Here is a 57,671-nt window from a genome sequence, read left to right on the forward strand (position 1 = left end):
TGACCACCATCAACGTCCCCACCCGCGACGAAGTTTCCCCGGCCAATCAGGCCATCTTCGACAACCTCAAGAGCGGCCTTGGCATGGTGCCCAATCTCTACGCGACGCTCGCCCATTCCGAGAGTGCGCTCGGCAGCTACCTCGCCTTCCAGAACGCGAAGAGCAGCATTACCGGCAAGGCACGCGAAGTCGTCAACCTCGTCGTCAGCCAAGTCAACACCTGCGAATACTGCCTCGCGGCCCACACGGTCATCGGCAAGATGAGCGGTTTCACCGATGAGCAAATCCTTGAGATCCGCAGTGGCAACGCAAGCTTCGATGCAAAGTTCGACGCATTGGCGAAACTCGTCAGGAACATCGCGATCAGCCGCGGACACGCGGACCAGGCGCTGGTCGATGCCTTCTTCGCCGCTGGCTGGACCAAGGCCAATCTGGTCGACGCGATCATCGTCATCGGCGACAAGACGGTAACTAACTATCTGCATGCAACGACCCGGGTTCCGGTCGACTTCCCCGCTGCTCCGCAACTGCCTGCCTGATCGTAGCTGCCGGGTGAGCCGTGGACGTCAAGCGGTGAGCGCGACGCTCGCCCCACCCGGCCGACTGATACGACGCCGAAACGCGGGAGACTGGATGAATGACGTCCGTGCCGAAGGCGAATCCGCGAGGATACGTAACCGCACTGGCGGGCAGTACGGATTGCGCGGCACCGTTGAGATAGGGGGGAAACGCAGCAATCGTCCGCACGCTACGCAATCCAACGTAATAGCGCCCATCGGGCCCAAGGTTGCCACCTCCGGCATTCAGTCCTGGAACGGAACCCGTGTCACGTACCACCATTCCTTTGGTGTCGAGCGCAAGGATGCGGTCGTTTCCGCTATTGACACAAAGATGCTGCCGATCCGGACTGACGCTCATGCCGCGAGGATCGACGATGCGAGGGTCGTCGCTGAACGAACCAATGAAAGTACCGTCGAGGCGGAATGACAGGAGCGCCCCGTATCCGTCGCCGTTCGAACCAGAAGCGCTGGTAACCAGAATGCTCATATCGAGTCCTGCGAGATAGATTAGAACCTCTCACCCTGCCGTGCCGGTGTGGCCAACGCAACGACCAGCGCTACGTTAGCGCGGGTCGCTGCGTCGTTCAGGGCGTGCTTGTGTGAAGGGAGTCAAGTACCGGAATCCGCTCTTCCGGGTCCGGATGGTGGGGTGCAGAATTACGCCGCCTGCGTTTCAGCATCGAACGGGTAGTCGGTGTAACCGCATGCGTCGCCACCATAAAAAGTACTACGGTCGTACCGGTTGAGCGGCAGATTCAACCGCAGGCGCTTGGGCAGATCAGGGTTGGCGATGAAGTGGCGGCCAAACGCGACGATGTCCGCGTGGCCCGCTTCGATGATCCAGGCATTTCTTGATCGACACCCTGAACTCAACATCGACATCGTGCTCGACGATGAGAACATCGATCTGCTGGAACGCGGTATCGACGTAGCACTCAGGATGGGGGTGCTTGGCGGCTCGAACATGACTGCACGCAAGGTCACTCACGGTTGGCGTTGCGTCGTCGGCACGCCAGTCTGGTTCGCAAAAGCCGGCGAACCGCGGGTACCTGCGGATCTGCTATCGCATCAGGCGATCGTGTATGAGCAGGGCGGCGGCGGAAGCGTGTGGTCGTTCAAGCAAGGCAATTCGGAAACGGCGATTGTCGTCGCCGGGCGCGTCCGCGTGAACGCGGCGGAAGGCGTGCGCGCGGCCGTGCTCGCCGACATGGGCGTCGCGATCGCTTCGGAATGGATGTTCACGCCGGAACTCGCGAGTGGTGCAGTAAAACGCGTGCTGGCCGACTGGGAATTGCCGGGTATCGACCTGTGGGCCGTTTTTCCCAGTGGGCGCATGGCCAGTGCAAAAGCACGCGCTTTCGTCGCCTGGATTGAGGAGATGTTCGCCCCTCAAATTGAAGCCTTGCCGATCGAGGCACCGCCATCGACAAACAACGTTTGACCCGTGATGAAAGCCGCATCTTCGGACAGCAGGAAAGTGATGGCTGCAGCAATCTCGTCTGGCTTGCCGAAGCGTTTCATTGGGACGGAGGCGAGATAGCGCTGCTCCCCTTCGCTTCCTAGCGCGTTATTGGCTCGAAACAGTTCGGTTTCCGTGGGGCCGGGAGCCACGGAATTGACCGTGATGCCGGTGGTCGCCAACTCAAGCGCCCAGGAGCGTGAAAAACTCACCAAGGCGGACTTGGCGGCGGCATAAGCCGTACGTTCCACGCTGCCAAGGATAGTGAGGCTCGATATGTTGACGATTCGCCCCCAGCCACGGGCGCTCATATTGGGCAGGAGTGCTTGCGCCGCCTGGATAGCTGGATGCAGATTGAGCGATATGACGGAGTCAAGCGCGTCCAGATTGATGGCGCCCAGCCTCTGCGGTTTAACCAGCCCAACGTTATTGACCAGGCCGTCGAACTTGTATTCCGCCACAAGCTTATCGAGCGTGGCCTGCGTTTTCACGCGGTCGGACAGGTCGACAGAAACGAGCGTTCCAGGAAAGCCAGGGTCGTCCCCCTGACGTGCCAGCCCCACTACGCGGTGCCCGTCTGCGTTCAGCCGCTGTGCGACGGCCCTGCCGATGCCTTTGCTGGCACCGGTTACAAGAAAAGTACGTGATTTCATATTGCCTCGATTTTTATGTATCAGCTTGCCTGTCCAATCGTTCCCGACGGTTCATGGCCGGGAACGAAGCAGGGCTGAATCAAGACGCCGAAGCGACCTTCTTGCGTAGAACCGGCAACATGTCCTGCGGCTCAGGACGCTGCGTATAGTCCGGGTTGACTTCCGAGTACAGGATCGTTCCGTCTTGCCCGACCAAGTAGCGCGCCGGCATCGGCAACGTCCAACTGTCGTCTCCGTTGAACGCCGGCAGATCGTTTTTGAGGTTCTTGTACAGATCCACCAGATAGTCGGGCAATGCAAAGCGGATGCCGAATGCGGCTGCCACATCGTTGTGCGTGTCGCTCAGGATCGGGAAGCTCAGCTTGTTGGTACGGACCGATTTGCGGCTGTTCACGGCATTCTGCGGCGAGATCGCGACCAGACTGGCACCTTCGGCCTTGAACGATGGTAGCGCTTCTTCAAGGGCCATCAGTTCAAGATTGCAATACGGGCACCATGCGCCACGATAGAAACTGATCACGATCGGCCCCTGCTTCAGCAGTTCGACAGACGACACGGGTTTGCCATCCGGATCATTGAGGGTAAATTCCGGCGCGACGTCGCCCGCTTTCAGAGCGCGAGCAGCCTGACCGGACGCCGCGAGTTCGGCTGTCGCACGTTCCATGATCGGATGGATTTCCGGCGGTGCAAAGTACGGGGCTTTTCCGCCTTTGAAATCGGCCTTGAATGCGTCGAGCCTGGCTTGAAGTGACATGACAATCCCCTTCCTGATGAGGTTTAACGCACATTGCGTGGCAGGGATAGTCAGCCAATGCAAACCGGCGGAGAAGACAGCACGAATGCATAACTGTCATTCCTGCTGGGCATGGGGGCGACAAAGAGAACAGAGCGGCGCGGGCAAGTGGCCGCGCGGCGCTCGTCAACGCGTGTGACCTGGGCGACGTCCGGTCTGCGGGTATCAGCAGACATTGGACCTTGAGATGCCATTGGCCGCTTCGGGTCGGCCCCCCCCGACGCTTGATGAATGGGGCTGACAGCGCTCGGTTGTTCGCACCCTGACGGGCCTGACGGATGATCGAGAGCGCCCGACCGGCCTTCACAGAATCCCGACGGTTGTTGCTGGGCTTCGAGCACCGGCGCGATACCAGGGGGCGCTTCAGAAAACGGAAAATAGTGCACGTTAAGCAGGCAACGCCGGTCTGGCTCGGACTTCGCACTATCGCGCGGCGAAGGCCTGCGCGCCCGTCCGGCGTCGTTACGTCGGCGGCGATGCTCGAGACGGACGGAGCGGTTTCCTTCAGCGTCCTAGCGCGTGCGCGAGGCCGATGCCGCTCGATCCGCCGGTGATCAGGACGCGTTTGCCTTCGATCTTCATGATTGCGCCCCCTCGAGCTTGTCCTGCGTCCTGGTGTCGAAATCGCTGGCGTCATGACGCTCGCGCAGCTGCTCGGACGGCACTCCGCTCATGCGGTTGACCATGCGACCGCGCCTGACCGCTGGCCGCGCCAAGATGGCGTCGGCCCAGCGCTGCACGTTCTTGTAATCCTGCACGCTCAGGAACTCCGCCGCCCCGTACAGCCAACCTTTGACGAGCCCGCCGTACCAGGGGAAGGTCGCGATGTCGGCGATCGTGTAGTCGCTGCCGGCGAGGTATTCGCTCTCGGCGAGGCGCCGGTCGAGCACGTCGAGCTGGCGCTTGACCTCCATGGCGAACCGGTCGATCGCGTACTCGATCTTGGTCGGCGCATAGCCATAGAAGTGGCCGAGTCCCCCGCCCAGATACGGGGCACTACCCATCTGCCAGAACAGCCAGTTCAGTGTCTCGGTGCGCGCCGCGACGTCCTTGGGGAGGAGGGCATCGAATTTTTCCGCCAGATACAGCAGGATCGAGCCCGATTCGAACACGCGGATCGGCGTCGGGCCGCTGCGGTCCAGCAGCACCGGGATCTTCGAGTTGGGGTTGACCGAGACCAAGCCACTGCCGAACTGGTCGCCGTCGCCAATCTTGATCAGCCAGGCGTCGTACTCGGCGCCGGTATGGCCTAGGGCCAGTAGTTCTTCCAGCATGATCGTGACCTTGACGCCGTTGGGCGTGCCCTGCGAGTAGAGCTGGAGCGGGTGCCGGCCAACCGGCAGTTCTTTCTCATGCGTTGGCCCGGCGATGGGTCGGTTGGTGCTCGCAAAGGCACCGCCATTGGGCTTGGTCCAGGTCCAGACCTTCGGGGGTGTGTAGTGGTGGGAGTTTGCCATGTTGTCTCCGCAATCGGTTCGGGGCCAGTTCAGACGGCCGGGGGATAGTTGGACGGGAAGAGCACGCGCCGAGTATCTTCATCGTTGACATTCTTGAACGAGTGGCCAGTGCCGTTTCCCCACCTCAGCGGATCCGGCTTACGGGAGGCCGTTGCTTGCGCCTTGTCGCTCATCTTGCGTAGTCCTCGACTGGATTTCCGATTGTCGTCGTCCGTCGCTTCGGCGCGCGCAAACGCTAAGCGTGGTGTTATTCGACAGGAGGTTACTTTGGCGTTTTCTGCCCTGCGGAACAGACAAAAACGAGGTTCCGCACCCGGCTAACCCTGTTCGCAGGACAGTGCGCTGTTGGTGCTGCACGTCACCGTTCTCCGACGGTCAGAACGATTTTGCCGATATGTGCGCTGGATTCCATCAACGCATGCGCCGCCCGCACCTCAGCGAGCGGCAGCACGACGTGGATTACCGGCAAGGCGCGGCCCGCTTCGAGCAACGGCCAGACCTTCTGTTCCAGCGCGTTTGCGATCGCCGCTTTCTGGAGAGCGGTCCGGGCGCGCAGCGTCGAGCCGGTAAATGTAAGGCGCTTGAGCATCAGCGGCATCGCATCGAGCGTGATGCGGCTGCCTTCGAGAAAGGCGATCTGTACAAGACGCCCTTCCACCGCAAGTGCCTTCAGATTGCGCTCGATGTAGCTGCCACCGACCATGTCGAGAATGACGTCGACGCCGCGGCCTTCCGTAAAGCTGGCGACGACCTCCACGAAGTCCTCGTTGCGGTAAACGATTGTCCGCTCGGCGCCTGCAGCTGCGCACGCTTCGGCCTTTGCGGCGTTGCCGACGGTCGCGACCACGCGCACGCCAGCGGCGCGCGCGAGCTGGATCGCAGTCAGGCCGATGCCGCTCGAGCCGCCATGCACGAGCAAGCTTTCGCCCTCGACGAGACGGCCACGCTCGAACAAGTTGGTCCAGACGGTGAAGTACGTTTCCGGAAGCGCCGCCGCCTGCTGCAACGAAAGCCCGCGCGGCACGGGCAGGCAGTGCAATGCGTCTGTCACGCAGAATTGCGCGTAGCCGCCGCCTGGCACCAGCGCGCAGACCTCGTCGCCGACTTGCCAGCGTGACACGCCTGCACCAAGGGCGGCAATGCGCCCCGACACTTCCAGGCCGAGATGAGGCGATGTGCCGGACGGCGCTGGATAGGATCCCGAGCGCTGCAGCACGTCGGGGCGGTTCACGCCGGCGTAGGCGACCTCTATCAGCACTTCGCCGGCCGCAGGTAAGGGCACTTCGCGTGACGTGATATGCATGCACTCGGGCGGGCCGCCGGCGTCGTGCTCGACGTAGCTCATTGAGGCGGGAAGGGGAGTTCTCTTGTTCATGGGCGCTCAGCTTATGATGGCTTCAAGGTGGTCGTCGGGCAAACAGCGTGATGCAGGATTGACGGGAGCGGCTGTGGCTTGCATCAATATTCTCTAGATGTGTTAAAGGGACGCGGCTATTCTCACGGCGCGGAAAGCGACGGCCTTAGACGTCGAATCGATAGGTGTTTCCGTCTCGCACCAGTTTGCCGGCTACGCGCAGCGTCCCACCGCAGACCAGTCGTGCTCCGCTCCTAAACCATGCGCGCGCAACGTCAGGAGTCACACGCACTCCGCTTCGACCGTCGTGGAGACATTCCTGGAGCGCTCCTCAAGCTCGGCTGCTGTCTCCTTTTCTGGAATACCCCGCAGCCGGGAGCGGCGCCCTTTTTGAAACCGCCTCCAAGTGGCCTCCTTTCGCAGCCAAAAGCACGAAAAGTGATTCACCTGCCTGGGCTGGCGGGCAATAGCGCGAGTTCTGGCTGCCGTGGGATTTAAGCTCGCTCATCTGTCCACCACCAGCCGATGATTATGGTGCCGCACCGGATGGCGTACCACCTTGTCGAGCTTGATATCTTTGCCGATGCGCGCGAGCAGAACGTTCATCTCACGCTTTGCTGACTCCGGCGCGCGCTGGTAATAGAACAACGGCCTCTGGAACATGTACTGAATGCACGTCCACACATTGCGCTCACCGGAGACCTTGCCGATTGTGAAATCCTGAGTGCCGAGGAGGCGGGGAATCGGGCTCGAATAATTCGCATCGATCCAGTCCGCCACGCGGTCGATCGTGTCACAGGCGACCGGAACGTATTCTGCGAACAGATGCCGCAGTAGTGGCATCAGTGTTTCCGGGACCTCGTCCTCGCCGAAATATTCACCCGGTCTTTTGGCGGGCGAATTCATACGCTCCACCCAACGAACGACGTTGGGAAAATGCCGCTGCAACAGCGCGGAGGAATAGAGGTCGCGGTAAAAGTGGGCATATAGCGGCCCCATGAACGCGAAATCCGCGGTCGACGGCCGCGAACCGAAGAGATAGTCATGGTCTCCGAAGTGTGCGTCGAGCCAGCCGAGAAGATTCTCCGTCCATCGCTGTACTTCGGGTGCTGTCTCTGGACTTATGCCCAATGACGGCAAGCGATCACGGGCCCAGGCACAACTCTTCTCGCCGACGATCAATTGTTGGCTGGGCTGGGCCATTGGCTCGTACATACGGCCAAATTCGGCCTTCAAATATTCGTAGTTCGTCTCGGGAAACGCCCATCGGTAGTACATGGCCGGAATGCGCACCCAGTCATGAGCGTAAGCCTCCACCAGAAGATTGGCCAAGTGCAGAACCGGCGTGGAGGGATAAACGGAAACGAGCGGGAAACGTGCCTCCATCTCGTCGACAATGTCGGTCGAGTCCTGAAGCATATTGCCTTCCGGCATCCGCAGGACGGGCATCATTCGATAGCCGATCCGCGGGACGAGAAAGCGGTCATAAACGGCATTGGACGCAACCATTTCCTGAAATGGGATGCCCTTGAAGATGAGGTACGACCTCACCTTCGCCGTATAGTTGGAAATCTGGGCGCCGTAGAGCGTATAGACGTCGTGCATGGTCACTTCCTCATGATTTGATAGATCTGACTCCCGACGTCTTCGGGGCCGCCGCTCGCGAAGGTAACGACTCCAGCCAACATGAGCACATTGCCGGCTCCAATGAAACGACTTTTCATATTGCTTGACATCCTTCCGTGTGGCTGTCTCCGGTACCACTTTCTTGTCGCAGCGGCTGCTAGAGAAACGAGCGAAAGCACTTATCGGCCGCATTGTTATCGAATGTTAACCGGGGGGCAGGAGGCCGGCTATGTCCCGGGAGGAATAACAATCATTGCGCGACGGAATGGGCTTTGATTGGAAAGCCTGCACTGAAATCTTTTGAAAGAAGCCCCCTATGCCATTGCTCCCAAACGTGGGGGGAAACCTGCGAGCCGCGCCGAACATCCGCAAGGGGGCGCTCTCGCCAAATGCCAGAAATTGTGTAAGGCGAATTGCTAAGCGCCGGCCCCGGAAGGCAGGCCGTCGACCAGGACGAACTCGAAGGTGGAGCAGCTTGAACGAAGGGGGATGATCGCCTGATAAGCTTCCGACCTATAACATCTTTCAGCCGAATCAAAATCGGGGAATTCCGCAATGGTTATGCGACGACTCTCCTGCGGACCCTCGAACGTAAGGACTTTGCCACCGCGTACTATGTGACGCCCACCAAAATTCGCAATCACGCATGGGGAACGTGACGCATACGCCTGGAAGGCGACAGGATCTTCGACGATTGCACGCACAACGAAATAAGCGGACATAGAGTGACTCATTGATTTTGTTCAACACAACGTTCAACAGGAAACAGGTCGCGGTGCCTGAGTACGTGACTCTTGGACGGCGTGTCATACTAATTGGATGGCGAATTCCTGATCAGGTTCGTCGCGTGCGTGTTCGTGGTGTTGGCGCACATCGCCGCTGCGACTGTTACAGTCTCGGTAAGACGTTTGTCTGTAGTGCCTGAATTGCGAGTCACTCTCGTGTACACCCCGATGCGATATGCGATAGACGCATTGCATCGTAGGTGCGACGGCTACACTGATCAGTTGCTTCGCTTGAGCTGAGAGCACGCCTGCTTCGAAGGCCACCGTATCAAACGCCTGGAACGCTTTGACAAGGGCCCGCGCATGCTCTTCGCGGTTCTTGATACGTTTGAGTTTGGAAATGCAGAACATCGCATAGCGTTCGAGTCGATCAAGGTACCTGGCGATCAGGCGCAATCGCGCCCACCGGCGCAATTTGCTCCGGATAAACATTCCGTCCGAAGTACGGAGCCGGCGACAGAACCTGTGGGAAGAACATATACGCTGACGCGATTTTCCGCAAAGATACTCTGGTATATCGGCTCGACACGTACGCATAGTGAGCTGTCGAAAGGAGCACGCGCTCAGTCGGTTGCACATCTCCCTTACTGTTGCACTAGCGTGTCGACGAGGGCCAGCGCCGTCTGCCTGAGGCGCTTCGGTTCACCGTACACCCGTTCCATGACGGCGATTCCACGCGTCATCGTCACGATGAGGCGTGCTGCCTGACGCGGCGGGATGATAAGTTGCGCGCGCGCCTCGGGGGTGCCAAGGACACCAAACAATACATCCTCGAGCTCGTCGAGCATTCTCATGACAAGTTCCTGCTGGCGCGGCGACTCTGGGTCGATTTCGACGGCGATCTTTGTCGACAGGCAGCCGCGCGCAGGCGAGCCCTGCGTGATCGAACGGATTGCGAACGTAAAAAAATCGGTCAGTGCGTTGCGCAAGTCGGGCTTGTTGAGCGCCTTGCGCGCGTCGCCAATGAAACGGTCAGTGTAACGCTCGAATACGCGTACGAAGATCCTTTCCTTGTCGCCATACGCGTTATACAGCGAGCCCCGCTGCACACCCGTCGATTTTGCCAGGTCCAGCATCGAGGTCGCACGAAAGCCTTTGGCCCAGAATGTATCCAGCGCCTTCTCGAATGCGCTGTCTTCGTCAAATGCGGATCTGCCCATTCCGACGGCGATTTTGCGGCCGGCGTGGTTCATGGAGAACTCGCTGTGGGATATCGCACCGGCGCGCGAAACGGGCGTGATGCCGAGCTTCCTGCAACCGCTCGATCATGCGTATCCGATGATCGCAACGGCGGATATCGGCCGGGTGATCGCGGAAACACTCGCTCAGACGTGGCAGGGTCGCCGCGTGATCGAGATTGAAGGGCCGCGGCGCTACACGCAAGATGAAATCGCTGCGATGCTTGGCGGCGTGCTCGGGCGCTCGGTGAAGGCTCAAGCGGTGCCGCGCGATCAGTGGGAAGCGCTGTTCCAGTCGCAAGGCACGGGCTGGCCTGCGCCGCGCATCGAGATGATCGACGGCTTCAATTCAGGGTGGATCGATTTCGAAGATGGCGTGAACGAACGGGTGGTCGGCAGCACCGCTTATCAGACGGTGCTGGCCGGACTGGTCGAGCGTGCGGGCTGAACCTTAACGGCTCCGTCCCGGTTCTGTACCTGGGCGGGCGGCGTAGCGCTGACTTGGGGTAACCGGCAAGCCCTCAATGCCGCCGCCTGCCCACCACCATACAAAATCAAAAAATCGACCGCCCCGTATGAGTCGTCAACCATTCGAGCGCCAACACGTTGGCGCTCGGTCAAAATAAACGACATTGATCCGGATGATACGGCTTTCGACCGGGCACTTGTGTTTGGTAGCACTGCGAAGGGGAGAGTTGTGTCATCGGCCGGGTCCCGGCCATCTGCGGTCGTTCGACCGCGTGCTCAAGCGGACCTGATCACGGGCCGCAACCAACTGTTGTTCGAGCGCAGATCCATTCCGCCAAACTTGCCCATTCCAGCGTCGGCGCTGAAGTGATTGAATGTTGAATCCATGTTATACGTCATCCTATAACATAACTATCGCGACATTTTTTAACATCAATCATTGCAAGGCTCATCGGGTAAGTACCACATGTACGACGACGCTCATGTTGAATAGAATTCATATGTCATCGTATAACATGCGTGGGGAGATATGATGCGCGGATCTTTGCCAAAAGGCGCGTGCGCGCGTTGCACATGGACAGCCCACAGAAATCATCGGCTGCGAGCGGGAATGTCTCAAAAGGCGAGCCAACCAACCCCGCCTCTTCATATTTCGCGGTTTTCTTCAGCGTGATCAATGTTGTGCTGATCCACGTGTCACCGCTTCAAAGCGAATTCTTGACTTGATCTGCGGATAGTTTTTTCGCAGGGCGCTTTGTACAAGGTCTGACACGAAAGAGGTCGGAAACGCTTCCGATCCCGCTCGGGACGCTGCCGGATCCGCTCCGGAGTCAAGCCGCTGGCACGGTTGCGCGCGAGCCTCGAGTGCCAGATTGGTTACCGATGAAAACAAAGCCGCTGTGGCCCGGTTGGAGTGAATCAATAACGAGTCTATATCGTTAGTAGTATTTATTATAAGGATGAGCCATGCTTTATAGATTTGCAGTTATCCCTTTAGTTATAACACTTGCCGCGTCACTTGCCGCTTGCGGTAGCAGTGACAGCTTGCCGCCTGCTTCAACCAGCAACACCCCTCCACCGGCCGCGGCCGCGTTCAAGGTCGGCGTGGCCACAAGCGATGCCGCGCTTCCGCCCGCACCGCAACTGCCGACTCCCGGCCAGGTCTGCAGCAGGCTTGAAGCAAGTAACAATCTGGTGCGCCAACCCAGCGGCGCGCTGGGGCCCGAAGCCGATAACGGTACAACGTCGGCCATTCTGAATCCGGATCAGGCGCGCATTCAGGCGGCGCTCGACGCTTGCGGCGCCGCGGTAGACGCCCAGGTCGGTGCAGCCATCTCTGCTGCGGACGCCGCTGCGGCGGCTTCGCAGACTGCGGCGGCCGCGCCGAATGTCAACGTTTCTGGTGCGTCGGCTCAGCAACTGGCTGCTCCGCAATATCACGCCCAACAATTCGCTGTTCGCCTGGTTGTGTCGAGTACTGGCGCCGGCAACGCGTTTATCACCGGACCGCTCACGCTGCCGTCCGGCGTTACATTGTGGATCGATACGGGCGTGACGGTCTATGCGACGCGGGACGTGATGGCGTATGCGCCCAATGCAGCTGGACCCTATTGCGCCAACACGGCTGTCAGTTCGGCCAAAGCAGGGAGTTCCAGCAACTGTCTGCCACTGATCGGCGGCAGTTACCTCGTCAATTCGGCCATCGTCGGCAGCGGCAGTATCGACGGCCGGGCCGCCTCCGAAATCGTGAGCTCGAACCCCCTCTATCCGCTGATGCGCGTCGACCTGAGTTGTACCAACACCTATGCAGCTTATGCAAAGGGGCAGCAGGCTGGCAACAATACGCCTTGCGACAACGGCGGCACCTTCGTCGATACCTCGGCCTCGTCCCGGCACATGACCTGGTGGGATTTGGCGTGGCTTGGCAACATGATCGAGAACGGTACGACAGGGGTCGGCTCACAGTCGAACTTCCGCATGATGGTCTTCAACTACGCAAAGAATCTGACGCTCTTCGGCATCACGTTGAATAACAGCGCCAATTTCCACGTCGTTCCAAGCGGCGTCGACGGACTCACGGTCTGGAACGTCAAGGTTCAGACACCGTCACTGTCGGCTTCGGCGAATCCGGCGGGCAATGGCAATCCGAATTACCTGGGTATGCTGCCGACCGTCGACACGGCCAAGAACACGGACGCTTTCGATCCGGGCTCATCTTCCAAGCCGGTTGTTCAGGCTTTGGCGATTGGGAGCACAAAAACCTCCGCGGCGGGCAAGATCGCGTTTGACGGGTACCTCAAGAATGCCGTCTTTGCCTATAACTACATCAGCACTGGCGACGATGACATCTCTCCGAAGGGATCCAATAACCCGAGTCCGAGCGGCTCAGGATTGTTCGGTATCGACGGTAACCGCAACGTAGCGACTGACCGGCAATACGGTTTCGTCATTGCCCACAACCATATTTATGCGGGCCACGGCATCTCGATCGGCAGCGAAACCAATGCTGGTGTCACCAACATCCAGGTCTACGACAATTCGTTCGACGGCTCGGAACAGGCGCTGCGCATCAAGTCCGATTGGGCACGAGGCGGCATCGTGACCAACATCAATTACAACGACATCTGCATCCGCAATAGCGGGCAGGCACTGCTTTTCACGCCGTACTACAGCACCAAGGCGTTGCCGAATCCGACGTCCCCGCTATATCCGGACTTCTATAACATCTCGTTGTCGAACGTGCATATCATTGGCAGCACCACGGCGGTACTCGAGGGATTCCAGGCTAATACAGGTGGCATCGCGCATGCAGCACTCCCGCTCGGCATGACGCTTACCAACGTTCTCGCCGATTCGCCAAGTAACGTGGCGGTCACCACGTCCGACGCGAACCTGACGCTGAACAACGTGAACCTGCCGATTTTCCCGTCGACCGCGAATCGGGTCGTCCTGACCGGCACCGCATCGCAGTTGCTGAGTACGGCGAACGCGGTGGATTGCAGCAGCGCCTATGTCGACTTTCCGGGTATTGGTGATTCGTCGCCGACCGGCCAGACGTGGGCGGGTTCGCAGTAAGCAGGGATACGCATAGCGTGCCGCGCGTTGAAAGGCGGCACGCACTGAAACTGACGCAGTCTGTTCAACGGCCCGTCGAGGTTGCTCGATCGGGCCGTTCGACTTTCACATCATGCGAACTAGCCGCTTTCCTGCATGCCCCTTCAGCAGGTCGATTCCCGTGGGACCCCTGTCCCCTCCATACCAGCGAGCTGACGGCCGCAAGTCGGAAGATCGAACGTCTTCTTCGGATCGGTTATCGCCTCTGCAGTTGGCGGGGACTGGCGAGATTGGAAAGTACGGTCCGATACCTCGGCATCGAAGTCGACGATGCACTCGAGATGGCTGAACAGAAGACCGAGGTCCCAGCCACGGTCGAACCGGTTGGTAATCGTTCCCTGTCCGACCACCAGTAGCGGCGAGCCTTGCAGACGCCTGTTGGCATATCGGTCGGCGTGATCTCATCCGCCGTCACCATTCAGTCATGCGCGCATGTTTCCATATATTTCGTTTCATTACCGGCTACCTCGCAAATGTCGGTGCCCCTGCCTTTCCCGCACGCATACCTGTTTCAGGAGACGAACATGCTGAGCATTCGACCCACTTACGCAGTAGGCCACATTTTCAGCCGCACCGCGCTAGTGTTCACCGCACTCTGTTTCGCGGCTGGTGCCGCCGACGCGCAGACCTCGGCGAAGCCGATAGTCACCCCGGGTTTTAGCCTGGCCGTGTTCGCGGCTGGTTCCGGCGGGTTGATCAGCGCACCGGACTCACTGGCCGTGCTTGATGGTCACGTTTGGGTCGGCTATGCAAACAACGGCGCACCGGATGGCTCGAATGGCGCGATGAGCGTGATTGTTGAATACTCGCTGGATGGCAGTGTCGTGAAGACTTATGAAGTCGCGGGACACAACGATGGCCTGAAGGTCAATCCGTACACGCGTGAGATCTGGGCGATGCAGAACGAGGATGCGAATCCAAACCTCGTCATCATCAATCCCGCGACCGGCCAGGCATCCAAGCCGTATTCCTTCGCCAAGACGCTGCACGGTGGCGGCTATGATGACATCGTGTTCAAGGACGGCCAGGCCTATTTCAGTGCGTCCAATCCCACCCTTAACGCTAGCGGCAAGAATATGGGGCCCGCGATTGTCCGCGTTGTGCACCTTGATGCAAACAGCTACACGATCGACGTGACTCCGGTAGTGCGCGGCTCACTTGACGCCAGCGACATTCCGTTTGGCACGGTGGCGACCCTCAACCTGACCGATCCGGATTCAATGACGCTGACGCCGTCGGGCGATGTACTGCTCGATGATCAGGGAGATGGTCAGCTTGTCCTGTTGCACTCGTCGGGCGATGAACCGCGCGTGCAATATCTGCCGCTTCTCGGCAACGTGCAGGTTGACGACACGGCATTCGCCACCGCGCGACGAGGCTACCTGCTGGTGTCCGATACGAAGGCGAACACGGTGTACAAGATTAGTGCCAACGTCTGGCAGCGTGACGCAGCGTTCTCCGCATCAACGGGTGTGGCCGCTACGAGTAGCACGCCGGCGGTGCCGGCTTATGTCGGCCAACTTGATTTGCGTAGCGGAGCGCTCCTGCCGTTGGTGACCAATTTGGCCAGTCCGCACGGCATGGTCTTCGTACCGGCAGACGACCAGCAGTAACGGCCGCGCGCTGGGACGTGGTCGCCGTAAGCGGTTCCGCGGCGATTGCGTTGGCGGACAGCGCCGGGGCATCGCCGCCTGGCAGGGTGAAGAAATCGCCCTGCGCGAACGGGAAGCAGGTCTCGGCCTGCGTCACGCTGCCGGTTCCGCTGATGACGTAGCAAACCTGCGAGGTCGCGTTCGGGGCGAGCGTCAATGCGGCCGCTCGGGGTCGACATATTCCGATCGCATGAGGCTCTGGTCGGCCTGGCCGGAGCAGTCGCCGATCTTATGACGCAGCCCGGGATGGGCGCTGAGTGCTAAAGTGTGATCGTGGCGCAGCGAAGTGAGGTAACCGCTAACTGTCGTTAGCAATCTTAAAAGTGGCCAACGAGGACGCCTCCGGCACGTTGAGAGAGGCAGGGCATTTGCCCTCAGTTCTGAAACCTTTTAAGGAGCCGAAATGAAAACCCTAGTTGCGACTGTATTGCTTGCGAGCCTCGGAATCGGCCTCACCGGTTGCATTGTCCCTGTTGCGCCTGCGCCCGTCGGAATCACAATTGGGTGGCATGGGGACCAGTACTATGATGGCCATCGTTACTGGGCGCACGACGACTGGATGCGCAACCACCCCAACGAACGGGACCCGCACGGTCAACATGACGACCACCACGATCAACACGACGACCACCACGATGAAGATCACTAACGGGCGCGTGATTCGGCATCAGCCACGCTTCTGCGCGGTAGAAATAAACCGTGAAGTTATCCGCACCGGGGCGTCAAAAAATCGACCGCCCCGTATAAGTCGTCAACCATTCCAGCGCCAACACCCCCGCCAGCGAGTTGCCATTGCTGTCCAGTCCCGGCGACCACACGCATACCGCCATCTCGCCCGGCAGCACCGCCACGATCCCGCCGCCCACGCCGCTTTTTGCCGGCAAGCCGACCCGATAGACGAAATCGCCGGCCGCGTCGTAGGTGCCGCAGGTCAGCATCAATGCGGAAAGCCGCTTGGCTGAACTCGTGTCGAGAATCCGCTCGCCGGTGGCCGGCACCACGCCATGATTGGTCAGAAACAGCGCCGCCTTCGCCAGCTCGACGCAGCTCATCGAAATTGCGCACTGCCGGCAATAAGCGTCGACTACCACTTCCGGCGGCATCTCCATGTTGCCGAAGCTCGCCATGAAATGCGCCATCGCGCGGTTGCGGTGGGCGTGCTGCAACTCCGATAGCGCGACGCGCGAATCGTAGTCGATGCTGATTTCGCCTGTGAGCCGCCGCATGAATTCGACCAGCGCTGTTTCGGCCTGCACGAAACGGCGGCACAACACGTCGGTGACAACCAGCGCGCCTGCGTTGATGAACGGATTGCGCGGCTTGCCGTGTTCGGCTTCGAGTTGGACCAGCGAATTGAAGGCATTGCCGGACGGCTCGCGCCCCACGCGTTGCCAAAGCTGGTCGCCGAGCAGCCGGAACGCCATCGTGCAGGCGAACAGCTTGGAAATACTCTGGATGGAAAAGCGCGTGTCGGCGGCGCCGGTTCGGAACACTTCGCCCGAGGCTGTGACGATCGCCATGCCGAAACTGTCGGCGGGGACATTCGCTAGTTCGGGAATGTAATCGGCGACCTTGCCAGTACCCAGATAAGGCAGAAGATCGCGATGAATCTGTTCGAGGATGGATGCGTAGTTCATGGGGCTCGGACCGTTGAAGCCGCGATTCTACTGGCAACCTGGTCCGAATTGTTCGTGCGGCGAGGCGCTGCGGGTTCGGGCAGCGTCTCGCAAGGCTATGCGGGTCTTGCCGCCTTTCCTGTGGCAACCAGGTAGACCTTCGACCAGTGGCGGAGCAACATCAGTGCGCCCCCGCCGCATCCGCTCCGCCGCCGCCCTTGGCCGGCTTCGTAATCCAGATCAGCGGAATGATCAGAATGAAAATGATCGCCGACACATAGAAGATGTCGTTCAGGCCCATCATCGCGGCCTGGGTGTTCACCGTGAAATCGAACAGCGCGTGCGCCGACTGCGGATTCAGGTGCAGCAGCGACTGGGTCGAATCGATCTGCTGGTTGAACACCGGGTTGTCGACACTGGCCTGCTCGGTCAGCCGGGTGTGGTGCAGTACCGTACGATTGTTCCACTCGTTGCCCGCGATCGACGTACCCACCGCACCGCAGAACACCCGCACGAAATTCGACAGACCCGCTGCTGCCGGAATCTTGTTCGGTGGCTGGCCGGACAGAATGATCGCCGTCAGCGGCACGAAGAACATCGCCATGGGAATGCCTTGCAGCAGCGTGGGGAGCACGAGGTGCCACGTGTCGATTTCGATCACGTAGTTCGAGCGCATATAAAACACGATCGCAAAGCCGATAAACGCGAGGGTCGCGATAATGCGTGCATCCGAGCGCGGCAGCACGCGACCCATCACCGGCGCGAGAATCACCGCGAACACACCGAGCGGCGCGGTAACGAGGCCGGCGTCCACGGAACGGTAGTTCAGATACTCCTGCATCCATTGCGGCAGCAGCACCAGGTTGCCGAAGAACACGCCATACGCGACCGAAATCGCAATCGTGCCGCCAAGGAAGTTGCGCTGCCGGAAGAGCCGCAAATCGACGATCGGATTCTCCTCGGTCAGCTCCCACACAAGGAAGAACGCGAAACTGATCACCGCGGTGATGCCGAGAATCACGATCACCGGTGAAGAGAACCAGTCGAGGTCCTTGCCCTTGTCGAGCATGATCTGCAGCGAGGCGACCCACGTAATCAGCAGGCCGAGCCCGATCACGTCGATGGGTGGCTTGCGGGTTGCCGATTCGCGGGTGCGATAGATCATCCACGTGACGCCGGCAGCGAAAATGCCGACCGGAATATTGATGTAGAAGATCCACGACCAGCTGTAACTATCCGTGATCCAGCCGCCGAGCGCGGGGCCCGCAATCGGGCCGACGGTCGCCGTCATGGCCCATAGCGAGAGTGCGGTCGATGACTTCTCCTTGGGGTACGAGCCGAGCAGAATCGCTTGCGAGAGCGGAATCAGCGGGCCGGCCACCGCGCCCTGGAAGATCCGCGCGATCAGCAGGATCGGCAGCGTGGGCGCAATGCCGCACAACCATGAAGCCAGCACGAACATCAGAATCGCGCCGACGAACAGCTTCACCTGGCCGATGCGTTGCGTGAGCCAGCCGGTCAGCGGAATCGAAACGGCATTGGCCGCGGCGAACACCGTGATGACCCACGTGCCTTCATCGACCGAGACACCGAGGTTGCCCGAAATGGTTGGAATCGCAACGTTCGCAATCGACGTGTCGAGCACGTTCATGAAGGTGGCGAGTGCAACGGCGATGGTCGCCAGAACCAGTTTGCCGCCTTGCAGCGGCGGTGGCGGTGCGGGCGGCGCGGCAGCAGGCGCGGAAGAGGGCTGGCTCAAACGATTCTCCGGATTGCGGTGCTACAGATGTTCCATGCGGTGTTCTATTCGCTGCCAGGGCAATGAGCCGGGCAGCCGTTTGAATGCTCGCAAAAGCATAACCGCATTCACGTTTTGGCGTCGTCGGCCCGTGCAGGTCCGACGGCAGAAACAGATCCGGCAGCGTATGCTCGCGGCTGAGGCCGCATGGAGCCTCGCGACGTCACGTGGGGTTGCATGAAAGCAGCACGTTGCGACGCGGTTGGCTGCGCGTGCGGAAACACAATCCGAGCGTGCAACGAGTACAGAGGGAGGAATTGAATATGGCCTGGGAGCAATTCGAACACGGCTGGCGGCGCGCGCCGGCGACAATGCCGGCCAAGGCGTTGGTGGTGCTGATGCACGGCGTGGGCAGCAATGCGCGCGATCTGATGCCGCTCGCGGACATCTGGAGCGAGAACCTGCCGGACGTGGCGTTCACCTCGCTCGACGGCACCGATGCTTTCGACGGCGGCTTCGGCGGACGCCAGTGGTTCAGCCTGAGCAATGTCAACGAGGGCAATCGGGAGGCCCGTGTCGCGGCCGCCTATCCGGCGTTGCGGCGCATGCTCGAAGCCGAGCTGGCGCATTGGCAGCTTCCTTTCTATCGGCTTTCATTGGTCGGTTTCTCGCAAGGCTCGATCATGGCGATGCATCACGTGGCGACGAGCGCGGAAGGCGCTGCGGCCGTTGTCGCGTATTCCGGACGGCTCGCCTCGGTGATCGTCGCGCAGAACGGCACTCCGCTTACGCTCGTGCACGGGGAAGACGACGACGTGATCCTGGTACAGGAACTGGAATCCGCCGCGGATGCATTCAGCAACGCCGGCTACGCGGTCGATGCCTACGTCTTGCCCGGCATTGGTCATACGATAAACGCGGACGGTGTCGAGCTCGGCAAACAGGCGCTGGAGCATGCGATTGGCGCTTTGTCGCGTGACGGACACAGCCCCGATTGAAAAGTGGCCCTAAAGATTCTGATCTGCTTGCCGTTAACTGCTCATTAGCATGAAAATCACCCCCGCCGCGCGGACCGCGCAACGCCCATCTGGGCGTGCCCAGCGGCTCGGGTGACCGGGGGCGCATTTTCCAGACTGCCCGGCAAGGGCGGATAACGACACATCAGAGCCTTCCTATGGCCAGACCGACGCCGCATTACCCGCTTTTCGATCGACTGTTCCGTCATTCCGTGGCGGTGGACCTCGGCACGGCCAATACCCTTATCTATACCGACAACGGTGGCATCGTGCTAAACGAGCCGTCCGTCGTGGCTTTCCAGAAAGAGCCCGCCGCCGGTCAGAAACGCGTGGCGGCAGTGGGCACCGAAGCGCGCCAGTTGCTCGGCCGGGCGCCGCGCAACGTCGAAGCGGTGCGGCCGATGCGGCATGGCGTGATCGCCAATTTTTCCGCAGCCGAGCAGATGATCCGGCAATTCGTCGACATGGCCCGCCCGCGGCCGCTGTTCAGCCGACGCGCCGCATTCACCGTGTGCGTGCCGGCGGGCGCGACCGAGGTCGAGCGTCGCGCGATCAAGGAGGCCGCCGTGGCGGCCGGCGCGTGGAAGGTCAGTCTGATCGGCGAATCGCTAGCGTCGGCGTTCGGTGCGGGCTTGCCGGTGTCGGAGGCGATCGGCTCGATGGTGGTCGACATTGGCGGCGGCACGACCGAAGTCGGTGTGATCTCGCTCGGTGGCCTCGCCTATAGTGGCTCGATTCGCGTGGGCGGCGACAGTTTCGACATGGCGATCGTCAGTTACGTACGCAACCTGTATGGCGTGCTGCTCGGCGAGCAGACCGCCGAACACGTCAAGAAGGGGATCGGTTCTGCCGTGCGCGACGTGCCGGTCGAGCATATGAATGCGACTGGCCGCAGCGTCGACGACGGCCTGCCACGCACGGTTCAGTTGAGCAACCACGATATCGCCGATGCGATCGAGGGCCCGCTGCGTCAGGTAATCGGCGCCGTGAAACGCGCGCTTGAAACGGCGCCGGCCGAACTGGTGACCGATATCGCGCACAGCGGTATCGTGCTGACCGGTGGCGGCGCGCTGCTCGGCAATCTGAGCCGCCGCCTGACCAACGAATTGGGGCTCGACGTCCGCGTCGCTGATGAACCGCTCACTTGCGCAGTGCGTGGCGCGGGCGCGGCGGTAGCCGCCGGTTTGCTCGACGACTGCGCCTACGAATGATTGGATGCGGGACGTCCCGCGTTGCCGGGAGCCGGGAGCTGGCCTCGCCGCATGAGCCGGCCGGCGCGCTGCACGGGCTACGAGGCGAGCCGCATGGAGTGCGAGGCACGATGCACAAGATCGCGAAGCACCTGGCATAAGTCTCGACACGCACGCCAAACGAGGCTCGGCGTATATTGAATCGCTGTGTGACAATACGACCCACGTCCCAATTTCAGGGACGCGAACACGTTTTCTTCCTCGAATCCATTTTAGCCGGCACCGCCGTATTCAGGCGCTGCCGCGCCGTCTGTGAACCACCTGTGAATCAATCTGTTTCCGCTTCGTCCTCGCCCGCATCCCCGTCCTTTATCGAACTGCATAGCGGCTTGCGTATGCCCTATGTGGAGGCCGGGGAGGGCGAATTGCTGTTGTTCGTGCATGGCTCGCTGTGCGATTACCGCTATTGGCAACCGCAACTGGCGGGTTTGTCGAAGCAATACCGCTGTGTCACGGTGAGTCTCACGCATTACTGGCCGGTGACGGACACCGAGGCCGATCAGCCGTTCAGCTGGAGCGAACATGCGGACGACGTGGCCGAATTCATCGATCGTTTCGGCGCCGGGCCGGCGCATGTGGTGGGGCATTCGCGCGGCGGCTGCGTGGCGTTTCATTTCGCGCGGCGCCATCCGCAGTACGTGCGCACCTTGATGCTCGCCGACCCGGGCGGCCCGTTGCAGATCGCCGGGCGACCGCCTGCGAGTTTGCCGGAGACCGTGAACGCATTGCGTGCGAAAGCCGCCCAGCTGATCGAAACAGGCGAGGTGGAAGCCGGCTTGCAACTGTTCGTCGATTCGGTGAGTCGTCCCGGTTTCTGGGCGATGAGCACGCCGGGTTTTCGCAAGATGGCGACCGACAATGCGCACACACTCGCGCGCCAATTCCGCGACCCGTTGCCCGCTTACGTACCCGAGCAAGCGGTCGAAGTGCGCTGCCCGGTGCTACTGATCGACGGCGAAAAGAGTCCCGACATGTTCCGCCGCACGGCGACGGCGCTGCAAACATGGCTGCCTGATGCGCGCCGCGAAACGGTACGTGGCGCCTCGCACGGGATGAATCTCGCGCATCCGGCAGCGTTCAATCGCTACGTCGACGAGTTCATTCGCTCAGTGGACGTTTGATCAGCGCGCGATGAGCGCTTTGTGCACGCGCCCGCCTACGGGGCTGAGCACTGGCGGTTGATCGCCGGATGCAGTTCAAGCCTTGCGATGCGCGTCTTTATCGAGCGCGCGTTCAGCGGCTTCGCCGACGAGGCCGTGGTAATACAGATGCACGCCGATCGCGAGCGAGTCGTTGCGAATTTCGTGGAAGGCTTTCCATGCCTTCACCGGATCTTTGAACAGCAGATAGTGCGCTTCCTGCGCGATCAGATCCGCGACTTCGTGCAGACCATGGCCGTGCAGGACATCCACTAGCGTATCGAGACTGCGATGGGTGCGCGCGTCGGTACGCGGGTAAAGCATATGCAGCACCGCCACGTTTTGCGTCTTCAGTGCCGCCGACAACGCCACGACGATGTCCTGATGATTCAGCGCGCTGACGATGTTGTCGTCGTTGTGGACGTGATCCGGAAACAGTGTTTCGAGTGAGGCGTTCATCGGGTCCTTCCTGATCTTCTGGCTGATTAAAAAGGCCCGCCGTAGGACGGCGGGCCAAAGACAGCGATGTGTTCGCAGGGGAAGCAAAACACGGATTCAGTATCGCAGAGCGGCGTTGCTTGTGCAGCTTGACTGCCGCAAAACATTGTTGCAGTAAGTGTACGAACTTTCATTTGGCTGGCAGCGTCGCCGGGCGGACGCAGCGCCTTTTCGAGCGGCGTACTTCCGTTTATTTCCGTGTGTTTCAGGCGATTGCGCCCATTTTTCAGGCAACGAATGTTGCGTCAGTCGAGATGGATTGTTGCTGCCACTCGACGCAATCAAAGCCCTTGCGGACCTTAGAATGCGAAGCGGAGCCTGAGCATGCCAAGCGACGATCCGACGATCCTGCATGCCGGCACGTGTGCGATGTGAAAGTAAAAGGAATGTGTAGATGAACTCGAAGACACACGCAACGCTGAGCTTTTCCGACAGCGATCAAACGATTGATTTGCCCATTTATCAGGGTACCCTTGGCCCGGACGTGATCGACATCCGCAAGCTGTACGGCCAGACGGGCAAGTTCACGTACGACCCGGGTTTCATGTCCACGGCGGCATGCAATTCCGAAATCACGTATATCGACGGTGACAAAGGCGAGCTGCTGTATCGCGGTTATCCGATCGACAATCTGGCGCAAAACGCCGACTTCCTCGAAACCTGCTACCTGCTGCTGAAGGGCGAGCTGCCGAATGCGCAGCAGAAGGAAGAGTTCGTCACCACGGTTACGCAGCACACGATGGTGCACGAGCAGATGCATTTCTTCTTCCGCGGTTTCCGCCGTGACGCGCACCCGATGGCGATTCTGGTCGCCGCAGTTGGCGCGTTGTCGGCGTTCTATCACGACTCGCTCGACATCAACAATCCGCAGCATCGTGACGTATCCGCGATCCGCATGATTGCGAAGCTGCCGACGCTGGTGGCGATGGCTTACAAGTACACGGTGGGCCAACCGTTCGTTTATCCGAAGAACGACCTGTCGTACAGTGCGAATTTCATGCGCATGATGTTCGCCAATCCGGCGGAAGAGTACGAGGTCAACGATGTGCTGGTGCGTGCGCTCGACCGTATCCTGATCCTGCACGCTGACCACGAACAGAATGCGTCGACCTCGACGGTGCGTCTGGCGGGTTCGTCGGGTGCCAATCCGTTCGCGTGTATCGCAGCGGGTATCGCTTGTTTGTGGGGCCCGGCGCACGGTGGTGCGAATGAAGCCGCATTGAACATGCTGGAAGAAATCGGTTCGGTCGACAATATCCCTGAGTTTATTGCGAAGGTGAAGGACAAGAGCTCGGGCGTGAAGCTGATGGGTTTTGGTCACCGCGTCTACAAGAACTACGATCCGCGTGCGAAGCTGATGCGTGAGACTTGCCATGAAGTGCTGGAGGAGTTGGGCCTGCATGACGACCCGCTGTTCAAGCTGGCCATGGCGCTGGAAAAGATCGCGCTGGAAGACGACTACTTCGTGTCGCGGAAGTTGTATCCGAATGTCGATTTTTATTCGGGAATCGTGCAGCGCGCGTTGGGGATTCCGACGGCGATGTTTACGTGTATCTTCGCGATGGCACGTACGGTTGGTTGGATTGCGCAGTGGAATGAGATGATCGCCGATCCGGAACAGAAAATCGGCCGCCCGCGGCAGTTGTTCATCGGTGAGACTCAGCGTGAGGCTCGGCCGCTTGCCAAGCGGTAAAGGTTCGGTTTCTGCGTGTGCGGCGCTTGTTCGTCTGTACGCCCGCGGCGTTGGCCTTTGCTTGATTTGATATTGGACTATTAGCGTCGCCCCTGTGCGGGGCTGGCACCTACTTTTCTTTGCCTGCCGCAAAGAAAAGTAAGCAAAAGAAAGCGGCTCAAACCGCTAATTTTTAAGCGGGTCCCTCGCACAGCCACGGTAGCGGTGCATCTGGAATCTGTGCCCTCGCACATTCGGCGCGAGTGACAAAGCAGTCATACTTCCGGTGGCGCTGCGCGCGCCGAAGATCAATTCTTAAAACCGCCCGCTGCGTTTGGGTTGTCGTGTTTTGCCCTGCACCGTAACTCGTCATTGCATCGCCACTGCGAGTGCGAGTGGGACAGATCGAGATTTCTGTTGAAGTGGGGCTCGCCCATGAGTGCAGAGGCGCTTCGCCGAGGCGAAGCCGATGGCTCCCACCGCCCATGAACGAAGCCCCGGGTTTCCCTGGCAGACCCATCCGCGGCGCACGCAGTGCGGAGTGGGAGCTGATGACTCCTTTGTCACGAACGTTGAATGTGCGAGGGCAAGGATTCCAGATGCACCACTGCCGCGACTGCGCGGGGGACCCGCTTAAGAATTGGCGGTTTGAGCCGCTTTCTCTTGCTTACTTCTCTTTGCGGCCGGCAAAGAAAAGTAGGTGCCTGCCCCGCACAGGGGCGACGCTAATAGTCCAATATCAAATCAAGGAAAGGCCAACGCCGTGAGGGCACAGCCAAGAAGCGCCGTGCAGGCCAACAGATCAAGGAAAGGCCAACGCCGTAAGGGCGCAATCAAAGGCGCCGCGCAGGCAAAAAACAAACCCGTGCCTGCATGTCCCGTGCCAAAAAACAAAAACCGAAACTCCCATGTGATAAGTTCGTCTGACGCAAACAGACCCTCTACAATCGAAAGCGACCAACCGGCACCCAGTGCCAACCGAAACCGAAAGTCAACGCGAAAGCGAAAAGCGAACCCCATAGGAGTGACCCTGATGCAGCAGCCAGAAGCCCTCGGCGGCCTGTCCCACTCGGGCGGAATCGACCACCGCGAACCCGAGCCGGACGGCGCATTCATCCCGACAGAAAACCTCAACGTCGCGAGCGCTACCCAGCACGTGCTGAAGTCTGGCGACACCTTCATCGTCAACGACCCCCTCGGCGATATCACCGGCCACGACGACGGCCTGTTCGTCAACGACACCCGCGTCCTCTCGCAACTACGCCTAACCTTCGGCGGCCGCGCACCCTCGTTGCTGTCAGGCAGCGTCAGCAGCGACAACACCTCGTTCACCGCGCATCTGACCAATCGTCCCCTGCCGCCGCTCGGCGGCGACAGCACACCGGAAGGCGTGATCCACGTCGAACGGGTGCGCGTGCTCTCGGGCACCGTGCTCAACGAAGCCATCGAACTCACCAACTACGGTACTAGCGACGCGGTCGTGCCGCTGTCCATCTCCTTTGCGAGCGACTTCCGCGACATGTTCGAAGTGCGCGGCCTCAAGCGCGACAAACAGGGCCGTGTCGAGCCGGCGCGCGTCGAAAATCGCGAGGTGCTGCTCGGCTATATCGGTCTCGATGACGTGGCGCGCAATGTGCAGATCGCCTTCTCGCCGGAGCCGGACAAGCTCTTCGCCGATCGCGCGGACTACACCGTCAAGCTGCCGGCGCAAGCGTGCGTGTCGATCTATCTGTCAGTCTCGGTGCAAGTGGTTGCGCAAGCCGACAAGCCCGCTGCGGGCGTCTCGCAACCCACGCACGCGGTGAGCGAAGCCCATCTGTCACAAATCGATGCAGAGCGGCCGCGCGTCGGCCGCGCTGCGGTGCGCGCCGCACTGGTCGACGCCCACCTGGTGATGCGTGAACGGCGCCGCGTCACCGCGCGTGTGCGTTCGAGCAATCCGCTCTTCAACGCGTGGATCGACCGCTCGCTTGCCGACCTGGGGCTGCTGACTACCGATCTCGCCACGGGGCCGTATCCCTACGCCGGCATCCCGTGGTTTTCAACACCGTTCGGCCGCGATGCGATCATCACGTCGTTGCAGACGCTGTGGCTGCAACCGAATCTGGCCGCGGGCGTGCTGCGCTTTCTCGCCGAACATCAGGCGCGCGACAATTCGCCGTTTCGTGACGCCGCGCCCGGCAAGATCATGCACGAGATGCGCAAGGGTGAAATGGCCGCCACCGGCGAAGTGCCGTTCGCGCTGTACTACGGCGGCGTCGACAGCACCCCGCTCTTCATCGTGCTGGCTGGCGCCTATGCTGAACGCACGGGGGACATCGCCCTGATCGACGAGTTGTGGCCGGCGTTGGAGCGCGCGGCGCAGTGGGTCTCGGGCGTCTGCGACAAGAACCGTTACGGTCTGCTGGACTATCAGCGCGAGTCCGATGGCGGTCTCGCCAATCAAGGCTGGAAGGACAGCCACGATTCGGTCTTCCACGCCGATGGCCGCTTCCCCGACGGTCCTATCGCACTCGTCGAAGTGCAGGCGTATGCGAGCGCGGCATTCGACACAATGGCTCACTTCGCCAAGCTGCGCGGCCTGCACGAACCGGCCAAGCAATACAGCGAACGTGCGAAGAAAATCCGTCAGTGCGTCGAAGAAAAGTACTGGATGGAAGAGTCCGGCTTCTATGGCATCGCGCTCGACGGTCATGGCGAACTGTGCCGCGTGATGGCATCGAATGCGGGCCATTTGCTGGCCTTCGGTCTTCCCTCGCGCGAGCGCGGCGAAGCGGTGGTGCGTGCGCTCGACTCGACGCTGTTCCACACCGGCTGGGGCGTGCGGACGCTGGCCGCGAGCCAGGCGCGCTTCAACCCGATGGCGTATCACAACGGCTCGGTCTGGCCGCACGACAACGCGCTCTGCGCACGCGGCCTGTCGCAATACGGCGGCAAGGCGGCGGCCGTGAGGCTACTGCAGGCGCTGTTCCAGGCGGCGGTCAATTTCGACATGCGCCTGCCCGAGCTGTTCTGCGGGTTCCCGCGGCGGCGCGGCGAGCCGCCCACCGCCTATCCGGTCGCCTGTCTGCCGCAAGCCTGGGCGGCGGGCTCGCCGTTCATGATGCTCGAAGCGTGTCTGGGCATCACGATCGATGCGACCCGGCGCGAGGTGGTCATCGAGCAGCCCATGCTGCCCGAGGGCATCGACTGGCTCGAAGTCGGCGACCTGAAGGTGGGGGATTCGTCGGTGTCGATCACGTTCCGGCGGATCGGCGACAAGGTGGTCGCGTCGGCGGCCGAGCAGGGCGACGTGCGGGTGGTCGCGCTTCTCTAGACACCCGTTGAAACACTTGTGACTTGCAAACGAAACTTGTCCTGAGTTCGCAATCAATGTTGTCCTAGGCGCGACGGTTGAGTCGACGAATGAGCTTTTCCTCTCAGCGTTCGGGATAGGACGGTCGTCGCATCGCCGTTTTTTTATATAGCGACGCCAAAAAAAGACCGCCCAGATTGGCGGTCTGCTTGCGAAGCGCTTGCGAGCGGTGGCTTCAGGGAGCTGGCGTTCGTCAAGCTGTGGCCTGAGGCTGGAAATTGTCCACCCGATCAGCGGACGCGCGGTTTTGCTCGATAGACCCTGACTTCCGGCTTACCAGTGGGTAACGGCAGCTGCGCAATTCGCTCCGCCTCCGCGCGCTTGAGTCCAAGTGCCTGTAGCACGACCGTCGCAACGCGCTCCGCAAAGTTTTGTTCACCGAGTCCAGATGCCTTCTGCCGTGGGATCGCTGGTGTGACCGAGGCGGCAAAGTGCAGTTCAGCGGCGATCGCCGCGAAGATGATGCCCGTAACCGAAACGATGCACATGAAATGATCCGGGGCGACAAAGCGTTTTGCGGAAATGCCTCTTTGACTATCGCGCAGCAGTCGTTGGCCGAGACCCCAGCTAAGCGCATGCACCGAAAAACCCTCGCGGATCAGGAGTTGTCCCCACACCGGCTCGCGGCGAGCGCGCATCAACGTATGGCGCACTGACACGGCGACCACTTCGGCCGGGTCAGACAGTCCGCCGGCGAGGTGATCAAGCGTATCTGCGAATTCCTCGAACACCCACTCGACGAGCGCGGCAAAGATCCCTTCCTTCGACTTGAAGTGGTTATAGAAGGAGCCAAAACCGACGTCTGCGGCCTCGGTAATGTCGTTAATAGCCACGGAATCCGTTCCTCTTTCAGCCATCAGCCTGAGCGCGGCGTCGAGCAGGCGGGTGCGGGTCTCGCACTTGCGGCGGGTGCCGCGCGGCTGGCGCCCTTCGGTCGCCTGAGCCGGAGCTGGCAACTTCTGCGTGCGCTGCCGGGGTGCGCGGGAGTTCGGGGTATCAGGCATCACGGCTCCAAATTTCTCTATTGTCATATCGTAGATTTAATCGTCATGATTGACAATAGTATCAGTTATGGGTCTAATGTCACTGTCGTGGGAGGATCAGTGACAGCATCGACAGACGAATTGAGTAGCGACGTTGTCCGGAACCGGGCGTTGTAGCGCTGAAGACGAGTCGTCCACTGCCGTCCACGTCCACCAGCGCCGCGCTCGGGGCGAGGACCTGTTTTACGCTCGTTCTTTAGCTGTTTCGTGGGAGTGTGTCGCGTGCGATGACGAAGTATGAAGAGTTGCAAGCGGTTTGTAGCATAAGAGGCGAGTAGGAATACTAAATTATGGGCATGCCAAATCGAGCGCTAGCGCACATGACAAAGCATGCTGCCAGACGCACTGTGTCTTCCGATGCCTCGCCAATTTTTATTAGTGGACCATCACCTGCCTTGTGAACATCGTGAAACTTTCCGGTCTTAACGCGCAGACGCTTGCGCGTCCCTTCCTGTCGGCCGCCACCCGGCCATCCCTCCGAGGACGGCTTCTCATCGCGGCTTGCGGCGCAATCCTGCTCTCGGCGTGCCACCAGCGCGAAACGGCTCCCCCGGAGCTCAAACCTGTTGTCGCTCTCGCGATTCATCCCGATGGGCGCGCGGCCATCGCCTCGTTGCCGGCCCAGGTCGAAGCGCGGTACTCCACGCCCCTTTCGTTCAGGGTAGGAGGCAATGTCACCGAAAGGAACGTTCACCTCGGTGATACCGTCAAGGCGGGACAGACCGTTGCGCTGCTCGACCCTACCGATCTGCGCAATAACCTTGTCAATGCGCGCGCGCAGTTAGACGCCGCTGGACATCGCCTCGTGTACGCCAAACAGCAGCTCGATCGGGATAGAGCTCAGGCGCAGGCAAACCTGATTGCACCAGCGCAGATGGAGCAGACCCAGGACGCCTACGCCACGGCGCTCGCGCAGCGCGATTCGGCCCTTGCCCAAATGGCGCTCGCCACCGATCACCTGCGTTACGCCGCGCTCACGGCAGACCACGACGGAGTCATCACGTCGGAGGACGCCGACACCGGCCAGAACGTTCAGGCAGCTCAAGCCGTCTATCACCTCGACTGGACGGGGGACGTGGATATCGTCTGTGACGCGCCCGAACGGACACTTGGCGCATTGACCGTCGGCAGCAAGGCGAGCGTGAGCCTGTCCGCGCTGCCCGGCAAGACCTTCGAGGCGCGCGTGCGCGAGGTATCGCCCGCCGCCGACCCGCAAAGCCGCACCTGGCGCGTGAAGCTTACGCTGGCTGCGCCGAGCCCCGAAGTTCGCCTCGGCATGACGGCCAATGTTGTGTTCGATGCCGTCGGCGATGCGGCCGCGGCGCGTCCGTTCGCGCTGCCTGTGACGGCGCTCTTTCACAAAGGCGAGGATCCAGCGGTGTGGGTGGTGCGCGCCGGCAGCGACACCCTCGAACTGCGCCCTGTCAGCATCGCGCGCTACGACGAACGCACGGTCTCGGTCACCGGCGGCCTGCACGACGGCGACCGTGTCGTGATGCAAGGCGTTCACGCAGTGAGCGCAAACCAGCACGTGCAAGTCGTGGCCCCGCTGCATCCTGAGGATTTTTCGTCATGAACGCCCGCGACCCTGAAACCGCGCGCGACAGCGCGCCCGTCACCCCGTCCGACGCCGAAGCACATGGCGAAGGCGGTTTCAATCTCTCCGCCTGGGCGTTGCGCCATCAGCAGCTCGTCATCTTTCTGATCGGGCTTGCGACCCTGTTCGGCGTGATCGGTTATACGCAGCTTGCCCAGTCGGAGGACCCGCCGTTCACGTTCCGGACCATGGTGGTCAAGACTTACTGGCCGGGCGCGACTGCCCGCGAGGTGCAGGAACAGATCACGGACCGGATCGGCCGTCAGTTGCAGGCCGCGCCGTACGTCGACAACATCAAGAGCTACTCGCGGCCCGGCGAATCGATGATCTTCTTCGCGATGAAGGACTCGGCCCCGGTCAAGGAGGTCCCTGAGACCTGGTACCAGGTGCGCAAGAAAGTGGGCGACGTCGCGGCGACGCTGCCCAAGGGGACGGTTGGACCGTTTTTCAACGACGAGTTCGGTGACGTCTACACGAACATCTATGCGCTCGAAGGCGACGGCTTTACGCCGGCGCAACTGCACGACTACGCAGATCAGTTGCGCACGGTCCTGCTGCGCGTGCCCGGCGTCGCAAAGGTCGACTACTTTGGCGACCCGGACCAGCACATCTTCGTCGAAATATCGAATGCGGAGTTGACGCGGCTCTCCATCACGCCGCAGCAACTCGCCCAGGCAATCGACGCACAAAATACCGTGGCGCCGGCCGGCACAATTGCGACGGCGGACGACCGGGTGTTCGTGCGACCGAGCGGCGCTTTCAAGGACGTGCAGGCGCTCGCCGACACGCTTCTCACCGTGAACAAACGCACATTCCGGCTCGGGGACATCGCAAAGATCACCCGCGGCTACGACGATCCGCCCGTCACCCAGATGCGCGTCGGGGGGCAGGCGGTTCTCGGCATCGGCGTCACAATGCAAAAGGGTGGCGACGTGATCAGCCTCGGCAAGGCGCTCGACGCAAAAGCCTCCGAACTCCAGGCGACCCTGCCGGCGGGGCTCAAGCTGACTCCCATATCGAGCATGCCGCACGCGGTCAAGCACTCGGTGGATGAGTTCGTCAGGTCGGTCGGCGAAGCGGTAGCGATCGTGCTGGTCGTGAGCCTGGTTTCGCTCGGCCTGCGCACCGGCATGATCGTTGTGATCACGATTCCGATCGTGCTGGCCGTGACGACGCTGTGCATGCATGTGTTCAATATCGGGCTGGACAAGGTTTCGCTCGGCACGCTCGTGCTCGCGCTGGGGCTGCTCGTCGACGACGCGATCATTGCCGTCGAAATGATGGCCGTGAAACTCGAACAGGGCTGGAGCCGCACGCGCGCAGCGGCCTTCGCGTACACAAGCACGGCGTTCCCGATGCTGACGGGCACCCTCGTCACGGTCTCGGGCTTCCTGCCGATCGCGCTCGCGAAATCGAGCACAGGCGAATATACGCGCTCGATCTTCGAAGTGTCGGCCATTTCGCTGATCGTTTCGTGGTTCGCTGCTGTCGTGCTGGTCCCGTTGCTGGGCTACCACATGCTGCCCGAGCGCAAGGGCCACGAAAGTGGCGGGCACCACCACGAGCACGATGTTTACAACACCGGCTTCTACAAGCGCCTTTCGGGATGGGTCACATGGTGTATCGAGCGTCGCTGGGCCGTGCTTGGCGTCACTGCCGTACTCTTCGCCATCGCGATGGCGGCCTTCACGCGCGTGCCGCAACAGTTCTTCCCGAACTCGGAACGGCCTGAGCTGCTCGTCGACCTGCGGCTGCCGGAAGGCGCCTCGTTCGAGGCGACGTTACGTGAGGCGAAGCGCCTGGAAAGGGTGCTCGACGGCAAGCCCGGGATCGAGCACTTCGTCGACTTTGTGGGTACCGGTGCACCGCGCTTTTACCTTCCGCTCGACCAGCAGCTTCAGCAGCCAAACTTCGCTCAATTCGTGATCACGGCCAAAAGCGTCGAAAACCGCGACGAGTTGATGCACTGGCTCGATGCCAAACTCGGGAGAGAGTTTTCCGGCGCGCGCACGCGTGTCGCGCGGCTCGAGAACGGTCCGCCCGTGGGTTTCCCGATCAAGTTCCGCGTGAGTGGCAACGATATTGCGACCGTGCGCTCGATTGCTGATAAGGTCGCCGACAAGGTCCGCGCCGATTCCCGCACGCGCGATGTGCAGTTCGACTGGGACGAGCCGGCGGAACGGTCGATCTCGTTCGAGATCGACCAGAACAGGGCGCACCAGCTTGGCGTCACGTCTGAGGACGTATCGAACTTCCTGGCCATGACGCTCTCGGGGTACACGGTCACGCAGTTTCGTGTGCGGGACAAGCTGATCAACGTCGATCTGCGTGCGCCGGCGAGCGAGCGTGTCGATCCGGCGAAGCTCACGAGCCTCGCGATTCCGACGCCGAACGGCCCGGTACCGCTCGGTTCCCTCGGACACGTTCGAGACACGCTCGAGTACGGCGTGATCTGGCAGCGCGACCGGCAGCCGACGATCACAGTGCAGGCCGACATTCGGGGCAACGCGCAGGGCATCGATGTGACTCGCGATATCGAGCACGCGCTCGCGGAGCAAAAAGCCACGCTGCCGGTCGGCTACCGCATCGAGGTGGGCGGCTCCGTCGAAGAAAGCGTGAAAGGCCAAACCTCGATCAACGCCGAGATGCCGCTCATGATCATCGCTGTGCTGACGCTGCTCATGATCCAGCTGAAGAGCTTCTCGCGGACGTTTATGGTCGTGCTGACAGCGCCGCTCGGGCTGATCGGCGTCGTGGCCGCGCTGCTCCTGTTCGGCAAGCCCTTTGGTTTCGTCGCGTTGCTAGGCGTGATTGCCATGTTCGGCATCATCATGCGCAACTCCGTGATTCTCGTCGACCAGATCGATCAGGACATCGTGGCGGGGCACGCGCGCTTCGACGCGATTATCGGTGCAACGGTGAGGCGTTTCAGGCCGATCATGCTGACGGCCGCCGCCGCCGTGCTCGCCTTGATTCCGCTCCTGCGCTCAGCGTTCTTCGGGCCCATGGCGACCGCGCTAATGGGTGGTATCACGATCGCCACGGTACTGACCATTTTTTTCCTGCCGGCACTCTACGCGACGTGTTTCAGGATCCGGCGCGATGAGCGCGGGATGCAACAGGTCGTCGTTGAGCGTACGGAGATTTGATCATGAACCTTGCCTATAAGACGTCCGTTCTCGCCGTGGCTACGGCGCTCGCGCTGACGGCCTGCTCGTTCGGTCCTGGTGGCGAGCCCCCGGCGATGCCTTCGCCCACGCATTATGGCGTGCAGGCGCAGCCGTCCAGGACTGTCGTGGCGGATGGCGTTGCGCAGCAGTTCGATATCGGCTCGGCGGCCGCTCCTCAATGGTGGCGGCTTTACCGGTCCGACGCGCTCGATGCGCTCGTCGAGGAAGGCCTGCGCAACAGTCCGACGCTTGCGGCTACGCAGCGGACGCTCTCTGCCGCGCAAGAGGAATTGCGCGCGCAGGTCGGTTCGTCCACGCTGCCTTCAGTCGACGCTGCCGCCCAGGTCGAGCGTGCGCGTTCACCGGTCGTGCCCGGCATCGGCCCCACCGAGGTACGCTATAACTTCTTCGCCGGTCAGATTCAGGCGCACTACACGTTCGATCTCTTTGGCGCGACGCGCTATGCCAACGCGGCGGCCGCCGCTCGCGTTAACGTGCAGGGGTACGAGCTGGAAGCGGCCCGGCGCGCGCTTGCCGCCAACATCGTCGGCACGGCGATCAATGTGGCGGCGCTCGATCGCCAGATCACGCTCACCGAACGGCTCGTCGCCGTGGCGAGCGAAACTGCAAACGAGGATCGGCAACGGTACGCGCTCGGGTCCATTTCGCACGTGCAGGCGCTCAACTCGACGCAAGATGCAGATTCGATCGCGGCGAGTCTTCCGGCCGTGCGCCAGCAGCGCGCCACAGCCGTCCATGCGTTGGCGGTATTGATGGGCCGTACGCCGGATGACGCACCGGCCGTTCCGGACCTCGACAGTCTGTCGTTGCCTGACCATGTGCCCGTCGTCGTGCCGTCGGACCTGCTGCGTTCGCGTCCGGATATTCAGGCAGCCGATGCCGCCGTGAAGGCCGCCGCGGCCGACGTTGGCGCTGCGACCGCGCAACTCTTTCCGAGCCTGTCACTGACCGCCTCGATGGGTCGCGGGGGCTTTAGCTGGCCCGCGATGCTCTCAGGTGCAGGCGGGCTCTGGGCGATTGGTGCGGGCCTGTCCCAGCCGCTCTTCCATGGTGGGGCGTTGTTCGCGCAACGCAGGGCCTCGATTGATACCTACGATGCGACGGTTCTGCACTACAAGTCGACAGTTCTGTCGGCATTCCAGGATGTCGCGGATTCGCTTGCCGCACTGGACAATGACGCGCAGACGCTGGCATCTGCCGAAAGAGCGGCACAGGCAGCCCATGCGGCATTCGACGAAACGGCGTCGCGCGCCCGCCTGGGTTCCCTGCCGTCAACGGCGCAGCACGCTAGCGAGCAGCGGTTTCTCAACGCACAGCTTGGCGCCGCGCGCGCCGGGAGCCAGCGCATGAGCGATACCGCCGCACTCTTCCAGACGATGGGCGAATTGCCTGCCGATCAGCCGCACGTGACGTCAAGAGAATGACCTTGTTTCCGTAGGTCGGCGAGAGCGTCGCGATGAACCGGGTCGCTCTCCATCGGGTGAATCTGCCGGTGCCAAGTCAACCCAGACCAGTTTGTTATGCGAGATAGAGAGTAAGCCGTCGGGCGAACCAGTATGACCCCGGTCCATAACGCGTCTTGACTTCACCCGCCTCATTGCGCGTCGACTTCTGCCTCGACCAGTGGCAACGCTCGCATTGCAATCTTCTCCGCCTCTGTGCGCTTGAGCCCGAGCGTTTGTAGAAGCGTTGCTGCCGTGCGCTCGGCGAAGTGCTCTCCGCTGAAGCCGAGTTCGTCGAGCAGGTCTGCCGCCGGTGCCCCCGGCGCGACAAAATTCAGCTCGGCCGCAATTGCCGCAAGCACCGTACCGCCCACCGAAAGAAAGCCGATGAAAGGGTCGGCGACAACAAAGCGCTTGGCGGCGATGCCGTTTCCGATATCCCGCAATAACCGCTGGCCCAGCCCGCGGTTCAGGATGCTCGCCGAAAACCCTTCGCGTATCAGGAAGCGTCCCCATACGGGATCGCGCCGCGCACGCATCAGGGTGTGGCGCACCGAGACGGCGATCACTTCAGCCGGGTCGGACAGGCCCGCGGTAAGGCGATCGAGCATGTCGGCGAATTCCTCGAACACGTTGTCGACGAGCGTCGCGTAGACGGCTTCTTTCGACTCGAAGTGGTTATAGAACGAGCCGAAGCCCACATCGGCGGCCTCAGTGATTTCGTTGATCGCCACGCCCTCCATGCCCTTTTCCGCCATTAGGCGGAGGGCAGCGTCGAGCAGGCGGGCGCGCGTCTCGCGCTTGCGGCGCGCTCCGCGCGGCTCGCGCTCCTCGGGAACAGCGACCGGAGAAACGGGGGCCGCACGAGTGGAGCGCTTGGGCGCGGGGCGGTTCAAAGAGTTCGCCATGACGAGTTCCAGTCTTTGCTCATATCCAAGTATAGATTGATATGTCTCTATTGACAAAATTATCAGTAATGACTTTAATGTCACTAAGGCGCATGGTTGACGCCCGACAAACAAATAGACAGATGGAGTGACAGTGGAGAGAGGAGCAATAAACACCACCGGGCCGTCCGGCCTGCAGGACCCGGTTCAGCCGTCGACGCGTGACCTGCCCGAGGCAGTAGAGGTGCTGATAGTCGGGTGTGGCCCAGTCGGTGCGGCGACTGCCAATCTGCTGGCACGGCACGGTGTGAACGTGATGGTTGTAGACAAGTCGCGTGAAGTATTCATGGCGCCCCGTGCAATCGCACTGGATAACGAGGCGCTGCGCATCCTTCAGCTTGCGGGCGTCGGCGAGCGCGATTTCGAGACGATCGCCATACCGTACGTGCGAATGAGGTCGCCCATGCTGGGCCTGTTCGGCAGCGTGAATTCGCTGGGCAGCCTGGATGGCCATCCGAAGCTCGTCACGTTCTACCAGCCAGATCTCGAGCGGTGCCTGCGCGCCCGGCTCGAGACATATGACTGTGCGCATATTGCGCTGGGTGTCAGCCTGAACGGCTTCACGGAGGAACGGGACCATGTGCTCGCGTCGCTGGACCTCGGGCACGGGCGCACTCATCGGGTCCGGGCCCGCTATCTGATCGGCGCGGACGGGGCGAGTTCGCTGGTGAGGCAGCTCATCGGCCAGGAATTCAAAGGTAAGACGTTCGCCGAGGACTGGTTGATCGTCGATGCCCGCTACGTACCACGTCCGATCGATCACATCGAATTCATTTGCGATCACCGTCGGCCAATCCCGCATATGGTCGCGCCTGGCCACCGTGAACGCTGGGAATTCATGCTGCAGCCTGGCGAGCGACGCGAGGAAATGGAATCCGAGACACGCATCCGGGAGTTGCTCTCGCCATGGGGCAAGGTCGAAGAGATGATCATCGAGCGCAAGGCCGTGTATCGCTTCCATGCGCGCACCGTCGATGCATTCAGCAAGGGGCGGGTGTTCCTCGCGGGCGACGCGGCCCATATCACGCCTCCATTCGTCGGGCAGGGGCTGGTAGCAGGCCTTCGGGACGCCGCCAATCTTTGCTGGAAATTGGCATGGGTGGTACACGGACGTGCCGACCCAAGGATTCTCGATACCTATGACGAGGAGCGGCGCCCCCATGCAAAGGCAATGATCAACCTCGCAAAATTCATGAGTAGGCTCGTCATGCCGCGAAGTGGCGCAGTTGCGCTGTTGACTCATGGGTTGATGCGCCTTGCGGGACTCGTGCCGCGCCTGCGCGCGCAATTTGAGGAACTGCAGATCAAGCCGAAGAACGCATTTCGCAGTGGACTGTTCGTCAAGGGCCGCTCGTCGACCAAGCTTGTTCGTGGCGCGGTCATCGCGCAAGGCTGGGTGAGAGGCTCCGATGGCACCACGTGTCTGAGCGATGACGTGCTCGGGCAGGGTCTCACGCTGATCGGGTTTGGCGTGGATGCGGCGGCGGTGCTAGAGGACGCGACGGCCGCAGCGTTTGCGCGTGCCGGGGGGCGCGTTGTCCAGATTACCCATCGGGGGCAACGGCTGCATATTGCCCCGCTCGACAGTTGGGAAGACCTTGAAGGCGTATTTCTTCCGGGGCTCGCGCCCGTCGGGTGGGTTGCCGTCGTCCGGCCCGACAAGACGATCGTCCACGACGGTGGGGCCACCGACGTGAACCGTATCGTGCGCGAGAGTCTTGCCTTGCTGACGAACCCCGTCGGCGCGCCGGCTATGGAAGCCGAACACGCCATCCGAACCGTTTGATTTCCGTTCTGCCATGAAACTGACTACTGTACAGCCGTCCCGTCACCCCGATCCCACGACGAAAGCGTCGGCATTGGCCTATTTGATATTCGACCGGCCAGACCTCGTGAAAGCCGAGCAATTTCTCAATGACTTCGGGCTCCGAACTGTATCGCGAACCGATGCGCTCGTCCTGCTGCGGGGAACGGGTGCTTCGCATTTCTGCTACGTCGTCCGAAAGGCGCCGAAATCCCGGTTCGTTGGTTTTGGGCTACGGGTCGACAGCAGGGCCGATCTTGATGCGCTTGCAAAAGTGCCTGGCGCCTCTGAGGTCGAGCGCTCGCCGTTGCCCGGCGGCGGCTATATGGTCCGGTTGACCGACCCTTCGGGCTTTCGCGTCGATGCAATATGGGGCCAGGCGCCAGCTTCGACGCTGTCCCATCGGCCGCCATTGCCGTTCAACTCCGTGGATGCGGCCGTCCGGATTAACGGGACGCAGCGACCGCCCGAGTCCGCGCCCGAAGTTATCCGGCTCGGACATGTCGTGCTCGAACTCGCCGACTATCAGGAAACCTGCGCATGGTATACGCGGCATTTTGGCTTCATCCCGAGCGATGTGCAGGTACTTCCCGATGGCTCGCCCGTCGTCGCGTTCATGCGGCTCGATCTCGGCGACAAGCCGGCCGATCACCATACGCTCGCGCTTGCACAAGGCTTTGTGCCCACCTACAGCCATAGCGCCTACGAAGTCGTCGACGCCGACGCGGTGGGTATGGGCCAGCGCGTCCTGCGCGACAAGGGCTGGACGCACGCGTGGGGAATTGGCCGTCATATCCTGGGCAGCCAGATCTTCGACTACTGGCAGGACCCGTGGGGCGACAAGCATGAGCACTATTGCGACGGCGATCTCTTTACGGCCGATGCTCCGGCGGGTGTACACGCGGTGAGCCGCGAAGCAATGGCGCAATGGGGACCGACGATGCCGCGCAGCTTCACGAAGCCCAGATTCACGCCGGCAAGCATTGTGGCGCTCTTTAGAAACCTGCGCCGCAGCCCCGACCTGACGCTGAGCAAGCTGCGGACGCTGGCAAAGCTTTTCGCCTGAACCAACCCCTTCCATAGAATCCGGAGATCTATAAATGGCACTTCACGTTCTGCATTACAGGCATCATGGTCGCGCCCAGTGGGGCGTCGTCGCTAACGGCGCCATCACGCCGGTTCCCGGCGAGTTCAAGACGACCGCGGACTTTATCGAAGCCAATCCGGTTGAACGGCTGGCCGAGCTGAGCGAGCCGATGCTTTCCGAATCGGAAGTGCAATGGTTGTCGCCCGTGACCGCCAATCAGCAGTTCATCTGCCAGGGTGCGAATTACCGCCAACATATGATCGAGTCCGGCATGGACCCGGATGTGAAGAAATTCAACATGATCTTCACGAAGGCGACGAGCTGCATCGTTCCGGCCAACTCGCCTGTGGTGAAGCCAAACGAGGTGCAGTTCCTCGACTACGAGATCGAACTCGGTCTTGTCCTCAAACGCGATGTCACGTCCCGCGAAACTGTCACCGACGGGAACCTGCATGACTACATCGCCGGCGCCGTGATCGTCAACGACTACTCCGCGCGCGACATCCAGATTCCGCAGATGCAGTTCTACAAGGGCAAGAGCTATCGCACATTCGGCCCTGTCGGCCCCTACCTTTGCCTCCTTGAGAAACACGATATTCCGAAGTTAAGGGAGCTCGTGCTGACGCTGACGGTAAACGGAACCGTGCGCCAGAATGACTCCACTGCGGGTCTGGTCTACGGCCCGGCAGAGACCTTAACGGAGCTTTCCGGCGTACACGACCTGTGCGCTGGGGACCTGCTCGCCACGGGCACGCCCGCCGGTTGTGCACTGAGTATTCCGTCGCCCGAAAAGCAGCGCGCCGCGGCGCAACTGCCTGAAGCGGAAAAGTGGCGCTTTTTCCTGAAGATGCAGGAGGAAAGGCCGCAGTACCTGCGAGCGGGCGACGTCGTGGAGGCGCGCATCGCGAGCCGCGACGGGTCGATCGATCTGGGCGTGCAACGTAACGTCGTCGTGGACGAGGCAGAATGAAAGGGATCGCAAACATGGCCGATGTCCTTGCCATCGAGGCGCAAGGGCAGCCAGCGGATCTGCCGTCTAGCACCTACGAGATGATCTGTCGTGGGGCGGCCATCAATCCGTTGGCACCCGCACTTTCGTTTTTTGCAACCGCCGACGATCACCGGGACGCTGAGTGCTGGACGTATAGTGAACTCGTGCGTGATGTCACGCGAACCGCGAACATGTTTGCCCGTCTGGGAGCGCAGCGCGACTCGGTTGTCGCATACGTTCTGCCCAACCTCCCTGAAACGCACTTTGTGATCTGGGGTGGGGAAGCCGCCGGGATTGTCTGCGCGATCAATCCGCTGCTTGAGGGCGAAGCCATCGGCGAACTGCTCAACGCCTCAGGTGCGAGCGTGCTCGTAACCCTGGCGCCGTTTCCCGGAACCGACCTTTGGCAGAAGGTGCAAGCGGTGCTGCGCAAGGTCCCTTGCCTGCAGCATCTCGTGCTCGTGAATCCGGCCGACCGCATGCCGGGCGAAAAGGGATTCGCGGCCCGGATGCTTCAACGTGGCGAGTGTTCAAAACTGCATGGGCCTGGCGGCATTCACGGTGCCGTTCCTACACATGTTGGCATCCACGATTTCAGCACTGCCGTCGCGAGGGAGTCCGGGGTGGCGCTCAGCGGCACGCGTCGAATGAGCATCGATGATGTATCGTCCTTCTTCTGCACGGGCGGCACCACCGGACTGCCGAAGATTGCGATTCGACGGCACGGCAACGAGGTGGCCAATGCGTGGAACGCGGCTCAATTCTTCGGCGAAAGCATTGGTCCGGGGAAAACGATTTTTTGCGGACTGCCGCTTTTCCACGTCAACGCCGTGCTGGTGACAGGTCTGCTGGCGTTCTCGCGTGGTGCCCACGTCGTGCTCGGCACACCACAAGGTTATCGGGGCGAGGGCGTTGTAAAGCGCTTCTGGGAAATTGTCGAGCATTACCGCATCAACTTCTTCAGCGGTGTCCCGACACTCTACGGATCGCTGCTGGACGTTCCGGTTGGCGAGCACGATATCAGCTCGCTCGAGTATGGCCTGTGCGGCGCCGCCCCCATGCCGGTCGAATTACTTCGCACTTTCCAGGATCGTACAGGAATAAGAATCCTTGAGGGCTACGGCCTCACGGAAGGTACCTGCGTTAGCAGCGTGAACCCTCCGCTTGGCGAGCGCAGGGTCGGTTCGATTGGTCTTCGTCTGCCCGGTCAGGCAATGAAAGCAGTAGTGGTCGATGAAAGCGGCCGATATGTACGGGATTGCGTTGCGGATGAGGTCGGCCAGCTGGTTATCTCCGGGCCAAACGTGTTCGTTGGCTATACCCGGCCGGAGCAGAATAGTGGCATCTGGATGGAAAGTGGTGACGGCGGGCGCTGGCTCAATACCGGAGATCTCGGACGCTGCGACCAGGACGGTTACTTCTGGCTCACCGGCCGGAAGAAGGAACTGATTATCCGGGGCGGACACAACATCGACCCTGCAGCAATCGAAGAACCACTGCATCGCCATCCCGCAGTCCAGATTGCCGCAGCTGTAGGGCGCCCCGATATGCACGCGGGCGAGTTGCCGGTCGCCTATGTTCAGCTAAAGCCAGGTACAACCGCAACCGAGGCGGAATTGGCCGAGTTTCTGCGTCACGAGATCAACGAGCGCGCCGCGCTGCCAAAGGGGATTCGGATCGTGGATGCGATGCCGCTGACGGGCGTCGGCAAGATCTTCAAGCCAGCACTGAAACGCCGCGAAACGGCAGACGCCTTACGGTCGGCACTCGTGGAGGCCGGCGTGGAGGATGCAACCGTTAGCCTCATTGATGACACCTCGCGCGGGATTTCACTCCACGTCGAACTCGCCGACCCCGCGCTTGAAGCATTGGCGACTTCCGCTCTCGGGCGCTTTCCGTTCGCATTTTCGATCTCGGCTGCCGCGAGGCCCTCACGGGCAGAGCAACCGGTGGTGATAGACCCGGCAGCGATAGATGCGCGCGGCAGGCCAACGTAACACGAGCCACAACATCAAAGGGGCGCGTTCGGTCATGCGCCCGGATTAAAGGTTAATCACCCGTGCGCGCCCCGATGCCGCATTTCAAAATGCCTGACGGTGCTTTGAGGTTAGTACGTCTAATTTGTTGGAGGAAAAGAGGATGAGTGTTGCATCAGAAAGGTCCTTGCGTTCGCAGGTTGAAAAATGGCTCGGGCCGACTCCTTCGACGCCGGTTCGGGTTACCCGATTCGGCCGCGCGCGCTCGAATCAGAGACCCTGTGTTCGTATCGAGCTACTGCTACCGACAGGCCCGGTTGGATTCTTTTTCTTCCGGCACCGCGACGGCGCGTGGTGCGTGTTCCCGCCTGAGACGGAACGTCTGACGATGCACGCTAACTAGAGTGCAGGTCGATCGAAGGATGCGGCATGGGTAGCCATACGAAAGGGAGGAAAACAATCAATTGAGCAGATCCAACGGCAACACCACTGATTCATAAAAATTTCCAGACATTGCGACAGGAGAAGAGACATGAGGAATTACAAACGCGCAATCAGTTCGGTCGGTATGGCGGCTTGCATCTGCTCGGTCGCGCTTATCGACAATGCCAATGCGCAGTCGGCCGGAAGCATAACGCTGTCGACAGGATGGCTTCACATTGCGCCGCAGGGCGACGCGACGCCACTAACCGTGGAAAGCATTGGCGGCGTAGCGGTGAATCAGCAGCTATCTGGTAGCGGAGCGCATGCGAGCTCAACGGATACGGTGGGAATTACCACCGAGTACTACGTCACGGACAACATTGGTGTCGCCATGCTTTTTGGACTACCGATGAAGGTGAATCTGATTGGCGACGGGACGCTACAGAAGTATGGCAACCTCGGCACGACAAGGCCGATGCCGCCCGCCATTGAACTTCGATACCACCTGTTTTCAGCCGAATCGAAATTCCGTCCGTTCATAGGGCTCGGCGTGAACTATACGTGGTTCACCCAGGTTCGGACAACCAATAGCCAGTTTGTCACTGATAGCCTTGGTCCAGGCGGCTCGGCACGTGCGACACTCAGTTCATCGTGGAATCCTGTATTCGAGGTCGGGGCAAATTACGCGATTACAAAACACTGGTCGGTCGGAACCTCTCTCGGCTACGTTCCGGTGAAGACCCACCTGACGTTATACGGGCAGACCGCAACGGGAACGCAGATCGTTTCCAGATCGACGCTCCGACTCAATCCCCTTAACGTCTTCCTGAACGTTGCCTATACGTTCTAGCGCGTACAGGTCCTCAATGCGTCAATCGAGAGGTTTGAACGCTCATTGAAGACATGGACGTTATTTTTCGCTACCCGGACCTGGCTGCCGGTCTGCGACCTCACGGTCGATTACGACACGTTGCGACACACGTCGCGGCAACAGGGCGCGGCGATTGAAGGCAACTGCCTGGCCGACGCACTGTACCCCGATCACCCTGGCCGTCAGAAGTCGAAGCTCCCCATAAAGGTCTTCAAGTCTCGTCCCGTTGGCGCCGGTAGTTGTGTACGTCAAGCAGTCAAAGGAGATTGGCCATGTATTACGACCACACGAATTCCCAAAATATCGATCACCGAAGCGGCACGAATGACCCGAGCGACGCGGGTTCGGCGTCGAACGATGTCGTCGAGGTGATTAATCCTACTCTGGCAAGGAATTGGGCATGGGCGCACCATAGCGACTTATACGACTGGATGGACTGGCATAGTCCGTTTCCCGCATCAGGCCCGTCGGAGTGACCACGGTATGGCGGCGCAAGCTATCGGCGATTGAGGGAACTCAAATCGCGTCAGTCGTCCATTGTCTACTAACTGGAAAAATCGCCGCAGACTCACGGCAGACTTCGCGAGGCTTTTCATGCACAACGAATACTTTCAGATCAGCAACGAATCCGGCATCGCACATCTCCAGCTGAACCGTCCCGACCGTTTCAATACGATGGGCCTGGCCTTCTTCACCGGGTTGCGAGACGCCGTGCTGGCGCTCGATGCCGCGGGCGACACCCGTGCCCTTGTCATCAGTTCCACTGGAAAGCATTTTTCGGCCGGCATGGCGCTCGACGTCTTCACCGACACGACGGATGCGTTTGACAACAGCAGCCCACGGGCCCGGCTGGGCTTCCGGCATGCGTTGAGAAATCTGATGGATTGCTTCGATACGCTCGATCAGGTCCGGTTTCCCGTCATCTGCGCAATTCAGGGTGGCTGCATCGGCGGAGGCCTCGATCTCGCCGTCGCCTGCGACATTCGAATTTGCACGACCGATGCATTCTTCGCACTGCAGGAAACTCAGATCGGCATGACGGCTGACCTCGGTGTGCTGCAGCGCCTCCCGAAGATCATTCCCGCCGGCGTGGCTCGCCAGATGGCCTACACCAGTGAGCGGTTGAGCGCCGGGCGTGCATTGGCAGTCGGCCTGGTGAATGCCGTGTCGCCCAATGCCGAGGCGCTGCTCCAACACGCGATGGAGCTGGCCCGAACCATCGCGTCGAAGTCCCCGCTGGCCGTTGCTGGGTGCAAGACTGCGATTAACTTCGCGCGCGATCATAGTACGTCCGAATCTCTGCGACATATGGCCTTACTGCAAAGCGCCATATTCGACACCCAGGACCTCGCCGAGGCAATTTCCGCCTGGCATGGAGAGCGGCAGGGCCGCTTCGACGCACTGTCGCCGCTGACAACCCGCGAGACGGGCAATCCGCGGTGACAGGGAACCGCTGCAGGCCAGTCCCGCACTCGCTGGTTTGCAGCCGTCCAGCTGGGAAGATCAAACTCCGACGCGAACGTCCTATTCTGCGAGCCATCGGGGTCGCGTGTTGGGTGGAAGAGCGTACGGCCGCCGAGGTTCGGCGGTTGCCTGGAGAGCGTTCGGAGAGCGCACCGCTGCGACCGCTATTTGATGATGGCTGCCTCCAACTATGCAGAATGTCCGAGCAAGCCTATGAGACATACCTTTCATTAGTCAGCGGGCTGCCAGCAGAAACGCTGGACGATGGTGAAAGCGCGGCGATTGCGATAGCTGTGCACGGGCATCGGGAGCGGGGTACTTGACGACAAAAAGGCGAGACGAATTCTGTCGGAGCGGTTCACTGAGTCGCGGTGCGGTAGTTCGCTTTCTTTTTTGCTTGCAGCGGCAGCACGTGCGAATTGGAGTGCGCAGGATTTGCGAGCCGCCATCACGCTGGAAGTTCTGTTGGATGCGATGCACCGGGTGGTAACATTTGTTGTCATCCTTATCGACCGCTCGCCCGGTACACCGCATGCCAGACAGTTTCGACCAGCTCGCCGCCCTGATCCGGACACGCTTCTCCGAACTGAGTCCGCAGTTCCAGATGGGAGCAGGGTTCCTGCTCGATCATCCCGACGAAGTGGCGGTCTCGTCGATGCGCAAAGTGGCCGAACGGGCGCAGGTGCAACCGGCCTCGCTGGTGCGCTTGTCGCAGCAATTGGGTTTTCCCGGCTGGAACGAATTGCGCAACCTGTTCGTCGCGCGCGTGCGTACGCGGCCCGAGCCGCTCACCAGCCGCGCCCGTTCGCTCGTCAAATCGAAAGATGCGCTGGCGAACGACCTGCTGGTCGCGCAACAACACAATCTTGAAGTCACTGCCGCGCATAACGGCCGCGTGATCGTGGAAGCGGCGCGTCTGTTGCGGCGCGCCCCACATGTGCATGTTGCAGGCTTTCGCTCCTGTTATGCAGTGGCGTTCGGCCTTGTCTACGGCTACCGGCTATTCCGTTCGTCGGTGTCGCTGCTCAATGGCGAAGCGGGCACGCTGGAGATGCAACTGCGCACGGTCGAGCGTGATAGCGCGACCATCGTCATCAGTTTCGCGCCGTATTCAGTCGAAGCGGCGCGCGTGGCCGAAGCCGCGCTGGAAAAGGGCAGCAAGCTGATCGCGATCACGGACAGCGCGGTCTCGCCGATCGCGTTGAACGCAGACAAGGTGCTGATCTTTTCGCACGAAAGCCCGTCGTTCTTTCCTTCGCTGGTGGCGGCCACGGCGATTTCTGAATCGCTGGTCGCGCATCTGCTCGCGCTGGAAGGCGCGGGAGCCGTCGAGCAACTTGCCATCGCCGAGCAATCGCTGCATGAAAAGGGCGCGTACGTACCTTGATGTTTGTCCTCTGAGGCAGGCCGTAGCTTGCCGCGGCGCGCGGCCGCTCCGGTTGGTTCATCATCGCACTGTTTGACAACAAATGTTGTTTGGAAGTATAAATGCGTACCGATTGTTGAATAGGTGCGAACCGTGGTGTCCAGGCAGGATTTAAGTCTCTGTCAGGTGGGCGGTGAGCCGTATGACATCGGCTACCGGCTGGGTGAACTCGCCAGACCGGTGTTCGCAGACTATATGCAACAGAGCAGTGCGTGGCGGGCGGTTCGACGCTGGCGCGGCGATCCGTTCGTCCAGCAGTTGCGCGAGGCTGCCCAGGCGCATTGTCCTGCGCTGCTGGTCGAGTTGGACGGCATGGCAGCAGGACTGGGTTGGTCGGCGGAAGATATCTTTTTGTGGAACTGCCGCGGCGAGTTGATTCACAACGCGCCGGACGGTTGCACCACCCTGGCCGCTGTCGAAGGCAATGCGCGGTTCATTGCACACAATGAAGACGGCGATCCCTTTCTGCGCGAGCGCTGCGCTCTGGTCGAGGTTCAACCTGCCGGCAAGCCCGGTTTCATCAGTTTCTATTACCCTGGATCGCTGCCAGGGCACACCTTCGCGGCCAATCGCGCCGGTCTCGTGCAGGCCATCAATAATCTGCGCATTCGCGTACCGGCGGCCGGCGTGCCACGCATGATGCTCGCGCGCGCGGTGCTGGATGCGGCCTCGCTCGACGAGGCGCTGCACATCCTGCGCGACACGCCGGCTGCGAGCGGCTTTCATCACACGCTTGGTTGTGCCGGGGATGGGCGTCTCCTGAGCGTCGAAGCAAGCGCACAGCGATGTTCCGTGCAAACGGTGTCCACTATCGCCGGCCATGCGAACCATCTGATTCATCCCGGTTGCGAAGCCGAGGCGCAAATCGTCACCGATTCTTCGCGTGACCGGCAGGCGCGCGTTGAACACTTGCTGACCACACTGGCCAGTCCGGTTACCCCCGCCACATTGCTCGACGTGTTGCAGGATCGCGCGCCTTCAGGCCTGCCGATCTACCGCGACGATCCGCTCGATCCCGACGACGAGAACACGCTCGCCACGGCGCTCTTCGACATCGGCAGCGACGGCGTCTCGATGGCAGTCTATCGACAGGGGCAATGCACGTTCGACACCGTCATCGCATGCAAGCCGTCCGCGCAGACCGGCGCCTGAGCAGCAGTCGCCAATAGAAAGGAAAGTGAAAATCATGTCCACCGTATTCCATCGCTCGCCGAAGCAGTCACTGCCGGTGGCTGTCGCCGGTGACGGCATCGAAATCATCGATTCCACCGGCAAGCGCTATATCGACGCCTCAGGTGGCGCAGCCGTCTCGTGCCTCGGCCACAGCAATCAGCGCGTGATCGACGCAATCAAGCGGCAGGCGCAGCAATTGCCGTATGCGCACACGTCGTTCTTCACGACCCAGGTCGCCGAGGAACTCGCCGATCGCCTGGTGGCGAGCGCGCCGCAAGGGCTCGAACACGTGTACTTCGCGTCGGGCGGCTCGGAAGCGATCGAGGCGGCGCTGAAGCTGGCGCGGCAGTATTTCGTCGAGACGGGCGAGTTGCAGCGCCGTCATTTCATCGCGCGTCGCCAGAGCTACCACGGCAACACGCTGGGCGCGCTGGCGATTGGCGGCAATGCGTGGCGGCGCGAGCCGTTTCTACCGATCCTGATCGAAGCGCACCACGTGAGCCCGTGTTACGCGTATCGCGAGCAGCGCGCCGGCGAAACCGAAGAGCAGTTCGCGCAGCGTCTCGCTGACGAACTCGAACAGAAGATTCTCGAACTCGGTGCCGACACGGTGGCTGCATTCGTTGCGGAAACGGTGGTGGGCGCAACGGCCGGCGCCGTGCCGCCGGTGCGGGAGTATTTCCGCAAGATTCGTGCTGTGTGCGATCGCTATGGCGTGCTGCTGATTCTCGACGAAATCATGTCGGGTATGGGGCGCACGGGCTACCTGTACGCGTGTGAGGAAGACGGCATCGCGCCAGACATCCTGACCATCGCCAAGGGGCTCGGCGCCGGCTATCAGCCCATCGGCGCGACGCTGGTCAGCGACCGGATTTACCAGGCGATCGTCGGCGGTTCGGGCTTTTTTCAGCACGGGCATACCTATATCGGCCACGCCACCGCCTGCGCCGCGGCGCTCGAAGTGCAGCGCGTGATTGCCGACGACCATCTGCTGCCGAATGTGCAGGCGCGCGGCGAGCAGTTGCGTGGCCGGCTGCGCGAGCACTATGCGCAGCATCCGCATATCGGCGACGTCCGTGGGCGAGGGCTCTTTGTCGGTGTGGAACTGGTGCAGGACCGCGTCACCAAGACGCCGTTCGACGCGAAGCTGAAGCTGCACGCGGCGATCCGGCGTGAGGCGTTCGCGCGTGGTTTGATGGTGTATCCGATGGGCGGCACGGTCGACGGCAAAGTCGGCGATCATGTGCTGCTGGCCCCGCCGTTCATCTGCACCGCGCGCGACATCGACGAGATCGTCAGCCGGTTGACGGATGCGATCGAGGGCGCACTGGCCGCCATCTGACACCCTTTCCATTCCTGCGAGATTTGCGATGACCGAGCGTTTGCCTCACTTCGAACTGTCCGATGCCACGCCCGAACAGAAGGCCGTGCTCGACGAGATCTTGTCCGGCCCGCGCGGCAATCTGAACGGGCCGTTTCTGGGCTGGATTCATAGTCCGGAGCTGGCGCAGCAGGCGCAGCGGCTCGGCGCGTTCTGCCGCTATCGCACCGGCTTGCCGCTGCGCTTGTCGGAGTTGGCGATTCTGGTGACCGCGGCGCGCTGGCAGGCGCAGGCCGAATGGTATATCCACTATCCGATCGCTCTGGAAGCCGGTGTGGCCGAAGCGGATGCTGAGGCGATCCGCCAGGGGCATCGCCCGTCCTTCGCGGATGTCGATGATGCGTTGATCTATGACTTCGCGAGCGAACTGTACGACACCAAACGGGTGTCGGATACCACCTATAGAAAGGCGGTCGGGCGCTTCGGCCATCAGGTGGTGATTAACCTGGTCGGCCTGCTCGGCTACTACGCCTTCGTGGCAATGACACTGAACGTGTTCGACATGCGGGCGGTGGGACAGGAGAGCTTGCCGTTTGCGGAGTAGCGACACCACCGTCGGGTTTTGCTGCGCGCACCAGCCAACCGCATGCCGGCGTCGTCACGACACCGGCACACGGAAGCGCCTATGATGAAGTTCGGTCCACGCCCGCACCTCTTGCGCCGCGCGGCACGTCCCGAAGGAAGTCTCCTCGGGGCACTCGCGACCGATGCCGATACTACGAATACCCGGGCTGGACCGTTGTGGGCGGCATCACGTAGGGTTGAGGAGCGGCGCGAAGCAGGGCACAAACAGGAGAGAGCGATGAAGCGCAAGGCATCAGCAGTCTGGCAAGGCGGCCTGCAAGACGGCAAGGGCTCGATTTCCACCGACAGCGGCGTCCTCAAGGACACCCAATACTCGTTTGCCACGCGCTTCGCGGACGGCATCGGCACGAATCCGGAAGAGCTGATTGCGGCTGCGCACGCGGGTTGTTTCTCGATGGCGCTATCGGCCGAACTGAGCAAGGCTGGCATCACACCTGAACGTATCGGCACCACGGCAACCGTTACGCTCGACAAGGACGGCGGCGGCTTTACGATCACTGCGGTGCATCTCGATGTGGCCGTGAAAATTCCCGGCGGCGATCAAGCCGCGTTCGAGAAGGCCACCGCGGACGCCAAGGCGGGTTGCCCGGTTTCCAAGGTGCTGAACGCCACCATCACGATGGACGCGAAACTCGAAACCTGAGCGCGCGGTTCGTCCACTGCAGATACATGCAGGGCCGGCTGGCCAGGGTAGACAGGCCGCCGGCTGCCGCTTTCCATTCATTTCCCTCTTTTGCCATTCAACGAACATGACGAAGATCCGGCAGCGCGCGGGCGCGAAACGCCGGGCGCCGTCTTCAATGGGACCGTCGATGACAACGCAAACCGAAAAAGCACGGCAATTCCAGTCCTATCACGCAGCAGGCGAGGCTTTCATCATCCCGAATCCGTGGGACATCGGCACTGCGCGGCTGCTCGCATTGGCCGGCTTCAAGGCGCTCGCCACCAGTAGCGCAGGTTACGCGTTTTCGCGTGGCCTGCCGGATAACGCCATCGGCCGCGCGCAGATGATGGTGCACCTTACCGAAATCGTGGGCGCAACCGATTTGCCGGTCAGCGCCGATCTGGAAAATGGTTTCGGCGATGCACCGGAAGACTGCGCCGAGACGATCATGCAGGCCGCGGCTACGGGCGTGGTCGGCGGTTCGATCGAGGATTCGACCGGTCGCGCCGATGAACCGATTTACCCGTTCGAGGCCGCCGTGGAGCGCGTGCGCGCGGCGGTCGAGGCAGCGCGCACGCTGCCGTTTCCCTTTACGCTGACGGCGCGCGCCGAGAACTACCTGGTGGGCCGGCCCGATCTCGACGACACGATCCGGCGTCTGCAGGGTTATCAGGAGGCTGGTGCGGACGTGCTTTACGCGCCCGGCCTGAAGACGCGCGAAGAGATCGCCACCGTGGTCGGCGCGCTCGATCGGCCGGTCAATGTATTGATGGGGCTGCAGGGCGTCCTGCTCAGTTTCGATGACCTGCGCTCGCTGGGCGTGCGGCGTGTCAGCGTGGGCGGTTCGCTGGCGCGTGCGGCGTTGGGCGCGTTTCTCCGCGCGGCGCACGAGATGCGCGATCACGGCACCTTCAACTACACGAAAGAGGCCGCCAGCGGCAACGAGATGAACCAGCTCTTCACGGCCGCCGCGCAGAAGTGGGGAAAATAGGCGACCCGTTCGATCCAGATCCAGAGCATGCACGAGGCGCTTCGTTCAACCGGGCGAGTGTCGGAGGCGCAGATCGGCGCGTGGGCCGTGGTCCGGCCGGCGAAGGCGCTGCCGGCCGAACCACTGATACGAGAGGGGGGCGCCTGAATTTACCGGGCAGTCACTTTCCAAACTCGCCTTGCTTTATTGAACGGTTAGTCATAATATCCGTCACATGAAGCAATCTGGCAATTCGAATCAATCCGCGAAAAAAGCGGGCGAGGCCTGCTCCCGCGGCCGGCCGCGAGAGTTCGATACGGATACCGTATTGGCGAGCGCGAGCCAGGTTTTCTGGAACCACGGCTACCACGCCACCTCGATCGACGACCTCTGTAAGGCCACCGGCCTGTTGCGCGGCAGTCTGTACGGGGTATTCGGCGACAAGCACGGCATCATGCTCGCCGCGCTCGATCACTACGCCGAAGGTTCGGTCGCGCGGCTGGCCGAGCGGCTGAACGCGCCGATGCCGGCGGAAGAGGCGCTGCGCAACGCTTTGCTGCATTACGCCCGGGTCGCTTGCGCGCTGACCGGCGAGCGTAGCTGCTTCATCACCAACACCACGCTGGAGATGCAGCCCGGCGACGAGGAACTGCGCACCCGCGTCGCGGCAATTCAACGCCGCATGGCGACTTTGCTGGCGGCGTCGGTGATTCGTGGCCAGGCGAGCGGCGCCTTCAATTCCACGCTCGACGAAAAAGCCGTCGGCGATTTCCTGTTGTGCGTGATGCAAGGACTGCGTGTTTTGGGACGAGTGGCCCACAAGGAAGATGCACTGATCGGTATCGTGGACGTCGCCATGCATGCGCTCGTCTAATTTTTGAACGAACAGTCATGAATAGCGAAGCCGTGAAGCCCGCTCCGGCGGCATTCGTTGAGCCTGCGGCGGGGCCAGCAGCCGGTGGAGCTGGAACCGCCGTTTGCCCGGGTGTGGGTGCGGTGGCGGCCAGTGCGGTTGCCACCGTCAGAAAGGCTGCGTCCGGCTTCGAGCGCCAGGGGCTCGCGCTCGCCGTGCTGTTCGTCGGCGCCTTCCTCGCGCCGCTCGATTATTTCATCGTCAACCTCGCGCTGCCGTCGATTCACACCGGCCTGAACGCCACCGACGCGCAACTGCAACTCGTGGTGTCCGCGTACTCATCCGCTTATGCCGTGCTGCTGATCACGGGCGGACGCCTCGGCGACCTGTTCGGCCGGCGCCACATGTTCATGACGGGGATGGCGGCGTTCGTGGTCGCCTCCGCGCTGTGCGGCTTCGCCACCAGCGGGCACATGCTGGTGATCTCGCGGATCGTGCAGGGCATCGCGGCCGCGATCATGGCGCCGCAAGTGCTCGCGACCATCCGCGCGGTCGTGCCGCTGCATCGGCAGACCAAGGTCATGAGCCTCTACGGTTTCGTCTTCGGGCTGTCGTCGATCGTCGGCCAGCTGGGCGGCGGCGCGCTGATTACCTATCACCCGTTCGGGCTCGACTGGCGCATCATTTTTCTCATCAACATTCCGATTGGCATCGTGGCCTTCATCGGCACCTGGAAGTTCGTGCCGGAAAATCAGCCGGCCACGCGCACCGGCATCGACCTGAAGGGTGTTGCGCTGCTCTCGGTGGTGCTGCTGCTGGTCATCTATCCGATGACACATGGCCGTGAAGCCGGCTGGCCCGCGTGGACCTTCGTGATGTTCGCGCTTGCCGTGCCCGCGTTCGCGCTATTCGTGGCGACCGAGCGGCGCGTCGAGCGCGGCGGCGGCCATCCGCTGGTGGATCTGCAATTGTTCCGCAACCCGGCCTTTGCCTTGGGTCTCGTACTCGCGTTCCTGTTCTACTGTAACAGCGCGTTTTTCCTGACTTACGGCATCTTCCTGCAAACCGGCTTGCACTGGACGCCGCTCGCCTCGGGCATGGCCATCATGCCGTTCGCGATCGGCTTCGTGGTTGGGCCGCTGACGTCGCCCGCGGTAGTCAAGCGCATCGGCGGGCATGTGCTGGCGCTCGGTTTCTCGATGATGACAGTCGGCTTCACGGTCACCGGCTGGTCCGCGACCCATGCCGCCACGCCGGATCTGCTGTTCTATTGCGGACTGGTGTGCGCGGGCGTCGGTCACGGTCTGCTGCTGCCGTCGATCATGCGCATCGTGTTACTGGAAGTCGCGCCGGAGAAGGCGGGGCTCGCGTCGGGTGTGGTGTCGTCGACCTTGCAGATCGGCTCGGCGTTCGGCACGGCGGCTATCAGCGGCGCGTTTTTCGGTGTGATCGGCGGCCGTGAGACGCCGGCTGCCTATGCGCACGCGTTTCAGTACAGCCTCGCGATCAACGCGTGTCTGATGTTCGTGTGTATCGGTTTGAGCGTGCTGCTGGTGCGGCATCAACAACTGGCATTGCGCCGGGCTGCACAGCCGGTTTGAAAATAGCGGGTGGGTAATCGTTTTCAACGGCGGCTGCTGAAAACGATTATACGCGTTAAACAAAACTGGTTTTGGAGTGGGTGCATTTACCGATGAGTTTTCCGTTCACAGGTAATTTCGATTGCCGGTGATCAGAATAAACCCGAATTGGGGTTTCCCGGTAGCCGTTTAGATGTGACAAATCCAGAGCGCGTTTTCTACTCGCGGATCGGATTTGCTGCCGTAAGTTTTGCTATCGTGCGGTGCCGCACAGAAGGCGGCCTGGCGTCGTTCTACAGGGTTTTCCCGGTTTTTACGCCGTCCGCCGGCTTGCGAAAGGTATTCCAGCGGCAATGAAAACGGTATCAATAAAAAGCACTTGCCGTGTTTAATTTCGATTGTTAATCTTGCCCAACTTTTTAGAGTTTTCCTTCGGCAGGGTTCAATGTTGCAAAGCAAGATGCGATGACTTAATTCCGCTCAACGGGTTCCGTAGGGGATTGAATATGCTGACCGCTACCATTGACGTATTCGAAACACCGGCAGCCGCACGCTTCAATGTCGGCGATGTTGTCACGCTGAAGGAAGGTGGCCCACGGATGACTGTGACGTATGCAGGACCGGTGGCGCTCAATCCCGGCGACTGGCTGATTTGCGAGTGGTTCGACGAACATGGCGAACTGCGTCGCGAGATGTTCGCGCACGGGAGCGTGCGGGTTGAACCCCGCTCGATTCCTGCTGGCTCTGTGATGTGGCGCGGAATGGGCCGGGCGGCCTGACGCTTTTTTCCTGTTATTTCTCCCGCCGGTCACGCGCCGTAGCGCGCCTTTGCACGCGCACCAGAAGTGCCGAAGAAAACTCCCGCATCCGCACGAGCTTCCGCGTCTCCACGATTTCACCCGCCACGTTCTTCGGCGGGTTCGGCTGCAATGACCAGTAGAGCGCGAGCAGCCAGCCAAAGCCGGTCCACCCAAGACACGCATTGAAGAGCGCCAGCGTCAGCACGTCATGACGCTTGCGCCGGTCCGCGAGAATGCTCGGCAGAAAATACAGCGCGAGCGCGAGCATCGCGGCGATGGCCTGAACCACGACGTTGCTACCCATAGTCTGGCTCCCCAGGACGCGACTTATGCTGCGATTGTCGCGCGATTGCTTTCTTTGCGCAGCGTCGAGGCGAACCCGCGCTTTCACACCCCGCAGCCCAACCCCGATGTGCGTGCCTTGGCAGGTGACCCTCAGCGGTGTTCAGCGGGTGAGATGCGCGGCGAGGGGTTCAGCGCATCGCGCATCAGGACTATCATTGTCGTTTTGACTGAACAGAACCGCTACGGACCGCCACCATGATCTCCGACGATACGACCCAGCAGACCCAGCGCATCAACCAGGACACGCTACGCGAATTCGTAGACCGCAAATGGAACGACGAGATCGTGCCTGCCCTCACGGACTACATCGCGGTGCCGGCCAAGAGTCCGGCGTTCGACCCCGAATGGGTCAAACATGGCTATCTTGAGCGCGTAGTCACCGACGCGGCGCGATGGGCCGAGCAGCAACCCGTGCGCGGCCTGAAACTTGAAGTGATCCGTCTGCCGGGCCGCACGCCGGTGATTTTCTTCGAAACGGCGGCGACCCGATCGGGCAGCGAAGAAACCATCGTGCTGTACGGCCACCTCGACAAGCAGCCTGAATTCGACGGCTGGCGCAACGACCTCGGCCCGTGGACGCCGAAGCTCGAAGACGGCAAGCTGTACGGCCGCGGCGGCGCTGACGACGGCTACGCGATCTACGCGAGCCTCACGGCACTGGCTGCGCTGGACGCGCAAGGCATCGAGCGTCCGCGCTGTGTCGGCCTGATTGAAACCTGCGAAGAATCGGGTAGCTACGATCTGCTGCCGTACGTCGACGCATTGCGCGAACGGCTCGGCAAAGTCGGTCTCGTCGTGTGTCTTGACTCGGGTGCGGGCAACTACGATCAGCTGTGGCTCACGACCTCGTTGCGCGGCCTGGTTGCGGGCGACCTGGAAGTCCAGGTGCTTGACGAAGGCATTCACTCCGGCGGTTACGGCGGCATTGCACCGTCGAGCTTCCGCATCATGCGTCAACTGTTCGACCGTCTCGAAGATTCCGCCAACGGCACGCTGTTGCCGAAGGGTTTCCACGTCTCGATCCCGGCGGACCGTCTGCGCGAAGCGGAAGCGACCGCCCAGATTCTCGGCGACGATGTCTGGAGGAAGTTGCCTTGGGCCTGCGGGCAGGACGGCCGTCAGGTGCTGCCCACCACGACAGATCCGCAAGAAGCCTTGCTCAACTCGACGTGGCGTCCGTCGCTGTCGGTGACCGGCGCAGCCGGCTTGCCCGCGCTGGCCGACGCCGGCAACGTGCTGCGTCCGCGCACGGCGTTCAAGCTGTCGCTGCGCCTGCCGCCGCTGATCGAAGCGGAAAAGGCCGTCGCCGAACTGAAGGCGCTGCTCGAATTCGATCCGCCGTACAACGCCAAGGTCACCTTCAAGCCGGACGCGGGTGCGGCGAGCGGCTGGAGCGCGCCCGATCTCGCCCCGTGGCTTGCGACGGCGCTGAACGACGCGTCGCGCGAGCATTACGGCGCGGACGTTGCCTACATGGGGCAGGGCGGCACGATACCGTTGATGAACGTACTGAAGTCGGGATTCCCGAAGTCGCAGTTCATGGTATGCGGCGTGCTCGGGCCGAAGTCGAACGCACACGGACCGAACGAGTTCCTGCACGTGCCGTATGGCAAGAAGCTGACGGCAGCCGTTGCTCAGGTGATCGCGGCCGCACCGTGAGCGTTTCGCCTTGCTGTTTTCCGCAATAAAGTTGCTTTCGAATCAGCGGGCGCTCCAGGGCGCCCGCGTTTGAGTATGCAAACTGCATATTCCGTCTGTTAGCCCACAAATAAAAAAACAAACATCCTCAAGCTACATTTTCGATTGCATTACCTAATCGAAAATCATTTACTTTTCTTTCAGATCCGGCAAGAAATTCAGGCTTTGTTCGTTCGCTAATTTATTGCGGCCGGGTGCTTATTTGCGGGCTGAATTCGCCCATCTTCGGTGCGCAAGCGTTTGCGTTCGCGTCACCTTTTCCCCGCCGCTGCCTCCTTGCAGCGCGCCGTCTGGCGGGGCTTCACACAAGTGTTGCATTCATCTGTTGGTTACCCCGCTCCCATCTGATTCTGGTCTGCTTTAGGCTCGCATTGCAATGCGAGTGTTTAACCTTAAAAGGACCATTCAAAATGAATCTGCATAGCCATCACGCCTGCCGCCCGTTCCTCGAAGCCGGCAATTTGTCGCAAATCTCCGCTTACTACGAAGAAGGTCGCAACATCATGTGGATGATGCTGCGGGCGCAGCCGCGCCCCTGTTTCAATCTCGATCTGGTGCACGACATTCTGGGTCTCGCGCAGGCAGCACGAGAGTCCGGCTTGCCGATCGACTTCTGGGTGACCGGCTCGCTGATTCCGAACATGTTCAACGTCGGGGGCGACCTCGACTTCTTCGCCGATACGATCCGCGCCGGCAAGCGTCAGGCGCTGTTGGCGTACGCGCGGGCCTGTGTCGATTGTGTGCACGCAGCGGCGCGCGGCTTCGACACGGGGGCGATTTCGATCGCCATGGTGGAGGGCACGGCGCTGGGAGGGGGCTTCGAGGCGGCACTGGCGCACCATTTCCTGCTCGCGCAGAACGATGCGCGCATGGGCTTTCCGGAGATCGCGTTCAACCTGTTCCCGGGCATGGGCGGTTATTCGCTGGTCGCGCGCAAGGTGGGCATGCGTCTGGCCGAGGAGTTGATCGGCATGGGCGAGTCGCATACGGCTGAGTGGCACTTCGGCAAGGGGCTGGTCGACCATCTGTTCGAGCCAGGCGACGCCTATATGGCAACGCGTACCTTCATCGACACGCTCAAGCCGAAGATGAACGGAATCCGCGCGATGCTGCGGGCGCGCCAGCGCGTGCTGCAACTCTCGCGCGCCGAGCTGATGGAAATTACCGAGGACTGGGTGGACGCCGCCTTCACGATCGAGGAGAAGGACCTCGCCTTCATGGAGCGGCTGGTGATGCTGCAAAACCGCCGTACTTCGAACCTGCGCCAGACGGCCTTCAGCGCGGCCAATTTCGCCTGAACCCGAGCTGAGAATCGAGGATATCGCGCCGCAGCGGCGGTCCCCTAATCCCCAAAGAGGGACTCCTTCGGGGCGGGGGCTTTCCTTCGGGATGTCCCCCAATCTCCCAAGGGGACTTCCTTCGGGGCATCCCCAAGAGGACTTCCTTCAGGGCCGCCGGAAGCTCAGGCAATCAGTCTGAGCTTCTGTCTATCCTGCAACCAGCGTTCGAATTCCGCCGCCGGCATGGCCTGACCGTACAGGAAGCCCTGCACGTAGTCCACGCCCAGCCCCTTCATGAACATCTCTTCCGACTCGGTTTCGATGCCTTCGGCGACGACCTTGAAATTCAGCTCCTGCGCGACCGCCACCATCGAGCGCACGAGTGCCTGCGCTTTGGTGTCGGCATTGATCGAGCGGACGAAACTGCGATCGAGCTTGATCACGTCGAGCGGAATGCGGCCTAACTGCGAGAGCGACGAGTAGCCGGTGCCGAAATCGTCCAGATGAACCTGTGCGCCGATCTGGCGGAACTGCTTGATCAGATCGATCGCAGCCGCTTCGTCCTCGATCAGGCAGCTCTCGGTGAGTTCCAGGTCGATCAGGCACGGATCGAGATTCGCGGACTGCAGCGCTTCACTGAAATGCCGCACGACGGCGGTATCGACCAGTTGCCGTGCCGACACGTTGATCGCGATGC

General features: G+C 61.3%; 47 protein-coding genes and 2 pseudogenes (1 of these 49 running past the window's edge). 33 read left to right on the forward strand and 16 right to left on the reverse strand.

The genetic code is table 11. From position 1 onward, the window contains the following. Both GNZ12_RS19760 and GNZ12_RS19765 read left to right on the forward strand, forming a co-directional pair. A partial coding sequence (locus GNZ12_RS19760) for a carboxymuconolactone decarboxylase family protein (RefSeq protein ID WP_216673287.1) occupies positions 1-539 on the forward strand: 539 nt, incomplete at its 5' end. 94 nt (positions 540-633) lie between these two features. Further along, the gene (locus GNZ12_RS19765) at positions 634-987 is read left to right on the forward strand and encodes a hypothetical protein (RefSeq protein ID WP_172312769.1); all 354 of its coding nucleotides are present in this window, start codon (positions 634-636) and stop codon (positions 985-987) included. A gap of 230 nt (positions 988-1,217) precedes the next feature. On the opposite strand, the pseudogene GNZ12_RS19770 reads toward GNZ12_RS19765, so the two are convergent. Next, positions 1,218-1,400 (reverse strand): annotated as a pseudogene (locus tag GNZ12_RS19770) (alkene reductase); the annotation flags it as partial. Between GNZ12_RS19770 and GNZ12_RS19775 the strand changes: the two are divergent. Continuing rightward, positions 1,396-2,001 (forward strand): substrate binding domain-containing protein, encoded by a 606-nt coding sequence (locus GNZ12_RS19775; RefSeq protein WP_328806035.1) that lies wholly within the window; start codon positions 1,396-1,398, stop codon positions 1,999-2,001. The pseudogene GNZ12_RS19770 and the gene GNZ12_RS19775 overlap by 5 nt on opposite strands. Here GNZ12_RS19775 and GNZ12_RS19780 read toward each other — a convergent pair. The 8 genes from GNZ12_RS19780 to GNZ12_RS19815 all read right to left on the reverse strand — a co-directional run bounded on the left by GNZ12_RS19780 (position 1,950) and on the right by GNZ12_RS19815 (position 9,880). Then, a complete protein-coding gene (locus GNZ12_RS19780) occupies positions 1,950-2,672 on the reverse strand; it encodes an SDR family oxidoreductase (protein WP_172312773.1) in 723 nt (240 codons plus the stop codon). The two genes, GNZ12_RS19775 and GNZ12_RS19780, sit on opposite strands and share 52 nt — an antisense overlap. A 79-nt stretch (positions 2,673-2,751) precedes the next feature. Next, positions 2,752-3,426, reverse strand: coding sequence for a peroxiredoxin-like family protein (locus tag GNZ12_RS19785; protein ID WP_172312775.1), 675 nt, complete (start codon positions 3,424-3,426; stop codon positions 2,752-2,754). Positions 3,427-4,043: 617 nt separating this feature from the next. Then, positions 4,044-4,922 (reverse strand): glutathione-dependent disulfide-bond oxidoreductase, encoded by an 879-nt coding sequence (gene yghU, locus GNZ12_RS19790; RefSeq protein ID WP_172312777.1) that lies wholly within the window; start codon positions 4,920-4,922, stop codon positions 4,044-4,046. A 358-nt stretch (positions 4,923-5,280) separates the two neighbouring features. Next, on the reverse strand, positions 5,281-6,267 hold the full coding sequence (locus GNZ12_RS19795) for an NAD(P)H-quinone oxidoreductase (protein WP_268959043.1): 987 nt from the start codon (positions 6,265-6,267) through the stop codon (positions 5,281-5,283). A 513-nt stretch (positions 6,268-6,780) separates the two neighbouring features. Beyond that, positions 6,781-7,881, reverse strand: coding sequence for a glutathione S-transferase family protein (locus GNZ12_RS19800; protein WP_172312781.1), 1,101 nt, complete (start codon positions 7,879-7,881; stop codon positions 6,781-6,783). Positions 7,882-8,318: 437 nt separating this feature from the next. Beyond that, positions 8,319-8,636, reverse strand: coding sequence for a DUF1330 domain-containing protein (locus tag GNZ12_RS45565; RefSeq protein ID WP_407947716.1), 318 nt, complete (start codon positions 8,634-8,636; stop codon positions 8,319-8,321). A gap of 72 nt (positions 8,637-8,708) precedes the next feature. After that, positions 8,709-9,083, reverse strand: a complete 375-nt coding sequence (locus GNZ12_RS19810) for a hypothetical protein (RefSeq protein WP_172312785.1) — start codon at positions 9,081-9,083, stop codon at positions 8,709-8,711. Positions 9,084-9,271: 188 nt separating this feature from the next. Continuing rightward, complete coding sequence (locus tag GNZ12_RS19815; protein ID WP_235993819.1) at positions 9,272-9,880, reverse strand: TetR/AcrR family transcriptional regulator; 609 nt, start codon at positions 9,878-9,880, stop codon at positions 9,272-9,274. Between GNZ12_RS19815 and GNZ12_RS19820 the strand changes: the two are divergent. The 4 genes and pseudogenes from GNZ12_RS19820 to GNZ12_RS19835 all read left to right on the forward strand — a co-directional run. After that, positions 9,819-10,313, forward strand: a pseudogene (locus tag GNZ12_RS19820) (NmrA family transcriptional regulator); the annotation flags it as partial. The gene GNZ12_RS19815 and the pseudogene GNZ12_RS19820 overlap by 62 nt on opposite strands. Positions 10,314-11,299: 986 nt before the next feature. Continuing rightward, complete coding sequence (locus GNZ12_RS19825; RefSeq protein WP_172312789.1) at positions 11,300-13,408, forward strand: glycoside hydrolase family 28 protein; 2,109 nt, start codon at positions 11,300-11,302, stop codon at positions 13,406-13,408. A gap of 563 nt (positions 13,409-13,971) precedes the next feature. Continuing rightward, positions 13,972-15,060, forward strand: coding sequence for a hypothetical protein (locus GNZ12_RS19830; protein ID WP_172312791.1), 1,089 nt, complete (start codon positions 13,972-13,974; stop codon positions 15,058-15,060). A 442-nt stretch (positions 15,061-15,502) separates the two neighbouring features. Then, positions 15,503-15,748 carry a hypothetical protein gene (locus tag GNZ12_RS19835; RefSeq protein ID WP_172312793.1) on the forward strand — a complete coding sequence of 82 codons (246 nt, stop codon included), beginning with the start codon at positions 15,503-15,505 and terminating at the stop codon, positions 15,746-15,748. Between the two features lie 73 nt (positions 15,749-15,821). On the opposite strand, the gene GNZ12_RS19840 is transcribed toward GNZ12_RS19835, so the two are convergent. Both GNZ12_RS19840 and GNZ12_RS19845 read right to left on the reverse strand, forming a co-directional pair. Beyond that, positions 15,822-16,736: a glutaminase gene (locus GNZ12_RS19840; protein WP_172312795.1), complete on the reverse strand. Its 915-nt coding sequence runs from the start codon at positions 16,734-16,736 to the stop codon at positions 15,822-15,824. Positions 16,737-16,896: 160 nt separating this feature from the next. After that, on the reverse strand, positions 16,897-18,474 hold the full coding sequence (locus GNZ12_RS19845) for a DHA2 family efflux MFS transporter permease subunit (RefSeq protein WP_172312797.1): 1,578 nt from the start codon (positions 18,472-18,474) through the stop codon (positions 16,897-16,899). A gap of 302 nt (positions 18,475-18,776) precedes the next feature. On the opposite strand from GNZ12_RS19845, the gene GNZ12_RS19850 reads away from it, so the two are divergent. The 3 genes from GNZ12_RS19850 to GNZ12_RS19860 all read left to right on the forward strand — a co-directional run bounded on the left by GNZ12_RS19850 (position 18,777) and on the right by GNZ12_RS19860 (position 21,840). Further along, positions 18,777-19,451: an alpha/beta hydrolase gene (locus GNZ12_RS19850; RefSeq protein ID WP_172312799.1), complete on the forward strand. Its 675-nt coding sequence runs from the start codon at positions 18,777-18,779 to the stop codon at positions 19,449-19,451. A gap of 176 nt (positions 19,452-19,627) precedes the next feature. Beyond that, positions 19,628-20,680, forward strand: coding sequence for a rod shape-determining protein (mreB, locus tag GNZ12_RS19855; RefSeq protein WP_172312801.1), 1,053 nt, complete (start codon positions 19,628-19,630; stop codon positions 20,678-20,680). A 374-nt stretch (positions 20,681-21,054) separates the two neighbouring features. Then, positions 21,055-21,840: an alpha/beta fold hydrolase gene (locus GNZ12_RS19860; RefSeq protein WP_172312941.1), complete on the forward strand. Its 786-nt coding sequence runs from the start codon at positions 21,055-21,057 to the stop codon at positions 21,838-21,840. 75 nt (positions 21,841-21,915) lie between these two features. Here GNZ12_RS19860 and GNZ12_RS19865 read toward each other — a convergent pair whose 3' ends face one another. After that, positions 21,916-22,317, reverse strand: a complete 402-nt coding sequence (locus GNZ12_RS19865; RefSeq protein WP_172312803.1) for a hypothetical protein — start codon at positions 22,315-22,317, stop codon at positions 21,916-21,918. Positions 22,318-22,750: 433 nt separating this feature from the next. Between GNZ12_RS19865 and gltA the strand changes: the two genes are divergently transcribed. Both gltA and GNZ12_RS19875 read left to right on the forward strand, forming a co-directional pair. Beyond that, entirely contained in the window at positions 22,751-24,049 is a 1,299-nt protein-coding gene (gltA, locus tag GNZ12_RS19870) for a citrate synthase (protein ID WP_172312805.1), read from the forward strand. A gap of 1,012 nt (positions 24,050-25,061) precedes the next feature. Next, positions 25,062-27,344, forward strand: a complete 2,283-nt coding sequence (locus GNZ12_RS19875; protein ID WP_172312807.1) for an amylo-alpha-1,6-glucosidase — start codon at positions 25,062-25,064, stop codon at positions 27,342-27,344. A gap of 269 nt (positions 27,345-27,613) precedes the next feature. Here GNZ12_RS19875 and GNZ12_RS19880 read toward each other — a convergent pair whose 3' ends face one another. Continuing rightward, complete coding sequence (locus tag GNZ12_RS19880) at positions 27,614-28,387, reverse strand: TetR/AcrR family transcriptional regulator (RefSeq protein ID WP_172312809.1); 774 nt, start codon at positions 28,385-28,387, stop codon at positions 27,614-27,616. A gap of 490 nt (positions 28,388-28,877) precedes the next feature. Here GNZ12_RS19880 and GNZ12_RS19885 point away from each other — a divergent pair, with 490 nt between their 5' ends. From GNZ12_RS19885 to GNZ12_RS19895, 3 genes are read left to right on the forward strand one after another with little or no spacing between them, the layout of a single operon-like run. Next, positions 28,878-30,002, forward strand: a complete 1,125-nt coding sequence (locus GNZ12_RS19885) for an efflux RND transporter periplasmic adaptor subunit (protein ID WP_216673289.1) — start codon at positions 28,878-28,880, stop codon at positions 30,000-30,002. After that, positions 29,999-33,172 (forward strand): efflux RND transporter permease subunit, encoded by a 3,174-nt coding sequence (locus tag GNZ12_RS19890; protein WP_172312813.1) that lies wholly within the window; start codon positions 29,999-30,001, stop codon positions 33,170-33,172. Before GNZ12_RS19885 ends, GNZ12_RS19890 begins: the two co-directional genes overlap by 4 nt. A 2-nt stretch (positions 33,173-33,174) precedes the next feature. Continuing rightward, a complete protein-coding gene (locus tag GNZ12_RS19895; protein WP_172312815.1) occupies positions 33,175-34,638 on the forward strand; it encodes an efflux transporter outer membrane subunit in 1,464 nt (487 codons plus the stop codon). 170 nt (positions 34,639-34,808) lie between these two features. On the opposite strand, the gene GNZ12_RS19900 is transcribed toward GNZ12_RS19895, so the two are convergent. Further along, the gene (locus GNZ12_RS19900; RefSeq protein ID WP_172312817.1) at positions 34,809-35,564 is read right to left on the reverse strand and encodes a TetR/AcrR family transcriptional regulator; all 756 of its coding nucleotides are present in this window, start codon (positions 35,562-35,564) and stop codon (positions 34,809-34,811) included. Positions 35,565-35,712: 148 nt separating this feature from the next. On the opposite strand from GNZ12_RS19900, the gene GNZ12_RS19905 reads away from it, so the two are divergent. From GNZ12_RS19905 to GNZ12_RS19980, 16 genes are all read left to right on the forward strand, one after another. Next, positions 35,713-37,389: a bifunctional 3-(3-hydroxy-phenyl)propionate/3-hydroxycinnamic acid hydroxylase gene (locus GNZ12_RS19905; protein WP_172312943.1), complete on the forward strand. Its 1,677-nt coding sequence runs from the start codon at positions 35,713-35,715 to the stop codon at positions 37,387-37,389. A gap of 13 nt (positions 37,390-37,402) precedes the next feature. Then, on the forward strand, positions 37,403-38,473 hold the full coding sequence (locus tag GNZ12_RS19910) for a VOC family protein (RefSeq protein WP_172312819.1): 1,071 nt from the start codon (positions 37,403-37,405) through the stop codon (positions 38,471-38,473). A 34-nt stretch (positions 38,474-38,507) separates the two neighbouring features. Continuing rightward, positions 38,508-39,464, forward strand: coding sequence for a fumarylacetoacetate hydrolase family protein (locus GNZ12_RS19915; protein ID WP_172312821.1), 957 nt, complete (start codon positions 38,508-38,510; stop codon positions 39,462-39,464). Further along, positions 39,461-41,482 carry an acyl-CoA synthetase gene (locus tag GNZ12_RS19920; RefSeq protein WP_172312823.1) on the forward strand — a complete coding sequence of 674 codons (2,022 nt, stop codon included), beginning with the start codon at positions 39,461-39,463 and terminating at the stop codon, positions 41,480-41,482. The genes GNZ12_RS19915 and GNZ12_RS19920 overlap by 4 nt, the downstream gene beginning before the upstream one ends. Before the next feature lie 511 nt (positions 41,483-41,993). Continuing rightward, positions 41,994-42,734, forward strand: coding sequence for an OmpW/AlkL family protein (locus GNZ12_RS19925; RefSeq protein WP_172312825.1), 741 nt, complete (start codon positions 41,994-41,996; stop codon positions 42,732-42,734). Between the two features lie 293 nt (positions 42,735-43,027). Then, positions 43,028-43,231, forward strand: a complete 204-nt coding sequence (locus GNZ12_RS19930) for a hypothetical protein (RefSeq protein WP_172312827.1) — start codon at positions 43,028-43,030, stop codon at positions 43,229-43,231. 118 nt (positions 43,232-43,349) lie between these two features. Further along, positions 43,350-44,198, forward strand: a complete 849-nt coding sequence (locus tag GNZ12_RS19935) for an enoyl-CoA hydratase-related protein (protein WP_172312829.1) — start codon at positions 43,350-43,352, stop codon at positions 44,196-44,198. Between the two features lie 553 nt (positions 44,199-44,751). Then, the gene (locus tag GNZ12_RS19940; protein WP_172312831.1) at positions 44,752-45,606 is read left to right on the forward strand and encodes a MurR/RpiR family transcriptional regulator; all 855 of its coding nucleotides are present in this window, start codon (positions 44,752-44,754) and stop codon (positions 45,604-45,606) included. A 135-nt stretch (positions 45,607-45,741) separates the two neighbouring features. Then, positions 45,742-46,797, forward strand: coding sequence for a C45 family autoproteolytic acyltransferase/hydolase (locus GNZ12_RS19945; RefSeq protein ID WP_172312945.1), 1,056 nt, complete (start codon positions 45,742-45,744; stop codon positions 46,795-46,797). A 34-nt stretch (positions 46,798-46,831) separates the two neighbouring features. Next, entirely contained in the window at positions 46,832-48,160 is a 1,329-nt protein-coding gene (locus GNZ12_RS19950) for an aspartate aminotransferase family protein (protein WP_172312834.1), read from the forward strand. 28 nt (positions 48,161-48,188) lie between these two features. Then, positions 48,189-48,743, forward strand: a complete 555-nt coding sequence (locus GNZ12_RS19955) for a carboxymuconolactone decarboxylase family protein (RefSeq protein ID WP_172312836.1) — start codon at positions 48,189-48,191, stop codon at positions 48,741-48,743. Positions 48,744-49,001: 258 nt separating this feature from the next. Continuing rightward, the gene (locus GNZ12_RS19960; protein ID WP_172312838.1) at positions 49,002-49,427 is read left to right on the forward strand and encodes an OsmC family protein; all 426 of its coding nucleotides are present in this window, start codon (positions 49,002-49,004) and stop codon (positions 49,425-49,427) included. Positions 49,428-49,596: 169 nt separating this feature from the next. Beyond that, positions 49,597-50,439, forward strand: coding sequence for an isocitrate lyase/PEP mutase family protein (locus GNZ12_RS19965; protein WP_172312840.1), 843 nt, complete (start codon positions 49,597-49,599; stop codon positions 50,437-50,439). 214 nt (positions 50,440-50,653) lie between these two features. Continuing rightward, a complete protein-coding gene (locus GNZ12_RS19970) occupies positions 50,654-51,292 on the forward strand; it encodes a TetR/AcrR family transcriptional regulator (protein ID WP_172312842.1) in 639 nt (212 codons plus the stop codon). A 17-nt stretch (positions 51,293-51,309) separates the two neighbouring features. Beyond that, positions 51,310-52,872: an MFS transporter gene (locus tag GNZ12_RS19975; RefSeq protein WP_172312844.1), complete on the forward strand. Its 1,563-nt coding sequence runs from the start codon at positions 51,310-51,312 to the stop codon at positions 52,870-52,872. A 485-nt stretch (positions 52,873-53,357) separates the two neighbouring features. Further along, positions 53,358-53,630, forward strand: coding sequence for a YodC family protein (locus GNZ12_RS19980; protein ID WP_172312846.1), 273 nt, complete (start codon positions 53,358-53,360; stop codon positions 53,628-53,630). 13 nt (positions 53,631-53,643) lie between these two features. On the opposite strand, the gene GNZ12_RS19985 is transcribed toward GNZ12_RS19980, so the two are convergent. Next, a complete protein-coding gene (locus tag GNZ12_RS19985) occupies positions 53,644-53,955 on the reverse strand; it encodes a superinfection immunity protein (protein ID WP_172312848.1) in 312 nt (103 codons plus the stop codon). 236 nt (positions 53,956-54,191) lie between these two features. On the opposite strand from GNZ12_RS19985, the gene GNZ12_RS19990 reads away from it, so the two are divergent. Together GNZ12_RS19990 and GNZ12_RS19995 are read left to right on the forward strand one after the other, a co-directional pair. Continuing rightward, positions 54,192-55,655, forward strand: a complete 1,464-nt coding sequence (locus GNZ12_RS19990; RefSeq protein ID WP_172312850.1) for a M20 family metallopeptidase — start codon at positions 54,192-54,194, stop codon at positions 55,653-55,655. A 449-nt stretch (positions 55,656-56,104) separates the two neighbouring features. Further along, on the forward strand, positions 56,105-56,992 hold the full coding sequence (locus tag GNZ12_RS19995) for a crotonase/enoyl-CoA hydratase family protein (protein WP_172312852.1): 888 nt from the start codon (positions 56,105-56,107) through the stop codon (positions 56,990-56,992). A gap of 164 nt (positions 56,993-57,156) precedes the next feature. On the opposite strand, the gene pdeR is transcribed toward GNZ12_RS19995, so the two are convergent. Then, on the reverse strand, positions 57,157-57,671 hold the end of the coding sequence (pdeR, locus tag GNZ12_RS20000; RefSeq protein ID WP_172312854.1) for a cyclic di-GMP phosphodiesterase. The gene runs 1,489 nt beyond the window's last position; the window shows 515 of its 2,004 coding nt (coding positions 1,490-2,004); its start codon lies beyond the right edge, outside the window; its stop codon occupies positions 57,157-57,159.

Source organism: Paraburkholderia solitsugae, assembly GCF_013177695.1.
Lineage (GTDB): Bacteria > Pseudomonadota > Gammaproteobacteria > Burkholderiales > Burkholderiaceae > Paraburkholderia > Paraburkholderia solitsugae.

Bases quoted from the DNA above. Each gene is read 5' to 3' on its own strand.
- GNZ12_RS19765 (WP_172312769.1), top strand. From the start codon at position 634: ATGAATGACGTCCGTGCCGAAGGCGAATCCGCGAGGATACGTAACCGC.
- GNZ12_RS19775 (WP_328806035.1), top strand. From the start codon at position 1,396: ATGATCCAGGCATTTCTTGATCGACACCCTGAACTCAACATCGACATC.
- GNZ12_RS19780 (WP_172312773.1), bottom strand. From the start codon at position 2,672: ATGAAATCACGTACTTTTCTTGTAACCGGTGCCAGCAAAGGCATCGGC.
- GNZ12_RS19785 (WP_172312775.1), bottom strand. From the start codon at position 3,426: ATGTCACTTCAAGCCAGGCTCGACGCATTCAAGGCCGATTTCAAAGGC.
- yghU (WP_172312777.1), bottom strand. From the start codon at position 4,922: ATGGCAAACTCCCACCACTACACACCCCCGAAGGTCTGGACCTGGACC.
- GNZ12_RS19795 (WP_268959043.1), bottom strand. From the start codon at position 6,267: ATGAGCTACGTCGAGCACGACGCCGGCGGCCCGCCCGAGTGCATGCAT.
- GNZ12_RS19800 (WP_172312781.1), bottom strand. From the start codon at position 7,881: ATGCACGACGTCTATACGCTCTACGGCGCCCAGATTTCCAACTATACG.
- GNZ12_RS45565 (WP_407947716.1), bottom strand. From the start codon at position 8,636: ATGAGTCACTCTATGTCCGCTTATTTCGTTGTGCGTGCAATCGTCGAA.
- GNZ12_RS19815 (WP_235993819.1), bottom strand. From the start codon at position 9,880: ATGAACCACGCCGGCCGCAAAATCGCCGTCGGAATGGGCAGATCCGCA.
- GNZ12_RS19825 (WP_172312789.1), top strand. From the start codon at position 11,300: ATGCTTTATAGATTTGCAGTTATCCCTTTAGTTATAACACTTGCCGCG.
- GNZ12_RS19830 (WP_172312791.1), top strand. From the start codon at position 13,972: ATGCTGAGCATTCGACCCACTTACGCAGTAGGCCACATTTTCAGCCGC.
- GNZ12_RS19835 (WP_172312793.1), top strand. From the start codon at position 15,503: ATGAAAACCCTAGTTGCGACTGTATTGCTTGCGAGCCTCGGAATCGGC.
- GNZ12_RS19840 (WP_172312795.1), bottom strand. From the start codon at position 16,736: ATGAACTACGCATCCATCCTCGAACAGATTCATCGCGATCTTCTGCCT.
- GNZ12_RS19850 (WP_172312799.1), top strand. From the start codon at position 18,777: ATGGCCTGGGAGCAATTCGAACACGGCTGGCGGCGCGCGCCGGCGACA.
- mreB (WP_172312801.1), top strand. From the start codon at position 19,628: ATGGCCAGACCGACGCCGCATTACCCGCTTTTCGATCGACTGTTCCGT.
- GNZ12_RS19860 (WP_172312941.1), top strand. From the start codon at position 21,055: ATGCCCTATGTGGAGGCCGGGGAGGGCGAATTGCTGTTGTTCGTGCAT.
- GNZ12_RS19865 (WP_172312803.1), bottom strand. From the start codon at position 22,317: ATGAACGCCTCACTCGAAACACTGTTTCCGGATCACGTCCACAACGAC.
- gltA (WP_172312805.1), top strand. From the start codon at position 22,751: ATGAACTCGAAGACACACGCAACGCTGAGCTTTTCCGACAGCGATCAA.
- GNZ12_RS19875 (WP_172312807.1), top strand. From the start codon at position 25,062: ATGCAGCAGCCAGAAGCCCTCGGCGGCCTGTCCCACTCGGGCGGAATC.
- GNZ12_RS19880 (WP_172312809.1), bottom strand. From the start codon at position 28,387: ATGCCTGATACCCCGAACTCCCGCGCACCCCGGCAGCGCACGCAGAAG.
- GNZ12_RS19890 (WP_172312813.1), top strand. From the start codon at position 29,999: ATGAACGCCCGCGACCCTGAAACCGCGCGCGACAGCGCGCCCGTCACC.
- GNZ12_RS19895 (WP_172312815.1), top strand. From the start codon at position 33,175: ATGAACCTTGCCTATAAGACGTCCGTTCTCGCCGTGGCTACGGCGCTC.
- GNZ12_RS19900 (WP_172312817.1), bottom strand. From the start codon at position 35,564: ATGGCGAACTCTTTGAACCGCCCCGCGCCCAAGCGCTCCACTCGTGCG.
- GNZ12_RS19910 (WP_172312819.1), top strand. From the start codon at position 37,403: ATGAAACTGACTACTGTACAGCCGTCCCGTCACCCCGATCCCACGACG.
- GNZ12_RS19915 (WP_172312821.1), top strand. From the start codon at position 38,508: ATGGCACTTCACGTTCTGCATTACAGGCATCATGGTCGCGCCCAGTGG.
- GNZ12_RS19920 (WP_172312823.1), top strand. From the start codon at position 39,461: ATGAAAGGGATCGCAAACATGGCCGATGTCCTTGCCATCGAGGCGCAA.
- GNZ12_RS19925 (WP_172312825.1), top strand. From the start codon at position 41,994: ATGAGGAATTACAAACGCGCAATCAGTTCGGTCGGTATGGCGGCTTGC.
- GNZ12_RS19930 (WP_172312827.1), top strand. From the start codon at position 43,028: ATGTATTACGACCACACGAATTCCCAAAATATCGATCACCGAAGCGGC.
- GNZ12_RS19935 (WP_172312829.1), top strand. From the start codon at position 43,350: ATGCACAACGAATACTTTCAGATCAGCAACGAATCCGGCATCGCACAT.
- GNZ12_RS19940 (WP_172312831.1), top strand. From the start codon at position 44,752: ATGCCAGACAGTTTCGACCAGCTCGCCGCCCTGATCCGGACACGCTTC.
- GNZ12_RS19950 (WP_172312834.1), top strand. From the start codon at position 46,832: ATGTCCACCGTATTCCATCGCTCGCCGAAGCAGTCACTGCCGGTGGCT.
- GNZ12_RS19955 (WP_172312836.1), top strand. From the start codon at position 48,189: ATGACCGAGCGTTTGCCTCACTTCGAACTGTCCGATGCCACGCCCGAA.
- GNZ12_RS19960 (WP_172312838.1), top strand. From the start codon at position 49,002: ATGAAGCGCAAGGCATCAGCAGTCTGGCAAGGCGGCCTGCAAGACGGC.
- GNZ12_RS19965 (WP_172312840.1), top strand. From the start codon at position 49,597: ATGACAACGCAAACCGAAAAAGCACGGCAATTCCAGTCCTATCACGCA.
- GNZ12_RS19970 (WP_172312842.1), top strand. From the start codon at position 50,654: ATGAAGCAATCTGGCAATTCGAATCAATCCGCGAAAAAAGCGGGCGAG.
- GNZ12_RS19975 (WP_172312844.1), top strand. From the start codon at position 51,310: ATGAATAGCGAAGCCGTGAAGCCCGCTCCGGCGGCATTCGTTGAGCCT.
- GNZ12_RS19980 (WP_172312846.1), top strand. From the start codon at position 53,358: ATGCTGACCGCTACCATTGACGTATTCGAAACACCGGCAGCCGCACGC.
- GNZ12_RS19985 (WP_172312848.1), bottom strand. From the start codon at position 53,955: ATGGGTAGCAACGTCGTGGTTCAGGCCATCGCCGCGATGCTCGCGCTC.
- GNZ12_RS19990 (WP_172312850.1), top strand. From the start codon at position 54,192: ATGATCTCCGACGATACGACCCAGCAGACCCAGCGCATCAACCAGGAC.
- GNZ12_RS19995 (WP_172312852.1), top strand. From the start codon at position 56,105: ATGAATCTGCATAGCCATCACGCCTGCCGCCCGTTCCTCGAAGCCGGC.